The organism is Morganella sp. Je.2.23, assembly GCF_051129855.1.
Taxonomy (GTDB): Bacteria; Pseudomonadota; Gammaproteobacteria; order Enterobacterales; family Enterobacteriaceae; genus Morganella; species Morganella sibonii.
In genome coordinates this window covers 287265-344935 of sequence record NZ_JBCPSQ010000003.1, presented here as the reverse complement: position 1 = coordinate 344935, position 57671 = coordinate 287265, and the positions used below count along the sequence as shown (strand labels likewise).

At 51.1% G+C, this 57671-nt stretch carries 55 protein-coding genes, 1 tRNA gene and 2 pseudogenes; 20 read left to right on the top strand and 38 right to left on the bottom strand.

What is annotated here, in order from left to right:
* Positions 1-30 precede the first annotated feature (30 nt).
* The 12 genes from csrA to gpt all read right to left on the bottom strand — a co-directional run bounded on the left by csrA (position 31) and on the right by gpt (position 13978).
* Positions 31-222: a carbon storage regulator CsrA gene (csrA, locus tag AAZR23_RS13830; protein ID WP_004237871.1), complete on the bottom strand. Its 192-nt coding sequence runs from the start codon at positions 220-222 to the stop codon at positions 31-33.
* Between the two features lie 229 nt (positions 223-451).
* Entirely contained in the window at positions 452-3079 is a 2628-nt protein-coding gene (alaS, locus tag AAZR23_RS13825; RefSeq protein ID WP_434693227.1) for an alanine--tRNA ligase, read from the bottom strand.
* Positions 3080-3450: 371 nt separating this feature from the next.
* Positions 3451-4521, bottom strand: coding sequence for a recombinase RecA (recA, locus tag AAZR23_RS13820; protein ID WP_004237869.1), 1071 nt, complete (start codon positions 4519-4521; stop codon positions 3451-3453).
* Between the two features lie 88 nt (positions 4522-4609).
* Entirely contained in the window at positions 4610-5131 is a 522-nt protein-coding gene (gene pncC / locus AAZR23_RS13815) for a nicotinamide-nucleotide amidase (protein ID WP_112550334.1), read from the bottom strand.
* Positions 5132-5143: 12 nt separating this feature from the next.
* Positions 5144-6340, bottom strand: a complete 1197-nt coding sequence (gene lplT / locus AAZR23_RS13810; protein WP_046895209.1) for a lysophospholipid transporter LplT — start codon at positions 6338-6340, stop codon at positions 5144-5146.
* Positions 6337-8490, bottom strand: a complete 2154-nt coding sequence (gene aas / locus AAZR23_RS13805) for a bifunctional acyl-ACP--phospholipid O-acyltransferase/long-chain-fatty-acid--ACP ligase (RefSeq protein WP_218427618.1) — start codon at positions 8488-8490, stop codon at positions 6337-6339. Before aas ends, lplT begins: the two co-directional genes overlap by 4 nt.
* Positions 8491-8643: 153 nt before the next feature.
* Complete coding sequence (gene aroL / locus AAZR23_RS13800) at positions 8644-9177, bottom strand: shikimate kinase AroL (protein ID WP_434693223.1); 534 nt, start codon at positions 9175-9177, stop codon at positions 8644-8646.
* A 152-nt stretch (positions 9178-9329) separates the two neighbouring features.
* Positions 9330-10583 (bottom strand): glutamate-5-semialdehyde dehydrogenase, encoded by a 1254-nt coding sequence (proA, locus tag AAZR23_RS13795; protein ID WP_052926448.1) that lies wholly within the window; start codon positions 10581-10583, stop codon positions 9330-9332.
* A gap of 12 nt (positions 10584-10595) precedes the next feature.
* Positions 10596-11699 (bottom strand): glutamate 5-kinase, encoded by a 1104-nt coding sequence (gene proB, locus AAZR23_RS13790; RefSeq protein ID WP_046895205.1) that lies wholly within the window; start codon positions 11697-11699, stop codon positions 10596-10598.
* A 93-nt stretch (positions 11700-11792) separates the two neighbouring features.
* Positions 11793-12194, bottom strand: coding sequence for a sigma factor-binding protein Crl (crl, locus tag AAZR23_RS13785; RefSeq protein WP_080948057.1), 402 nt, complete (start codon positions 12192-12194; stop codon positions 11793-11795).
* Positions 12195-12262: 68 nt separating this feature from the next.
* The gene (gene frsA, locus AAZR23_RS13780) at positions 12263-13510 is read right to left on the bottom strand and encodes an esterase FrsA (protein WP_434693218.1); all 1248 of its coding nucleotides are present in this window, start codon (positions 13508-13510) and stop codon (positions 12263-12265) included.
* A gap of 9 nt (positions 13511-13519) precedes the next feature.
* Complete coding sequence (gene gpt / locus AAZR23_RS13775) at positions 13520-13978, bottom strand: xanthine phosphoribosyltransferase (RefSeq protein WP_024472638.1); 459 nt, start codon at positions 13976-13978, stop codon at positions 13520-13522.
* A gap of 268 nt (positions 13979-14246) precedes the next feature.
* Between gpt and pepD the strand changes: the two genes are divergently transcribed.
* Positions 14247-15707, top strand: a complete 1461-nt coding sequence (pepD, locus tag AAZR23_RS13770) for a beta-Ala-His dipeptidase (protein ID WP_166707172.1) — start codon at positions 14247-14249, stop codon at positions 15705-15707.
* Between the two features lie 54 nt (positions 15708-15761).
* Here pepD and dinB read toward each other — a convergent pair whose 3' ends face one another.
* On the bottom strand, positions 15762-16817 hold the full coding sequence (gene dinB, locus AAZR23_RS13765) for a DNA polymerase IV (protein WP_434693215.1): 1056 nt from the start codon (positions 16815-16817) through the stop codon (positions 15762-15764).
* A gap of 215 nt (positions 16818-17032) precedes the next feature.
* Here dinB and AAZR23_RS13760 point away from each other — a divergent pair, with 215 nt between their 5' ends.
* Together AAZR23_RS13760 and AAZR23_RS13755 are read left to right on the top strand one after the other, a co-directional pair.
* Positions 17033-17884: a glycerophosphodiester phosphodiesterase family protein gene (locus AAZR23_RS13760; protein ID WP_218427614.1), complete on the top strand. Its 852-nt coding sequence runs from the start codon at positions 17033-17035 to the stop codon at positions 17882-17884.
* Positions 17885-18269: 385 nt separating this feature from the next.
* Positions 18270-18992: a hypothetical protein gene (locus AAZR23_RS13755; RefSeq protein WP_434693212.1), complete on the top strand. Its 723-nt coding sequence runs from the start codon at positions 18270-18272 to the stop codon at positions 18990-18992.
* A 92-nt stretch (positions 18993-19084) separates the two neighbouring features.
* On the opposite strand, the gene nqrM is transcribed toward AAZR23_RS13755, so the two are convergent.
* The 8 genes from nqrM to AAZR23_RS13715 all read right to left on the bottom strand — a co-directional run bounded on the left by nqrM (position 19085) and on the right by AAZR23_RS13715 (position 26278).
* Positions 19085-19312 carry a (Na+)-NQR maturation NqrM gene (gene nqrM / locus AAZR23_RS13750; RefSeq protein ID WP_024472643.1) on the bottom strand — a complete coding sequence of 76 codons (228 nt, stop codon included), beginning with the start codon at positions 19310-19312 and terminating at the stop codon, positions 19085-19087.
* An 18-nt stretch (positions 19313-19330) separates the two neighbouring features.
* Positions 19331-20368 (bottom strand): FAD:protein FMN transferase, encoded by a 1038-nt coding sequence (locus AAZR23_RS13745; RefSeq protein ID WP_046895200.1) that lies wholly within the window; start codon positions 20366-20368, stop codon positions 19331-19333.
* Between the two features lie 74 nt (positions 20369-20442).
* On the bottom strand, positions 20443-21669 hold the full coding sequence (nqrF, locus tag AAZR23_RS13740; RefSeq protein ID WP_054424757.1) for an NADH:ubiquinone reductase (Na(+)-transporting) subunit F: 1227 nt from the start codon (positions 21667-21669) through the stop codon (positions 20443-20445).
* A gap of 15 nt (positions 21670-21684) precedes the next feature.
* Entirely contained in the window at positions 21685-22281 is a 597-nt protein-coding gene (gene nqrE / locus AAZR23_RS13735; RefSeq protein ID WP_046895198.1) for an NADH:ubiquinone reductase (Na(+)-transporting) subunit E, read from the bottom strand.
* Between the two features lie 3 nt (positions 22282-22284).
* Positions 22285-22914 (bottom strand): NADH:ubiquinone reductase (Na(+)-transporting) subunit D, encoded by a 630-nt coding sequence (locus tag AAZR23_RS13730; RefSeq protein WP_046895197.1) that lies wholly within the window; start codon positions 22912-22914, stop codon positions 22285-22287.
* Positions 22907-23701, bottom strand: a complete 795-nt coding sequence (locus AAZR23_RS13725; RefSeq protein WP_166707168.1) for a Na(+)-translocating NADH-quinone reductase subunit C — start codon at positions 23699-23701, stop codon at positions 22907-22909. The genes AAZR23_RS13730 and AAZR23_RS13725 overlap by 8 nt, the downstream gene beginning before the upstream one ends.
* Positions 23694-24932: an NADH:ubiquinone reductase (Na(+)-transporting) subunit B gene (locus AAZR23_RS13720; protein WP_218427611.1), complete on the bottom strand. Its 1239-nt coding sequence runs from the start codon at positions 24930-24932 to the stop codon at positions 23694-23696. The genes AAZR23_RS13725 and AAZR23_RS13720 overlap by 8 nt, the downstream gene beginning before the upstream one ends.
* A 2-nt stretch (positions 24933-24934) precedes the next feature.
* Positions 24935-26278, bottom strand: a complete 1344-nt coding sequence (locus tag AAZR23_RS13715; RefSeq protein ID WP_046895194.1) for a Na(+)-translocating NADH-quinone reductase subunit A — start codon at positions 26276-26278, stop codon at positions 24935-24937.
* 413 nt (positions 26279-26691) lie between these two features.
* On the opposite strand from AAZR23_RS13715, the gene AAZR23_RS13710 reads away from it, so the two are divergent.
* Positions 26692-27438, top strand: a complete 747-nt coding sequence (locus tag AAZR23_RS13710) for a L,D-transpeptidase family protein (RefSeq protein ID WP_166707166.1) — start codon at positions 26692-26694, stop codon at positions 27436-27438.
* On the opposite strand, the gene AAZR23_RS13705 is transcribed toward AAZR23_RS13710, so the two are convergent.
* Positions 27408-28184, bottom strand: a complete 777-nt coding sequence (locus AAZR23_RS13705) for a class II glutamine amidotransferase (protein WP_052926443.1) — start codon at positions 28182-28184, stop codon at positions 27408-27410. The two genes, AAZR23_RS13710 and AAZR23_RS13705, sit on opposite strands and share 31 nt — an antisense overlap.
* Before the next feature lie 206 nt (positions 28185-28390).
* Positions 28391-28969 (bottom strand): D-sedoheptulose 7-phosphate isomerase, encoded by a 579-nt coding sequence (gene lpcA / locus AAZR23_RS13700; protein ID WP_024472650.1) that lies wholly within the window; start codon positions 28967-28969, stop codon positions 28391-28393.
* Between the two features lie 290 nt (positions 28970-29259).
* Between lpcA and fadE the strand changes: the two genes are divergently transcribed.
* Positions 29260-31710: an acyl-CoA dehydrogenase FadE gene (fadE, locus tag AAZR23_RS13695; protein WP_434693205.1), complete on the top strand. Its 2451-nt coding sequence runs from the start codon at positions 29260-29262 to the stop codon at positions 31708-31710.
* 46 nt (positions 31711-31756) lie between these two features.
* Here fadE and AAZR23_RS13690 read toward each other — a convergent pair whose 3' ends face one another.
* The 3 genes from AAZR23_RS13690 to lysA all read right to left on the bottom strand — a co-directional run bounded on the left by AAZR23_RS13690 (position 31757) and on the right by lysA (position 35419).
* Entirely contained in the window at positions 31757-32854 is a 1098-nt protein-coding gene (locus tag AAZR23_RS13690) for an ABC transporter substrate-binding protein (RefSeq protein WP_349417569.1), read from the bottom strand.
* Between the two features lie 30 nt (positions 32855-32884).
* Positions 32885-33835 (bottom strand): NADH:flavin oxidoreductase, encoded by a 951-nt coding sequence (locus AAZR23_RS13685; protein WP_434693267.1) that lies wholly within the window; start codon positions 33833-33835, stop codon positions 32885-32887.
* Between the two features lie 333 nt (positions 33836-34168).
* On the bottom strand, positions 34169-35419 hold the full coding sequence (lysA, locus tag AAZR23_RS13680) for a diaminopimelate decarboxylase (RefSeq protein WP_434693202.1): 1251 nt from the start codon (positions 35417-35419) through the stop codon (positions 34169-34171).
* A 118-nt stretch (positions 35420-35537) separates the two neighbouring features.
* On the opposite strand from lysA, the gene AAZR23_RS13675 reads away from it, so the two are divergent.
* Positions 35538-36452, top strand: coding sequence for a LysR family transcriptional regulator (locus tag AAZR23_RS13675; protein ID WP_046895188.1), 915 nt, complete (start codon positions 35538-35540; stop codon positions 36450-36452).
* On the opposite strand, the gene AAZR23_RS13670 is transcribed toward AAZR23_RS13675, so the two are convergent.
* Positions 36442-37368, bottom strand: coding sequence for a LysR family transcriptional regulator (locus AAZR23_RS13670; protein ID WP_434693199.1), 927 nt, complete (start codon positions 37366-37368; stop codon positions 36442-36444). The two genes, AAZR23_RS13675 and AAZR23_RS13670, sit on opposite strands and share 11 nt — an antisense overlap.
* Before the next feature lie 113 nt (positions 37369-37481).
* On the opposite strand from AAZR23_RS13670, the gene AAZR23_RS13665 reads away from it, so the two are divergent.
* Positions 37482-38360 carry an MBL fold metallo-hydrolase gene (locus tag AAZR23_RS13665; protein WP_434693196.1) on the top strand — a complete coding sequence of 293 codons (879 nt, stop codon included), beginning with the start codon at positions 37482-37484 and terminating at the stop codon, positions 38358-38360.
* 17 nt (positions 38361-38377) lie between these two features.
* The gene (locus AAZR23_RS13660) at positions 38378-38992 is read left to right on the top strand and encodes a DsbA family protein (RefSeq protein ID WP_243846718.1); all 615 of its coding nucleotides are present in this window, start codon (positions 38378-38380) and stop codon (positions 38990-38992) included.
* On the opposite strand, the pseudogene AAZR23_RS13655 reads toward AAZR23_RS13660, so the two are convergent.
* A pseudogene (locus AAZR23_RS13655) lies at positions 38972-39407 on the bottom strand (prepilin peptidase). The gene AAZR23_RS13660 and the pseudogene AAZR23_RS13655 sit on opposite strands and share 21 nt — an antisense overlap.
* Positions 39408-39867: 460 nt before the next feature.
* Here AAZR23_RS13655 and rsmE point away from each other — a divergent pair.
* The 4 genes from rsmE (at position 39868) to ruvX (ending at position 42620) form a co-directional block, all read left to right on the top strand.
* Positions 39868-40599 carry a 16S rRNA (uracil(1498)-N(3))-methyltransferase gene (rsmE, locus tag AAZR23_RS13650; protein WP_046895183.1) on the top strand — a complete coding sequence of 244 codons (732 nt, stop codon included), beginning with the start codon at positions 39868-39870 and terminating at the stop codon, positions 40597-40599.
* A gap of 9 nt (positions 40600-40608) precedes the next feature.
* Positions 40609-41559 (top strand): glutathione synthase, encoded by a 951-nt coding sequence (gene gshB, locus AAZR23_RS13645; protein ID WP_032097880.1) that lies wholly within the window; start codon positions 40609-40611, stop codon positions 41557-41559.
* A 75-nt stretch (positions 41560-41634) separates the two neighbouring features.
* Positions 41635-42198, top strand: a complete 564-nt coding sequence (locus tag AAZR23_RS13640) for a YqgE/AlgH family protein (RefSeq protein WP_166707159.1) — start codon at positions 41635-41637, stop codon at positions 42196-42198.
* The gene (ruvX, locus tag AAZR23_RS13635) at positions 42198-42620 is read left to right on the top strand and encodes a Holliday junction resolvase RuvX (protein WP_004237826.1); all 423 of its coding nucleotides are present in this window, start codon (positions 42198-42200) and stop codon (positions 42618-42620) included. The genes AAZR23_RS13640 and ruvX overlap by 1 nt, the downstream gene beginning before the upstream one ends.
* 30 nt (positions 42621-42650) lie before the next feature.
* On the opposite strand, the gene AAZR23_RS13630 is transcribed toward ruvX, so the two are convergent.
* On the bottom strand, positions 42651-43673 hold the full coding sequence (locus tag AAZR23_RS13630; RefSeq protein ID WP_434693190.1) for a type IV pilus twitching motility protein PilT: 1023 nt from the start codon (positions 43671-43673) through the stop codon (positions 42651-42653).
* Between the two features lie 21 nt (positions 43674-43694).
* Between AAZR23_RS13630 and AAZR23_RS13625 the strand changes: the two genes are divergently transcribed.
* The 4 genes from AAZR23_RS13625 (at position 43695) to hemW (ending at position 46754) form a co-directional block, all read left to right on the top strand.
* The gene (locus AAZR23_RS13625) at positions 43695-44393 is read left to right on the top strand and encodes a YggS family pyridoxal phosphate-dependent enzyme (protein ID WP_434693188.1); all 699 of its coding nucleotides are present in this window, start codon (positions 43695-43697) and stop codon (positions 44391-44393) included.
* Positions 44394-44473: 80 nt separating this feature from the next.
* Positions 44474-45022, top strand: coding sequence for a YggT family protein (locus AAZR23_RS13620; RefSeq protein WP_046895179.1), 549 nt, complete (start codon positions 44474-44476; stop codon positions 45020-45022).
* A 12-nt stretch (positions 45023-45034) separates the two neighbouring features.
* The gene (rdgB, locus tag AAZR23_RS13615) at positions 45035-45631 is read left to right on the top strand and encodes an RdgB/HAM1 family non-canonical purine NTP pyrophosphatase (RefSeq protein WP_166707156.1); all 597 of its coding nucleotides are present in this window, start codon (positions 45035-45037) and stop codon (positions 45629-45631) included.
* Complete coding sequence (gene hemW / locus AAZR23_RS13610; protein ID WP_166707155.1) at positions 45624-46754, top strand: radical SAM family heme chaperone HemW; 1131 nt, start codon at positions 45624-45626, stop codon at positions 46752-46754. The genes rdgB and hemW overlap by 8 nt, the downstream gene beginning before the upstream one ends.
* 57 nt (positions 46755-46811) lie before the next feature.
* Here hemW and AAZR23_RS13605 read toward each other — a convergent pair whose 3' ends face one another.
* The 5 genes from AAZR23_RS13605 to trmB form a co-directional block, all read right to left on the bottom strand.
* Positions 46812-47768 carry a siderophore ABC transporter substrate-binding protein gene (locus tag AAZR23_RS13605; protein WP_166707154.1) on the bottom strand — a complete coding sequence of 319 codons (957 nt, stop codon included), beginning with the start codon at positions 47766-47768 and terminating at the stop codon, positions 46812-46814.
* 160 nt (positions 47769-47928) lie between these two features.
* Positions 47929-48657 (bottom strand): DUF2884 family protein, encoded by a 729-nt coding sequence (locus AAZR23_RS13600; protein WP_054424802.1) that lies wholly within the window; start codon positions 48655-48657, stop codon positions 47929-47931.
* A 44-nt stretch (positions 48658-48701) separates the two neighbouring features.
* Positions 48702-49628 carry a glutaminase B gene (gene glsB, locus AAZR23_RS13595; protein WP_434693183.1) on the bottom strand — a complete coding sequence of 309 codons (927 nt, stop codon included), beginning with the start codon at positions 49626-49628 and terminating at the stop codon, positions 48702-48704.
* 118 nt (positions 49629-49746) lie between these two features.
* Positions 49747-50073 (bottom strand): YggL family protein, encoded by a 327-nt coding sequence (locus tag AAZR23_RS13590; protein WP_015422519.1) that lies wholly within the window; start codon positions 50071-50073, stop codon positions 49747-49749.
* Positions 50073-50792, bottom strand: coding sequence for a tRNA (guanosine(46)-N7)-methyltransferase TrmB (trmB, locus tag AAZR23_RS13585; RefSeq protein ID WP_112550321.1), 720 nt, complete (start codon positions 50790-50792; stop codon positions 50073-50075). Before trmB ends, AAZR23_RS13590 begins: the two co-directional genes overlap by 1 nt.
* Positions 50793-51020: 228 nt before the next feature.
* Here trmB and mutY point away from each other — a divergent pair, with 228 nt between their 5' ends.
* The 4 genes from mutY (at position 51021) to AAZR23_RS13565 (ending at position 53749) form a co-directional block, all read left to right on the top strand.
* A complete protein-coding gene (mutY, locus tag AAZR23_RS13580) occupies positions 51021-52058 on the top strand; it encodes an A/G-specific adenine glycosylase (RefSeq protein ID WP_264998112.1) in 1038 nt (345 codons plus the stop codon).
* 24 nt (positions 52059-52082) lie between these two features.
* The gene (locus tag AAZR23_RS13575; protein WP_046895172.1) at positions 52083-52355 is read left to right on the top strand and encodes an oxidative damage protection protein; all 273 of its coding nucleotides are present in this window, start codon (positions 52083-52085) and stop codon (positions 52353-52355) included.
* Between the two features lie 67 nt (positions 52356-52422).
* Complete coding sequence (gene mltC, locus AAZR23_RS13570; protein WP_166707152.1) at positions 52423-53499, top strand: membrane-bound lytic murein transglycosylase MltC; 1077 nt, start codon at positions 52423-52425, stop codon at positions 53497-53499.
* Positions 53500-53673: 174 nt separating this feature from the next.
* Positions 53674-53749: transfer RNA gene (locus AAZR23_RS13565), tRNA-Phe, on the top strand.
* Between the two features lie 156 nt (positions 53750-53905).
* Here the strand turns inward: AAZR23_RS13565 and AAZR23_RS13560 are convergent.
* The 4 genes and pseudogenes from AAZR23_RS13560 to AAZR23_RS13545 form a co-directional block, all read right to left on the bottom strand.
* Positions 53906-54115 (bottom strand): annotated as a pseudogene (locus AAZR23_RS13560) (IS3 family transposase); the annotation flags it as partial.
* Between the two features lie 52 nt (positions 54116-54167).
* Positions 54168-54500 carry a DMT family transporter gene (locus AAZR23_RS13555; protein ID WP_072125160.1) on the bottom strand — a complete coding sequence of 111 codons (333 nt, stop codon included), beginning with the start codon at positions 54498-54500 and terminating at the stop codon, positions 54168-54170.
* A gap of 85 nt (positions 54501-54585) precedes the next feature.
* Positions 54586-55887: an HdeD family acid-resistance protein gene (locus AAZR23_RS13550; RefSeq protein WP_166707151.1), complete on the bottom strand. Its 1302-nt coding sequence runs from the start codon at positions 55885-55887 to the stop codon at positions 54586-54588.
* Positions 55888-55914: 27 nt separating this feature from the next.
* Positions 55915-57189 carry an MASE1 domain-containing protein gene (locus AAZR23_RS13545; RefSeq protein ID WP_434693176.1) on the bottom strand — a complete coding sequence of 425 codons (1275 nt, stop codon included), beginning with the start codon at positions 57187-57189 and terminating at the stop codon, positions 55915-55917.
* Positions 57190-57671: the final 482 nt, after the last annotated feature.

Genomic DNA, 57671 nt, shown 5'->3' with positions numbered 1-57671 from the left:
CCCGTCGCGGTAACGAGCGCGCCTCACAACTTAATAGTTATTATTATTGGGTTGAGATTTTTCAGCCTGGATCCGCTGGTAAATTTCTTCACGGTGAACAGAAACCTCTTTTGGGGCGTTGACACCAATTCGTACCTGGTTTCCTTTAACACCCAGTACAGTCACTGTTACCTCATCGCCTATCATGAGTGTTTCACCAACTCGACGAGTCAGAATAAGCATTCTTTGCTCCTTGAAATATTAAAAGAGTCGGGCCACTGAGTTTACCCGCCATTATCCATCCAACACCGTGAAAGCGTATAGCAATGATTATTTGTAAACTATATGTAGTTTTATACACATTGCAATATTTAGTGTAGTTAAAAATTGCGACCTAACGTTAGTGATACAAAGACGTTATCACCAATATCAGGAGCACGCCGGAGCGCGCCCCTGTTCAGATATACTCCGATTACAGGTGAGATGCCACCCAGCTTTCAACGCTTGCCATCGCAGCAGGTAAAGCAGCGGTATCTGTCCCGCCGGCTTGAGCCATATCCGGACGACCGCCTCCTTTACCACCGATTTGTTCAGCAATAAAGGCAACCAGTTCGCCGGCTTTGACTTTGCCGGTCAGATCTTTTGTTACACCTGCAATGAGACTAACTTTATCATCACTGATAGTTGAAAGCACAATAATTCCAGAGCTTAATTGATTTTTTAGATCATCAACCATCGTCCGCAGCATTTTAGGTTCGGCGTTAGTCAGTTGTTTCACCAGAAGTTTAACACCGTTCACTGAAACGGCATCTTTGGTCATGGAGGAACTTTCCTGCGCAGCCTGCTGTTCTTTGAGTTGCTGTAACTCTTTTTCCAGACTGCGGATTTTATCCAGTGCGGCTTTTACTTTCTCGCTCACACCAGCTTCATCACTTTTCACCAGCTGTGCCACGGAAGTCAGTGCATCAGACTGCTGATTCACGCTTTCCAGTGCGCCGATACCGGTGACCGCTTCAATACGGCGGATACCGGCCGCTGTGGCGGATTCGCTGACAATACGGAACAGACCGATATCACCGGTGCGCGCAGCGTGAGTACCGCCGCACAGCTCGGTTGAGAAGTCGCCCATGCTCAGTACACGGACACGTTCATCGTATTTTTCACCAAACAGTGCCATCGCACCCTTGGCTTTCGCGTCTTCCAGATCCATCAGCTCAGTCACAACCGGCTCATTTTTACGGATTTCGGCGTTGACCAGTGCTTCCACTTCCCGGATTTGTGCCGGTGTCATGGCTTCAAAATGAGAGAAGTCAAAACGCAGATATTTATCATTTACCAGCGAGCCTTTCTGTGACACATGCTCACCCAGAACCTGACGCAGTGCGGCATGCATCAGGTGCGTTGCCGAGTGGTTCAGACGGATGGCGTTACGGCGCTCTTCATCAATTTTCGCCGTAATTTTGTGGTTCACAGTCAGTTTACCGCTCACCACACGACCGGCATGGCCGATCGCCTGGCCGTATTTCTGCGTATCCAGAACGCTGAACTGTGCATCGTTGCCGGACAGCACACCGGTATCACCGACCTGGCCGCCGGATTCCGCGTAAAATGCGGTTTTATCCAGGATCACCAGACCTTCATCACCGGCGTTCAGCTCTGTGACCGGCTGACCTTCTTTGTACAGCGCAACAATCGTTGCCGTCTGCTCATTGTGGTCATAACCGGAGAAATCACTGCGTTTGTCGACTTTGATAAGGCTGTTGTAGTCAGCACCGAAGCCGCTGTTTTCACGGGCACGGCGGCGCTGTTCTTCCATTGCCGCTTCAAAACCGGCTTCGTCCACTTTCAGGTTACGTTCGCGGCAGACGTCTGCGGTCAGATCCAGCGGGAAACCATAGGTGTCATAAAGACGGAATGCGGCTTCACCGCTCAGGGTATCCCCGGTCAGTGAGGCTAATTCATCATCCAGCAGTTGCAGACCACGTTCCAGCGTACGGGCAAACTGCTCTTCTTCTGACTTCAGTACTTTCTCAACCATCACACGCTGGCGGGCCAGCTCTTCACCGGCAGACTCCATCACGTCGATCAGCGGAGCAACCAGTTTATAGAAGAAGGTGTCTTTTGCGCCGAGCATGTAACCATGACGGACAGCACGACGGATGATACGGCGCAGCACGTAACCGCGGCCTTCATTGGACGGAATAACACCGTCGCAAATCAGGAAGGCACAAGAGCGGATATGGTCGGCGATCACCCGCAGTGATTTGCTGGTCAGGTCTTCAGCGCCGGTCACTTTCGCCACATCAGCGATCAGTTTACGGAACAGGTCGATGTCATAGTTGGAGTTGACGTGCTGGAGAACAGCTGTAATACGCTCCAGGCCCATACCGGTATCAACAGATGGCTTCGGCAGCGGCTCTAATGTACCGTCAGACTGACGGTTGAACTGCATAAAGACGATGTTCCAGATCTCGATATAACGGTCGCCGTCTTCTTCCGGTGATCCCGGAGGACCGCCCCAGATGTGGTCGCCGTGGTCAAAGAAAATTTCAGTACACGGACCGCACGGGCCGGTATCGCCCATCTGCCAGAAGTTGTCAGAGGCGTATTGGGCGCCTTTGTTATCACCGATGCGGATAATGCGTTCAGCCGGCACACCGACTTCATCTTTCCAGATGTTGTACGCTTCGTCATCGGTGGCATAGACGGTTACCCACAGCTTGTCTTTCGGCAGGTTAAACCATTCTTTGCCGGTCAGCAGTTCCCAGGCGAAATTAATGGCATCGTGTTTGAAGTAATCGCCGAAGCTGAAGTTACCCAGCATTTCAAAGAAGGTGTGGTGACGTGCAGTATAGCCGACGTTTTCCAGGTCGTTGTGCTTACCACCGGCGCGGACACAGCGCTGCGCTGTGGTGGCACGGGTGTAAGAACGTTTATCCAGGCCCAGGAAAACATCTTTGAATTGGTTCATCCCTGCATTAGTAAAAAGCAGCGTTGGGTCGTTGTTTGGAACCAGCGAACTGCTCTGGACAATCTGATGTCCTTTTGTATGGAAAAAGTCGAGAAACGCTTGACGGATCTCAGCGGTGCTTTTGCTCATATTTATCCCGAAATCAAGCTGAAATAATAAGATTTATGAAATGCGAAACAGACTGTGAAGCCGCTCCGATTCAACCTTCGGATCAATCAAGGCGGAGAGAAATTTAAGGGTTTCCCTTGAACATTAATTCCCAGATAAATCCATTCGCTGTACCCATTGTAAAGCGAATAAACTTTTTCTGAAAGTCTGTTCGCACAAACGACGCTCATCCGGCCGGGAGCGCAGTTTCTGTATCAGGAACACATAGCGGGAGACAAAGGCAGGCTGTTATACGCAGACAAAAAGAAAGCCGTACCCGACACGGATACAGCTTTCGAAATAACTCAATGATTTTATTACTGTAAATTCTTAAATTCGTGTAATTCTGTGAATTAAAACTCTTCGTTGCCTGCGTCTTCAGTTTCACTTTCTTCATTGAAACTTTCTGCTGCGGTACTGAATTCACCGGAATGGTTCAGTAATAACTCACGTAATTTTTTGTCCAGTTCATCGGCCATTTCCGGATGTTCTTTCAGGTAGATAGTAGCGTTTGCCTTACCCTGACCGATTTTTTCACCGTTGTAGCTGTACCATGCACCGGCTTTCTCAACCAGTTTATGTTTCACACCCAGGTCGATCAGTTCGCCCATGGTGTTGATACCTTCACCGTACATGATCTGGAACTCAGCCTGTTTGAACGGTGCAGCCACTTTGTTTTTCACTACTTTCACGCGGGTTTCGCTGCCGACCACTTCATCGCCGTTTTTCACTGCGCCGATACGGCGGATATCCAGACGAACAGACGCATAGAATTTCAGTGCGTTACCCCCGGTGGTAGTTTCCGGGTTACCGAACATCACACCAATCTTCATACGGATCTGGTTGATGAAGATCAGCAGGGTGTTAGAGTTTTTCAGGTTACCGGCCAGTTTACGCATTGCCTGGCTCATCATACGTGCTGCCAGACCCATGTGAGAATCACCGATTTCACCTTCGATTTCAGCTTTTGGTGTCAGTGCGGCCACGGAGTCAACAATGATGACATCAACCGCACCGGAGCGGGTTAAGGCATCACAGATTTCCAGTGCCTGCTCACCTGTGTCCGGCTGGGAGCACAGCAGGTTATCAATATCCACACCCAGTTTCTTGGCATAGACCGGATCCAGTGCGTGTTCCGCATCGATAAACGCACACACACGACCCTGACGCTGTGCAGCCGCGATGACCTGTAACGTCAGCGTGGTTTTACCGGAAGATTCAGGCCCGTAGATTTCAACAATACGACCCAGCGGCAGACCACCTGCACCCAGTGCAACGTCCAGTGCCAGAGAGCCGGTTGAGATGGTTTCCACGTCCATGGAACGGTCTTCGCCCAGACGCATGATTGAACCTTTACCGAACTGCTTCTCGATCTGACCTAAGGCTGCTGCCAGTGCTTTCTGTTTGTTCTCATCAATAGCCATGTAAACTCCCTTCTCAGCCCCTGAGACAGTGCCCCCGGGTTATTAAAATGGTTTCAACTGAATCTGTTGAAGTGATTATACTGTATAGTCATACAGTATCAAGCGATTTTTTTGTCAGAATTGCAATTAATCCGCCGAGCCCTTTCAGCACCGCCTGACAGCGTACCGCATTGCGATCGCCCGGAAAACACCAGCAGCGGGCAGCGGTTTTTATCTCTGCTTTTTCACGCCACGCCCAGCCGAACCAGACGGTTCCCACCGGCTTTTCATCGCTGCCGCCATCCGGCCCGGCAATGCCGCTGACCGAGACAGCCAGATCCGCACCTGCGGTATCCAGCGCCCCGGCGGCCATTTCCCGCACCACTGCCTCACTGACCGCACCAAAGACAGATAATGATTGTTCTGATACCCCGATCATACTGTGTTTGGCATCATTACTGTAGGTGACAAACCCGCGCTGAAAATACGCCGAACTGCCCGCGATATCCGTGATCACCTTGGCAATCCATCCGCCGGTGCAGGATTCTGCCGCTGTAACACTCAGGCCGGCCTCAAGGAGATAATGCCCCAGTTCTGTACTGCGCCGGGTCAGAGCCTGTTCATCATGCATCTGTCACTCCTGTTATGAAATCTGTTTTTTGCGGCGGATATCCCAGAGCCATAACCCGCCGATCGCGAGGGCAAACAGGCTGCCGAACGCCGCACCGATCACCACTACCGGCACACCGGCTTTGACCGCCAGGGAATACAGCCCCAGCATCAGCAGCATCGCGCCGTTTTCCCCCATATTCTGTACCGCAATGGCGTTACCCGCCCCGACCGTCTCTTTGCCGCGCTTTTGCAGCAGCGCATTGAGCGGCACCACAAACAGGCCGCCGAATACGCCGAGCAGAATCAGCGTGATATTGGCCGGTATCACCGAAGTCTGAAAGGTGAATATAATCACCATCACGCCGATCAGAATCCCGGCCGGCATACAACGGCGTACCGTTTCCAGGGTAATAAAGCGGGCCGCCAGACCGGCTCCGGCCACAATTCCGACAGCCACCATCGCATTAAGGAGTGTCGGCATGGTCTGACCGGTGATCCCCAGTGCCGCCGGTACCCACAATACCAGCATCAGCCGCAGTGTCACCCCCGCTCCCCAGAACAGACTGGTACCGGTCAGGGAAAAACGGCTTTCCTGATTTTTCCACAACGATACCGTGGCACGGAAAAAAGTGCTCATCATCGTGCGCGGGTTACGGCTCAGCCCGGTTTTTGCCGGGGGCAGGCGCGGAATACTGAGATTGGTCAGCGCCGCCAGTCCGTACATCACCGTGCATAAAATCAGCGCCATCATAATATGGTAATCAGACAGGAAACCGCCGGTTACTGATCCCAGCAGGATCGCCACAATGGTCGAGGCTTCAATCAGCCCGTTGGCTTTTACCAGCTGTTCACCGGTCGTCAGTTCACCGAGTATCCCGTATTTTGCCGGGGAATACGCGGCAGCACCCACCCCTATCAGCCCGTATCCCAGGAACGGGTCTGCGCCGAGGCAGATCACCACCGCACCGATCAGCTTACAGCCGTTCGACAGCAGCATAACCCGCCCTTTCGGGAAGCTGTCAGCAATCTGTCCGACAAACGGCGCCAGTACAATAAAGGTCAGCACAAACACCATTTGCAGCATCGGCTGGCTCCACTCCGGATAGTGCCGGGCGCTGAGCTGAGCAAGGATAGCAAACAGAATCGCGTTATCCGCAAACGCAGTAATAAACTGCGAAATCAGTACCGCTTTCATGCCTTTGTTCAGTAACGGGGCAGATGCTGTCATATCTGCGGCTCCTGTAATGCCTGCTGCTTCAGTGTGACGAAGTCCGGTTTACCGCTGCCGAGTACCGGCAGTTGTCTGATATAACGGATATCACGCGGGACAGCCAGTTCCGGCAATCCTTTTGCTTTTGCCTGTGCCATCAGTTGTGCACGATCCAGTTCGCTGTCTGTGGTAAACATCACCAGCGCTTCGCCGCGTTTTGCATCCGGTTTTGTCACCACCGCATGCAGTTTATCCGGCGAGACACTCAGTGCCAGTTGTTCAACGCTCTCCAGTGAGATCATTTCACCGGCCAGTTTGGCAAACCGCTTCACCCGCCCGCGGATGGTAATGAATCCGTCTTTATCCACCGTGACGATATCGCCGGTGTCATACCAGCCGGGCTGCGCCTCACCCTGCGCGTTTTCCGCTGACGGCGGCTCAGTATGCCCCGGTTTTTCCACCCGCAGATACCCTTTCATGACATTCGGGCCGCGAACCTGCAACAGTCCGCCATTATCAATCCCGGCGACCGGCAGAAGACGTGATTCCATTCCCGGTACCAGCCGTCCGACCGTGCCGGTGCGGGCCGCCATCGGCACGTTGATGGAAATAACCGGTGCACACTCTGTCACCCCGTAGCCTTCCAGGATGCGCAGGCCAAATTTATCCTGCCAGGCCTGTTTGGTGCCTTCCGCCAGTTTTTCTGCCCCGGCCACCGCATAGCGGACACGGGCAAAATCATACGGATGCGCAAAGCGGGCATAGTTGGCGAGGAAGGTGGAAGTACCGAAAATCACTGTACAGTTCTGATCATAGGTCAGTTCCGGCACCATGCGGTAATGCAGCGGGCTCGGATAGAGGAAGATACGGCTGCCGCACAACAGCGGCGTAAACAGTCCGGCGGTCAGACCGAAAGCGTGAAACAGCGGCAGTGCTGACATAAACCGGTCTTTCGGCGTGAAATCCGCAACAGTTTTAATCTGTTCCACGTTAGCCAGCAGAGAGTCGTGGCTGTGTACCACGCCTTTTGGTGTGCCTTCCGAACCGGAGGTAAAGAGAATAATGGCATCATCTTCCGGTTTCTGCGGCAGCAGTGCCGCCTGCGGCGTAATCAGATGGCGCATCACCCACAGTTTATCTTTCAGGGTAACGGATGCTTTTGCCTCTTCCAGATAAACCCAGTTGGCTTCTGTCAGTTGTTCCGGCAGATGTGTCAGTTTGCCCTTTTCCAGAAACTGACGTGAGGTGATGATGGTAGTGATACCGGCCGCTTTCATGGCATTACGCAACCCGGCGACACCCGCCGTGTAGTTGAGCAGCGCCGGAATACGGCGGCGCATGGAGGCACCGAGGATCGCCGCGGCCATCACCGTGGCATTCGGCAGCAGGAAACCGGTACGTTCCCCCTCTTTGGTATAGTGGCTGATAATGCAGCTCAGTCCGAGGGATTTTTTCAGCAGCCCCTGATAACTGTCCTCGCTGAAATTAATATCATCAATGATCCGCTGAAAACGCCCGTAGCGTTTTACCGCGCCGAGAAACGCCTGCGGCAGCGTCAGTGACGGGCGGCATGCCATGCGCGCGTTCATCATGATATCGCGCAGATGTTCCCCTGCCAGACGGCGGCGCTCTGCGGCACGGGGAGCTTCCGGCATCGGGATCACTTCCGGTGGCAGAACATGAATGGTGATGGCCGGGAAAACGTGACTTTTGATCACTTTGCGCATCCGGCTGAAAAACGTCAGTTCCGCACCGTCAATGCGCACCGGGATGACTTTTGCCCCTGTTTTGGCGGCAATAAAAGCAGCACCGTCATAGATTTTCATCAGGGAATCCGTGATAGTCACCCGCCCTTCCGGGAAGATCACTATCTGACGCCCTTTTTCCACTTCACGGATCAAATGCCGCAGTGCCAGCGGATTGCGCGGATCCACAGGGATAATATCAGCGATAGGTTTTAAACAGCGGATAAAAAATGGTGTGGCGTAGTTAGTGTACATCGCGAACACCGGCCGGGTCGGCAGGAATAATCCCAGCAGAACACCATCAATAAAAGAGGCATGGTTCGGGGTGATAACACTTCGCGGTTGATTAAGATTACTCAGGTCACCGGTAACACGAATGCGGAATAATCCGCGGAGCAGTGCACGTAACACATTCATCAACATACTGAATTCCCTGTGTATTTATTATTCCGCCAATCGGTTTGGCGGGCAGACGCATCAATAATAACACAGCGGATTGATTAACCAACTGACAGAACAGTACGGCATTATCTTTATTCGATTCGTGTCACTGTTCACAATAAAACAGCCGCAGAATTATACAGCGGCGTGAAGGCAGGTACAGATATGACTGATAAGTTCCGGTACAGGGCAGGTGGCATCCACCACAATATCCGCGCATTCCAGGTACAGCGGTTCGCGTTTGCTCAGGACTTCCGCCATCTCCTCCACAATGCATTTTCCGGTCAGACTCGGGCGCTGATGCGCCTGCGGAGTGTGTGACAGGCGTTCCGCCAGTGTTTCGGCACTGGCCCGCAGATATACCACTTTGCCGGCGGATTGCATAAATGCACGGTTTTCCGGCGCCATGACAATACCGCCGCCGGTTGACACCAGATGCAGCGGTTTGCTGACCTGACGCAGCACATCACTTTCCAGTTCACGGAAACGGCGCCAGCCCGATTGTTCCACCAGCTGAGAGATAGACATCCTGCACTGCTCTGTCACGCAGGCATCAGTGTCAATAAAATCGTACAATAATGCCTGAGCCAGCGGTTTACCCAGTGTGGTTTTACCTGCTCCGCGAGCGCCGATAAGATAAATAACCGGTTTTTCATCCTGATGATTCATACTATCCGCTTCCCCGCAGGTGTTCAAAATATTTTACATAGGTGTAAATTAAGAGAGCCTATCATAGCGTACTCAGATAAAAAGCAAAAGTGCGATCCGCAGAACGGTTGTCATCTGACAAAAAAACGCCCTGCGGATGTCTGATGATCAGGTTATGAACGGATAGTGTGGTCGCCGGTACCAATCCATTTATACGTGGTCAGCGCCGTCAGCCCCATCGGGCCGCGGGCGTGCAGTTTCTGTGTGCTGACAGCGACTTCCGCCCCCAGTCCGAACTGACCGCCATCGGTGAAACGGGTACTGGCGTTAACATACACGGCTGATGAATCAATATTTAATACGAAATAATCAGCCTGAGACATAGATTGCGTCAGAATCGATTCTGAGTGCTGTGTGCCGTAATGACGGATATGCTCAATCGCACCGTCAATATCAGGCACAATCACCACATTCAGGTCGAGAGATAACCATTCATCTGACAACTGCGCATCAGTCACCGCTTCTGCTTTTGCCGGACCGTTTTTCAGCAATGCCAGCGCCGCCGGATCGGCATGCAGGGTGACATTGTCCGCAGCCATTTTGTCACTCAGCAGCGGCAGAAATTCCGCCGCGACTTTTTCATGTACCAGCAGTGTTTCCACCGCATTACAGACACCCGGACGCTGCACTTTCGCATTCGTGATGACCGGCAGTGCTTTATGCAGATCGGCGGTCTCATCAACATAAATATGGCACACACCGATACCGCCGGTGATCACCGGAATAGTGGACTGCTCGCGGCATAAGCGGTGCAGAGCGGCACCGCCGCGCGGGATAAGAATATCCACATAGCGATCCATCTTCAGTAATTCATTGACCAGTGCGCGATCCGGATTATCAATGGCCTGAATCGCAGCCTGCGGCAGCCCGCATTCACTGAGCGCCTGCTGGATCACACTGACAACCGCCACATTCGTATTATGTGTTTCTTTGCCGCCGCGCAGGATCACCGCATTTCCGGTTTTCAGACACAGTGAAGCAACATCCACTGTGACATTCGGACGCGCTTCATAAATCACACCGACCACGCCCAGCGGGACACGGCGGCGCTCAAGACGCAATCCGCTGTCCAGCACACCGCCGTCGATCACTTCCCCGACCGGATCTGCCAGCTGACATACTTTACGCACATCAGCAGCAATGCTTTCCAGACGCGCCTGAGTCAGCAGCAGACGATCAAGCATCGCCTCAGATGTCCCCTGCTCACGGGCTTTGGCAATATCGAGTTCATTGGCAGCAAGGATCGGGGCGCTGTTTTGCTCCAGCAGATCGGCAATACGGGCCAGTGCCCGGTTCTTTTGTTTTCCGGAGAGCTGAGCCAGTACCCGGGAGGCGGCTTTGGCCGCTTTACCTGTTTGTTCTAACATATGCTGATATCCTTAACTGACAATCATATCGTCGCGGTGGACAGCCACTGCGCCGTATTCATAACCTAAAACCGTGCTGATTTCCTGTGACTGCCGTCCGGCAATCAGGCGCAGCGCATCGCTGTTATAACGGCAGACACCGTGTGCCAGATCCCGGCCGTTCAGAGCCCGGATGCGGACAACCTCACCGCGTGAGAAATTACCGTTCACGGTTCTGATACCGCTCGGCAGCAGAGAACTGCCCTTATCTTTCAGCGCTTTCTCCGCGCCGTCATCCACAATGATTTCGCCGGCAGGCGGTGCCCCGAAGATCCACTGCTTACGCGCTTCCATCGGCGCTTTTTTCCCGAAGAACCGGGTGCCGACCGGAATATCATCGATGACATCACAAATCACCCCGGCGCGATCACCGGCAGCAATAATGACATCAATTCCCGCACGCCCTGCGACCGTCGCAGCCTGAAGCTTGGTCGCCATTCCGCCGGTGCCCAGCCCGGATACGCTGTCGCCTGCGACACTGCGCAGCTCATCACTGATATCGTGCACTTCGGCAATCAGAGTGGCATCCGGGTTGCTGCGCGGATCCGCGGTATACAGCCCCTCAATATCCGTCAGCAGCAGGAGTTTATCCGCCCCGCCGAGAATAGCGGCCAGCGCGGAGAGGTTATCGTTATCCCCGACTTTGATTTCCGCTGTGGCAACCGCATCATTCTCATTAATGACCGGCACGATACCGTTATCCAGCAGCGCGGTCAGTGTGTCACGGGCATTCAGGAAACGCTCGCGGTCTTCCATATCCGCGCGGGTCAGCAGCATCTGGCCGATATGAATACCGTAAATAGAAAACAGTCGTTCCCACAACTGGATCAGGCGGCTCTGTCCGACCGCAGCCAGCAGCTGTTTGGACGCAATGGTGGCGGGGAGTTCAGGGTAACCGAGGTGCTCACGTCCGGCAGCAATCGCCCCGGAGGTCACAATAATAATACGATGCCCTTTTTCATACTGCTGCGCACACTGCCGGACCAGTTCAACGATCCGCGCCTGATTTAAATGTCGTGATCCGCCGGTCAGCACACTTGTGCCCAGTTTGACAACCAGCGTTTGGCTGCTATTCATTGCGTTCTACCATTATTTTGCGAGATAAGAAAAGATGACCTGTTTTAACAGGTGATGCGCGCCATGCCAACAGGCACAACGCAAAACCGGACATTAATCCGGCTGCTTTCCGGGGGGCGGTGATTCCGGTGACGGCGTCAGAGACAGATCCAGTTCCTGAAGAACGGCCTGTAAACGGGGATAAAAATCAGTCAGCGTTTTTCTGACTGCATCGCAGGTTTCTTTATCAGACACTGTTTTTTTCTGCCAGAGCCCGTTTTTATCAAATACCCCGGTATGGTATTCAGAGACGAACCCGGTTTCCTGCGGGATCAGTGACAGCCACCAGCCATAAAACTCACGTTTTTCCGGTGCGGCTGATGCATTCACACACACCGCCAGACAATCAAAAAAATAATGCCCTTCCTGACACTGCGGCTCACGGATATACGGACCCAATGCGGTAAAACATCGCAGCAACCTGCCGCGCGTGTAATCTGAAACCAGCGCCATCATCAAGCCTCCTTTCAGTGGAGGCTTAGTTGTAGCAAACAGACAGGAATTATCAATGGTTTTTATGCTGTTCAGGATAAAATTCTGGTGAGCCAGCGGGTCGCTTCATCCAGCGATTTATGAAAGGTGTCAAAAACCGGCGTCTGACCAAATTCCAGCAGTTTACCGTCAGCACTTGAGCGGGTAATCAGTTCCGATTCACTTTTCGGGCTGAACACATCCTCTTTCCAGCACATACTCAGTACCGGCAATGAACAGCGGCGGCCGAGCAGTCCCTGATTTTTCAGTGACAGGCAACTGAGCCGGGAGCGGACGGTATCAGGGTCGGTACAGCGCGCTGCCGCACGGCTGGCCAGCACATCCATATACATGGCAGGAACCTGATCCTGCCGCTGCGGACTAACAAAGAGATCATGCACCACCGGCCCGAACAACACAGCGCCCCGCAACTGATGTGCGGATAAATACGCCATACGCATCGCCACATTGGCACCGAAACGCAGCCCCATCACGGCCACGCGGGTGTGATCGACCCACGGCACATTGCGCAGCTGATCCAGCACCTGCTGATGCATCAGGCTGCTTTCCTGGCCTAATACCTGTTTGACGGAGTAACCGACAGACGGCATATCCAGTGTCAGCAGGGCAATTCCCTGCGGTGCCAGATAATCACGGAAGTAGCGGCAATAATCACTTTGCAGATTATCCAGACTGCCGCACATCATCACGACCGGAAAAGCACCGGTTTTTCCCGGCGGGAGGTGCAGAAAAGCGCAGACATTGCCGCCGCTCTCCATTTTGAATTCAATTTTTTTCAGTTCATACGCAGCAAACCGGGCGGAATTTTCATACGCCTGATTTGCCAGAACCGTAGCCTGATCCGCCAGCTCATCCCCTTTCAGATGAGGATATCCCGCAATACTGTACAGATTTGCGGCAATCAGCCAGGCTTCACAGGCTTTGTCGCCGGATTCAAATTCCAGCGCTTTACGCTGCCACAACATCGCCTGCTGAGACCATTCATAAGCCCAGTTGCCGCGGCGGTAACCGATTACCGTATCCAGCAGTGTATCATCACTGCGGGGGGCATCGGATGCTGCGATACGGCTGAGAACCTCTTCGGTTTCCAGCGGCGGTATCCCCCGCCAGGCCCACATTAAGCGGTTAATCATGCGATACCAGCCCGGATGCGTACATCCGCTCAGGACGCTGCCCTTGACTTGTTTCATACCGGAACGGGTAAAATTCACCAGCACGGATGTCTCAGGGTGTTTGATTTTCGGCTTAAACAGTTTCTCTGACAGGTTCTGTTGTGTCATGGCATTCGCTTACTGATCGCAGATTGGTTTAACAAAACTGACGGTCATATCCCACGGCTGCTCGATCCAGGTATCCTGCGGGATATCAACCACATAATCGTCAACCAGCGGACGTCCGGCCGGTTTGGCAAAAATAGTGACGAAATGCGCTTTCGGATACATATCGCGGATCATCTGGGCAGTACCGCCGGTATCCACCAGATCATCAACGATGATAAATCCTTCACCGTCACCGTCGGCTTTTTTCAGGACTTTCATGTCGCGCTGATGGTCATGATCATAGCTGGAAATGCAGACAGTATCCACATGACGGATACCCAGTTCACGAGCGAGTAAAGCTCCCGGCACCAGACCACCGCGGCTTACGGCAATAATGCCTTTCCATTGTTCGGTTGGCATTAAACGCTGTGCCAGTTTACGGGCGTGCATTTGCAACATATCCCACGTTACGACGTATTTTTCGCTCATATCAGATTGATCCCGGCTTGATGATTTACAGAAAAGAGTCTTTTTTGCGGAAAAAAGGTTGCGCGAGATTATAGTGACTTGAGCCGCCAAAGACCAGAGTATCTGACAAATTCATCATAATTCCCTGTTATGACACACGCACTTTGTGTAAGAATTTGCTATTCTCCGGACATCGGATATTCGCGACCGCTCATTTTAAACAGCGTCACCGGCCGCCTTCAGGTATCCTCCCCCTTATAATGAAAAATGCAGTAACAGGAGATCGAACGTGTCTGAACTATCACAATTATTTCCGCAGCCGCTGTGGGACATTTTTGCCAAAATCTGCTCTATTCCTCACCCGTCCTACCACGAAGAGCAACTGGCCGCACATATCATTGAATGGGCAAAAGAAAAGGAATTCCACGTTGAGCGCGACAGCGTCGGTAATATCCTGATCCGCAAACCGGCCAGCAAAGGCCTGGAAAACCGTAAAGCGGTCGTTCTGCAGGCTCACCTGGATATGGTGCCGCAGAAAAACAATGATACAGCACACGATTTCGAAAAAGATCCGATTCAGCCGTATATCGACGGCGACTGGGTTACCGCGAAAGGCACCACATTAGGTGCGGATAACGGTATCGGTATGGCATCTGCGCTGGCGGTGCTGGCTGATGATTCCGTCAAACATGGTCCGCTGGAAGTTCTGCTGACCATGACCGAAGAAGCCGGGATGGACGGCGCATTCGGTCTTCAGCCGGACTGGTTGCAGGCTGATATTCTGATCAACACCGATTCCGAAGAGGAAGGTGAGATTTATATGGGTTGTGCGGGCGGTATTGACGTCACCACCACCCTGGCACTGAGCCGTGAAGCCGTTCCGGCCGGTTACAGCATCTTTACCCTGACCCTGAAAGGTCTCAAAGGCGGCCACTCCGGCGGCGATATTCACCTGGGTCTCGGCAATGCCAACAAATTACTGGCCCGTTTCCTGGCCGGTCACGCCGCAGAACTCGGCGCGCGTCTGGTTGATTTTCAGGGCGGTACACTGCGCAACGCGATTCCGCGTGAAGGCCACATCACCCTGGCAGTACCGGCAGATAAAGCCGCACAGCTGAAATCACTGGCACAGACCTTTGAAGCTCTGCTCAGAGAAGAACTGGCACAGAAAGAGAAAAACCTGGTGGTCACCCTTGAAGCCGCAATTGCCGCTCAGGGTGTGCTGACCGCTGATGTGCAGTCCCGTTTTATCAATATGCTCAACGTAATGCCGAACGGCGTGATCCGCATGAGTGACGTGGTACCGGGCGTGGTCGAAACCTCACTGAACGTGGGTGTGGTGAAAATGAGTGAAGAGCGTGTGCAGGTTATCTGCCTGGTGCGTTCCCTGATTGAATCCGGCAAATCCTCTGTGGTCAGTATGCTGACCTCTCTGGCGGCACTGTCCGGTGCGGATATTGTTGCCGAAGGCGGTTATCCTGGCTGGCAGCCGGATGCTGACTCCCCGGTTATGCATCTGGTCAGCGAAACCTATCAGCAGCTGTTTGATAAAACGCCGAACATCATGGTGATCCACGCCGGTCTTGAGTGCGGTTTATTCAAAAAACCGTATCCGGACATGGACATGGTTTCCATCGGGCCGACCATCACCGGTGCTCACTCTCCGGATGAGCAGGTGCATATCAAGAGTGTCGGACAGTACTGGCAGTTACTGACCGCTATCTTAAAAGCGATCCCTGAAAAAGCATAACAGCATCATTCAGTTCAGCGGCGGAACATCTGTTCCGCCGTTTTTATATGTGCTTCAGAATCCCAGCAGCAACTGCCGCTCCAGCTGCGGGTCCAGCAGTGTCACATGCAGCCCCACCAGCCTGACACCCCGCCCTTCCCGGCGGCTTTTCCAGGCCAGTTCCGCCGTCTTCAGTAAATCCGCTTTATCCAGCACCGGATGAACATGTTCCTGTGTGGTTTGCTGGAAATCCGCAAACTTGAGTTTGATTCCCTGCCGGGCAATCCGCAGATCCGATGACACCTTTGTCAGACGGCGCTCCAGCTCCGGAAACAGCGCATCAATAATGGTCTGACACTCATCCCACGACACAATATCTTCCGCCAGTGTCCGCTCAACACCGACCGATTTCCGTTCCCTGTCCGGACAAACCGGACGCTCATCTGTGCCGTGACTGCGCTCCCAGATGATCCGGCCGAACTTTCCGAACTGCTTCAGCAATGTTATCTGATCATAATGCTGCACATCCCGGCACGTTTCCAGCCCGAGATCAGTCAGCCGTTTTGCGGTCACTTTTCCCACACCGGGAATTTTACGCAGCGGCAGAGACAGGACAAAATCCGTCACCTGCTCCGGTGTGATAATGTACTGCCCGTTTGGTTTATTCAGATCAGAGGCGATTTTGGCGAGAAACTTGACCGGTGCCACCCCGGCAGATGCCGTCAGTCCCAGCTCAGTAAAAATAGTCCGGCGGATCTCTTCTGCCATCAGCGTGGCGGAGCCCCGGCACTGCGGACTGTCCGTCACATCAAGATAGGCTTCATCGAGAGACAGCGGCTCAATCAGTGAGGTATAACGGGCAAAAATAGCATGCAGATGGCGGGAGGTGGTTTTATATAACTCCATCCGCCCCGGGATCACTTTCAGGTGCGGGCATAACAGCAATGCTTTTGCCGTCGACATCGCACTGTGCACCCCGAAACGCCGTGCCGGATAATTGGCGGTTGCAATCACACCGCGCCGGTCGGCACTGCCGCCGATAGCCAGAGGGATATCGCGCAGACGGGGATCGTCACGCATTTCAATCGCCGCATAAAAACAATCCATATCAATATGAATAATTTTACGCATCCGCCTCTCCCGCTCACCAATATTACTGTTTAAATATACAGTTAAACTTAATTCAATTCAAATCGATTAATCCACTCATTATTCACTGCATTAATCAGCAGGCTGAAATTTGCAAGTTTGTGCTTTTTTTCTGTGATTACATCCGGTTGTCATGTTGCTTTGGTAAAACAGCCGCGTGACACACACCCGAGCACTTTCTTTCTGACGGACGGATTATGAAAAAAATACTTTCTGCCCTTTTTCTGAGTTGTATTGTTATGACAACCCACGCAGCACCGCAAATTATTGCTCACCGCGCCGCCACTGCGGATGCGCCTGAAAACACCCTGTACGCCATCGATAAAGCACTGGGCAACAAAGCGGATGCTGTCTGGATCACGCTTCAGTTATCAAAAGACAACCAGGTGGTGTTATACCGCCCGTCTGATCTGAAATCCCTGACCGATAAAACCGGCCCGGTTTCCGGTTACACGGCCGCAGAGCTGGCAAAAATTGATGCAGCCCGTGACTATAATCAAAAAAATAACACCCATATCAACGCCGCGATTCCGTCACTGGACACGGTACTGAGCCGCTATCCGGAGACTTTTTTCTATCTCGATATCAAATCCCCGGATGCAGTACCTGCCATCTTTGCACAGCAACTGGATACCGTACTGACCCGTCATCAGGCGAAAAACCGGGTTCGTGTCTATTCGACCAGTCAGGATTATCTGGCCGCACTGCCGCAATCAATCCCGGTATTTGAAAGCCGTGATACCACCCGTAATGCACTGGCCGGCAGCCTGATTACTCACACCTGTGACCTGACGGATAACCCTCAGCCACGCTGGTATGGCTTCGAGCTGCATCGAAAAGTTGATGTGGTTGAAACCTTTACACTGGGCGAAGCCCGCTCTCCCGCTGTACTGACATGGGATAAAACAGCCATGGACTGCTTCCGTAAAAATAATAAAAACCGGGTTGTACTGTTCGGTATTAAAACACCGGCAGACTTACAGCTGGCAACAGAGTTAGGAGCAGATGGTGTGATGGTCGATTCATTACTCAATATGAAAATAAAATAATTAATTTTCGTATTATTACTTATCTATACTGAGGTACTGAAAAATAAGAGTGGCATTTAATAAATTATAAATATCACTCTTATTTAATACGTTACGTCCCTTCCCGCAACTGCCCCTGTCACTCCCGTATAATATTTTATAATCTCAGCAACTCTAATTAATTATAGTAATTTATTTATCAGGCCAACTTTGTTATAACTATAAGAAACATCCGGGAGGTCATACGGTGATAAGTAACCTATTTATTGATTTCAATTCACCCCAAAAATCCCCTCTTGTTTTTATGGGATTATTTTTGCTGTTATTCAGTCTTTATTCTTACGCAGATTGCCGGCTGTATTCAGATGAAACACGCAGCAGTAACTTTATTATTCTGGGTGCCGGTATGATCAACGGCCCGGTAAAATCCGTCATCACAACAACCCGTACCCCGGACAGTAAGAACGATAATATTATTATCAACGGGCGATATAACCTGACCCCCTGTGGTGAACTGAGTGATTTTTCGCTGGAAGTGACTGAACGTTATCCCGGTCTGCAAAACCGGATGTATTCCGAAGGTCAGAAAACGGAACAGGGCTATACTTTATTATTTACGTCGCAATTGCTCAACAGCGGCAAAGCGCCGGTAACCCTTATTAAAGCCCGCAGCCATCTTTTTTATAACAATCAAAAGCAAATCATCCGTGCCGAATCAGATTCCAACAGCGGCGGAAACACACCAAAATTCCGGATGGATACAGATTTTTTTTATGAAGACGGTTTAATCGCACATGCCGTGTTAAAAGGCGGCGCCTCAGATACCGTTGGTGAAATCCGTTACGACTGGCGCAGTGACCGGCAAATAAATTCGATAACGTCACAGGGGAATGGCCTGCCTCCGATGAACTATGAATTTGCGTATAATGATAACGGTCAGGTTATCCGGCAGACACAAACACAGCACACACCGCTGGGCCGGGTAAAAGCAATCTATATTTGTCAGCAGACAGACAGCTACGGGAACTGCGAAAAAGCACTCTGGCAGAGCATGACTGAAGGGAATAACACGAATAATATTATTGTGATAAATACCGCAATTGTGACATCGCGTTACCATTATTACTGATCCGCTATTACTGACCTGCGGTTTAATGAACAACAATAAACAAAGGCGCCTTTGAGATTGCTGACAAAGGCGCCTTTTTATATTATTTAATACTATACAATCCGGTTTTTATTCAGTTTCTCTTCACGGGCAGCTTCACGCGCCATCCGCTTTTTCCGGGCATCACACGGTTCGGGACAGTCACAGACTTTCTCAACACCAATGCTGCTCAGCCCGCCGCAGCTTCCCTGAATGCTCTTGCGCTTAATAATATAGCCAAGAGACATCCCCAGAAATGCGACCAGAAACAGGATAAAGGTTGCGATAAATACTTTTATCATCATATCAGCCACCCTCTTTTATTTTTGCTGCAAATAGGGCTTAAATGCCTCACTGTAGCGTTCCTCAAATCCCTTCTCTGTTTTGACAATCATAAAGACAGGGATATTTTGTGCATTCGCTACTTCAAGACCGCGCTCCGGCCCGAGCACATTCAGCCCGGTAGAAAAACCATCCGCACTCATGCAGTTATCCGCAATTACTGTAATCGATACCAGATTATGGTTAATCGGACGTGCCGTTTTCGGATCAATGGTGTGTGAGTAGCGGACATTATTTTCTTCAAAATAATTCCGGTAATCTCCGGATGTTGCCACTGATGCATTACCCGGTTCAATGATTTCCTGTGCGGACTGACTCAATCCTTCTGATGAAGGTTTTTCAATCGCAATGCGCCACGGCTTACCTTTGCCGTTAATGCCCTGAGTCCGGACTTCACCGCCCACATCCACCATATAATTGCGGATATTCTGTGATTCCAGATATTCGGCCACCGCATCCACCCCGTAGCCTTTCGCTATGGAGGACAGATCCACATACAGTTCCGGTACGGTCTTAATCAGATTATTGTCTTCCACCTTCAGTTTATCAATCCCGGTCCACTGACGGCGGGCTTCGATATCCTGCTCAGTCGGCACATGAGTCACGCGTCCTTCCGGGCCAAATCCCCACAGATTGACCAGCGGGCCGACAGTGACATCCAGTGCGCCGTCTGTCAGCTGATTAATACGGATAGCCTCACGAACCACCTTTGCGGTTGCGGCAGAAACCGGGAACGGTGTATTTACGTCGCGGCTCTGATTAAAGCGGCTGAGTTCAGAATCCGGCCGGTAGGTGGACATCTGATCATTGACCTCTTCCAGCACCACATCAATACCTTTCTGAACGGATTCCGGAGACGGATTTTTCGGATCAGCCACATATTTTACCGCGTAATAGGTGCCCATCGTTTTACCGTTCAGGGTTACCTGCTGTGTTTCCGGTGTTTTATCACCACACGCACTCAGTAACAATGCCATCAGTGCCAGCGGCAGAAAGGCCCGTTTTATTTTTACCATACACAATCCAGTCTGATTTCAGATCATCTGCGCCCACAGGAGTGGGCGCAGTTTCGTTATGACAGGGGCGGAAATCAGCCGCCGAAGTCATCCAGCATAATGTTTTCGTCTTCCACACCCAGATCTTTGAGCATCTTGATCACGGCGGCGTTCATCATCGGCGGCCCGCACATGTAGAACTCACAATCTTCCGGTGCCGGATGGTTTTTCAGGTAATGCTCATAGAGAACATTATGAATAAACCCGGTGTATCCGTCCCAGTTATCTTCCGGCAGGGCATCAGACAGCGCCACGTTCCAGGTGAAGTTTTCATTCTCAGCCTGAAGCTGGTCAAAATCTTCTTCATAGAACATTTCACGTTTTGAACGCGCACCATACCAGAAAGACATCTTACGTTTGGAGTGCAGACGCTTAAGCTGATCGAAGATATGCGAACGCATCGGCGCCATCCCCGCACCACCGCCGATAAAGATCATTTCCGCGTCAGTTTCTTTCGCGAAGAATTCCCCGAACGGCCCGGAAATCGTCACTTTATCACCCGGTTTCAATGACCAGATGTAAGAGGACATAATGCCCGGAGGTGCATCCGGCACACGCGGAGGCGGTGTGGCGATACGCACGTTCAGCAAAATAATCCCGTGCTCTTCCGGATAGTTTGCCATGGAGTATGCGCGGACGGTCGGTTCTTTCACTTCAGACACATAGCGGAATAAATTAAACTTATCCCAGTCTTCCCGGTACTCCTGCGGTACATCAAATTCATCATAACGCACCACATGCGGCGGACATTCAATCTGAATAAAGCCACCGGCACGGAACGGTACAACTTCACCATCAGGAATTTTCAGTTTCAGCTCTTTAATGAATGTTGCTTTGTTATCATTGGAGATAACTTCGCACTCCCATTTTTTCACCCCGAAGATCTCTTCCGGCAGCTCAATTTTCAGATCCTGCTTCACATTCACCTGGCACGCCAGACGGCAGCCTTCACGCGCTTCGCGCTTGTTAATGTGCGACATCTCTGTCGGCAGAATATCACCGCCGCCTTCTTTGATCTTCACGCGACACTGGCCGCAGGTTCCGCCGCCGCCACAGGCAGAAGAGACAAAAATCCCCTGACCGGACAGCACATTCAGTAATTTATCACCGGCAGGTGCGCTGAAGCTTTTTTCCGCATCGCCGTTGACGTCAATCTTAACGTCCCCTGTGTTCACCAGTTTTGATTTTGCGAACAAAATCAACGCGGTCAGCGCCAGAACAATCAGGGTAAACATTGCCACGCCTAAAATAACGATATCCATAATTGCGTTTCACCCTTATAACTGTACGCCGGAGAAGGACATAAAGCCCAGAGCCATCAGTCCGGTAGTCACGAATGTGATCCCCAGCCCTTTCAGGCCGGACGGGACGTCAGAGTATTTCATCTTCTCGCGGATAGCGGCCATCAGCACAATCGCCAGCAGCCAGCCGATACCGGAAGCAAAACCGTAAACCACAGATTCCGTAAAGTTGTAGTCGCGCTGCGCCATAAAGGACACACCACCAAAAATCGCACAGTTTACAGTGATTAACGGCAGGAAGATGCCCAGCGCGTTATACAGTGCAGGGAAGTAGCGATCCAGAATCATCTCCAGAATCTGTACCAGTGCCGCAATGACCCCGATAAAGGTAATGAAGTTCAGGAAGCTTAAATCCACACCGTCCATCAGTGCGCCGTCGCGCAGCAGCAGGTTATAAACCAGGTTGTTGGCCGGAACCGAAATCCCCAGCACCACGGTAACTGCCACCCCGAGCCCGAACGCCGTTTTAACATTTTTGGACACCGCCAGGAAAGTACACATCCCGAGGAAGAAAGCCAGCGCCATGTTTTCAATGAATACAGCCCGCACAAAGAGACTGATATAATGTTCCATATCTTAATCCTTCTCAACTTGTGACGGTTTCAGGGTACGAATACCCCAGATGAGCATCCCGATGATGAAGAATGCGCTCGGAGCCAGCAGGAACAGACCGTTCGGCAGATACCAGCCGCCGTTCTGTACCGTTTCCAGCATAGTCACACCAAAAAGTTTACCGGAGCCGATCAGTTCGCGGAAGAAACCCACCAGCAGCAGGATCACGCCGTAACCTAATCCGTTACCGATACCATCCATAAAGCTTTCCAGCGGCGGTGCTTTCATCGCATACGCTTCCGCTCGTCCCATTACAATACAGTTGGTAATGATCAGGCCGACGAACACGGAAAGCTGTTTGGAGATGCCGTAGGCGTAAGCCCGCAGAATCTGGTCAACAAGAATAACCAGCGAGGCGATAATCGCCATCTGAACAATAATCCGCACACTGCCCGGAATGAAATTACGGATCATTGAGATAAACATACTGGAGAATGCTGTTACCAGGGTGACCGCGATGGTCATAACCAGTGCGGTTTCCAGTTTGGTGGTTACCGCCAGCGCCGAACACACACCCAGAACCTGGAGGGCAATCGGGTTGTTATCTAATAACGGTCCGAGAAGAACGCGTTTAATTTCTTTACTATCAGCCATGATTCAACGCTCCTTCGCGTACTGTTTTCAGGAACGGGCCAAAACCGTTGTCGCCCAGCCAGAAATCAAACATATGCTGGATGCCGTTTGAGGTCAGTGTCGCACCGGATAAACCATCAATGCCGTACGGGCTGTCAGTTGAGCCGCTGCGGACAATTTTAATGGCCGGCATACCTTCTTCATTAAACAGCTTTTTACCAATCCACTGTTTACGCCATTGCGGGTTATCCACTTCACCACCCAGTCCCGGCGTTTCACCGTGCTGGTAATAAGTGATCCCCTCAGAGGTAATACCGTCCACGTCAATCGCGATAAAGGCATACATCACCGACCACAGACCGGAGCCGTAAACCGGCAGAACAATCTTGCTGGTTTCACCCTGCTCATTCTGTACCAGATAGATTTCCGCGCTGTTAGCACGGCGGCGGATTTTCGCCAGATCTTCTTCCGGTGACAAGGCAATACTGGTCTCATCGCTGCGCAGTTCATCGTTGAGATCGTATTTGGCAGTACTGTCAGTCATCTGACCGGTTTTTAAATCCACCATTTTTGCTCTGATGAATTTTTTATAGACTGCGTCGATTTCATTCGCCGGCATGGATGGCGTGAGTAACCCGGCCACATCCAGAATGTTACGCTGCTTATCCAGCATAATCTGTGTCTGCTGCGTGGATTTCAGCCCCACCGCAGAACCGGCCACGACTATCGAACACACAAGGCAAAGGACGAAGACTACGATAAACGTTCTTGCGACACTGTCCTTGTTTTTCGTTTTTTCATTAGCCACGTGCTTTTCTCCGTTTAATGTTTGCCTGAACCACCAGATAATCAAATAACGGGGCGAATAAGTTGGCGAACAGGATAGCCAGCATCATCCCTTCCGGATATGCCGGGTTTGCCACACGGATCAGGACACACATAACCCCGATCAGTATCCCGTAAGCCCATTTACCTTTATCGGTAAACGAGGCTGAAACCGGGTCCGTCGCCATGAAAATCATACCGAAGGCAAAACCGCCAAGAACCAGATGCCAGTACCACGGCATAGCAAACAGCGGGTTGGTGTCAGAGCCAATCATATTAAAGACGGCTGACATCGCGATCATCCCGATCATCACACCGGCCACAATACGCAGAGAAGCGATACGGGCAAACAGAATGACGGCACCACCGATCAGAATCATCAGTGTGGATACTTCACCAATCGAGCCCGGCACGTTACCGATAAAAGCATCCATCCATGAAATCGGCTGATTGGTCATGGTGTTGACCAGCTGATGCTCACCACCGACAGCCCACTGTGACAGCGGCGTTGCGCCGGAGAAGCCGTCAGCGGCAGTCCAGACCGTGTCACCGGAAATCTGAGCCGGATAGGCAAAGAACAGGAACGCACGACCGGCCAGCGCCGGGTTCAGGAAGTTACGTCCTGTCCCGCCGAAGATTTCCTTCGCGACCACCACACCAAAGGTGACAGCCAGCGCAGCCTGCCATAACGGCAGTGTCGGCGGAACAATCAGTGCCAGCAGAATGGAGGTAATAAAGAAGCCTTCGTTGATTTCATGCCCGCGAATCATCGCAAACAGGACTTCCCAGAAGCCGCCCACGATAAAAATGACTGCGTAGATCGGCAGGAAATAAACGGCACCGAACAGCATTTTGCTGACCCAGCCCGCATCCTGAGTAAAGGACACGCCGATGAGTTCTGCCAGACGATAATGCCAGTCACCGGCAATCACCTGCTGAAGCTCGGCACCGCTGTACATATCCAGCAGCACCGGCATTGCCTGGTTACCGACGTTATACATCCCCCAGAACATTGCCGGGAAAACGGATAACCAGACCAGGATCATCAGACGCTTAAGGTCGATGGAATCACGGACATGTGAACGCCCGCGGGTAACTGTCCCCGGGGTATAGAAGATGGTGGCCGCTGCTTCATACAGTGCATACCATCTCTGTAATTTACCGCCCGGTTCAAAATGCGGCTCAATTTTTTCCAGAAATTTTTTCAGACCCATGATTATCCTTCCTGCTCAATCCTGGTCAGTACGTCACGCAGCACCGGGCCGTACTCATATTTACTCTGACAGACATAGGTACACAGCCCCAGATCTTCCTCATCCAGCTCCAGCGCACCCAGCGCCTGTGCGCTGTCAGTATCGCCCGCCAGCAGATCGCGCAGGAAATGTGTCGCCATAATGTCGAGCGGCATGACACGTTCATAACTGCCGATTGGCACCATGGAACGTTCGCCGCCATTCATTGATGTAGTAAATGAGAACAGTTTCTTCTTAAAGAAGTGACCCAGAGTGGTGCGGGTAACGGTGTATTTGTCAGTCCCCGGCATGATCCAGCCGAACAGCTCTTTTTCACGGCCTTCTTCCAGAACGGATACCTGATTGGTAAAGCGTCCCAGATAGTGATGCACTTCATCACTGGCCACGCCCCACAGGACAGAACCGGAAATGATGCGGTTTTCACCGGCTTTCAGCTGCCCTTCGGTCAGTTCATACAGATCCGCACCAAGACGGGTTCTCAGCAGACGCGGGTTTTCCACCTGCGGGCCGCCGAGTGCCACAATACGGTCGGTGTACAGAAAACCGGTCGTAAACAGTTTACCGATAGCGATAACATCCTGGTAATTCAGAGACCAGACTGTTTTCGTTGCGCTGACCGGCTCCAGGAAATGGATATGCGTACCGGCAAGACCTGCCGGATGCGGGCCGCTGAACTGTGTATAACTGACACGATTGTTATCGGTAACTTTTACGAAGTCAGCTGTACCGTGGCAGACATGAACCTTCCCTTCCGTCAGACAGCTCAGTACCTGTAAACCGTCATCAAACGCGATTTGTTCCTGACGGATAATCACCACCGGGTCGGCCGCCAGCGGATTGGTATCCATCGCGGTGACAAAAATGGCGGCAGGCACAGAGCCCGGTGCGGGGGTACGGCTGAACGGACGGGTCCGCAGCGCGGTCCACAATCCGGAGGCCACCAGGTTTTTCTCTGCCTGTTCACGGGTCAGTGACGGCAGATCCCGGCGGTCATAACTGTCAAATGTGAATTGCTCGTCTCCCTGTATTTCAATCACCACCGATTGTAATACACGACGTTCGCCACGATTGATGGCTTTTACCTGTCCGCAGGCGGGGCTGGTAAAAATCACACCGGGGTTCTTTTTATCTTCAAAAAGAGCCTGTCCTTTCTTCACTGATTCACCTTCCTGAACCAGCATAGACGGACGCATCCCGATGTATTCTTCACCCAGCAGCGCTACGTGGCGGACTGAGGGGCCATCTTCTGTGACTTGAGCAGGTGATCCTGCGATCGGCAGGTCGAGTCCTTTTTTAATTTTAATCATAAAATTTGCACAAGTTTTCGTTAAACCCACGTCATTACTGCCGCAGCAGCGTATGACAACTCAACAATAAAAACACTCCGGGCCGCTGTTGTCGCCCCGGGCTGTTTTCTCCGATGTATGTCACGATTTTGCTTAAACCAGATCCGCATTATTTTACCACTTCACAACAATTCTGTCCGGTGAAACGAGTGACCTGGCTCAAGCAAATGGGATTATTGTGATCAGAAAAAGCCGGAAAACTCGTCTTTACCGAGTAATTTAATCACCTTTACCGACTGCTGTTTATTTTTTGACCACAATAATGTTTGTAACAAACGATTTTATTCTCACCGGAAACCATTCACAAATTATCTGCATCATGGCAATCTGTTGTTACTTTTTTCACCAACCTATTGCCATCCTGAATACTGAGAATGCGACATATCATTTTTATCATGATCGGCCTGCTGTTTTTTGCAGGGCAATCATCGGCAACGACGGGAAAATCCCCGTCATTATGGCTTACGGCACCGGTAAGTGATGTCCGTAACAGCCGGGTATTTATACAGATATTTAAAGAAGAAAAAGAGCTGGAGTTATACACGCGGGAGAATAACGGACGTTTTAAACTGGTAAAACGCTATCCGGTTTGTCAGTTTTCCGGCGGTCTGGGACCTAAACAGCTGACCGGTGATTTAAAAAGCCCTGAAGGTTTTTACCGCATCAGTCTGTCACAGCTCAACCCGAACAGTCGGTTTTACCGAGCTATCAACCTTGGTTTTCCCAATGAATTTGACCGTGCACACGGCTATACCGGGGATTATCTGATGGTTCACGGCGACTGCAAATCTGTCGGCTGCTACGCCATGACGGATGCCTATATTGATGAGATTTACCGCTATGTGGAAAGCGCCCTGCTGAGCGGACAGGCGGATCTGAATATTGCGATTTATCCTTTCCGGATGACACCGGAGAATATGAACCGCCACCGGAATTCCTCACATCTGGCCTTCTGGCAGCAGTTACAACCCGCTTATCAGTACTTTACCGAGAATCAGATCCCGGCGGTGGTTGCTGTTATTAACGGCCGTTATGTCACCGCCGCACACACGGCCGTACCGGGACCTGCAGCAGAAGCCGGCCTGCTGACTCAGAACACGGATGCATCACGCTCGCCGTAGTAAAAAAGAACCGCCTCACCCGGCCGGATTTTCTGCCACTGCTCATTGCCGGTCAGCGGTTGTGTGGCGATAACCGAGACCACATCATCCGGGCTGGTGTGCTGAGAAAAATCGATCTCCACATCACTGTCCACCAGCCGCGCTTTACCAAAAGGCGCGCGGCGGGTGATCCAGTGCAGATTGGTGGAGCAGTACGCCAGCACATAGCTGCCGTCTGACAACAGCATATTAAAGACGCCGAACTGCCGTAACTCATCCGCCAGCCGCTTCATATCACGGAATACTGCCTGCAGATCCTGCGGCGGCTGCGGGTATTTTTCTTTCAGCTGATTCAGCAGCCAGCAGAATGCATGCTCGCTGTCAGTCTGACCGACGGGGGTAAAAAAACCGGTCGCCAGGTGTTCATAGCCGCTGAGCTGCCCGTTGTGGGCATATGTCCAGTTTCGTCCCCACAACTCACGGGTAAAAGGATGGGTATTTTCCAGCGAGACCACTCCCCGGTTTGCCTGGCGGATATGTGCAATCACCGCTTCGGATTTGACGGGATAATCGCGGACAAAACGGGCGACAGGAGAATGACAGCAGGCACGCGCGTCTTTGAAGGTCCGGCACCCCATTCCTTCATAAAACGTAATTCCCCACCCGTCTTTATGCGGCCCGGTTTCCCCTCCGCGCGGGATCAGACCGCTGAGACTGAAATGAATATCAGTCGGGACATTCGCGCTCATCCCCAGCAATTCACACATTGCCTTTCTCCCTTACCCGGTTTCGTGATAACTGAAGACTATTGTTACCCGCAATTCGTTAGTTTCACAATTACGGAAATATCATTTTTTTAGATGATTTGGTTATATATAAGATACTTTATGCTTATCATGAATAAGTCCTGCCTCACGACATAAAAAAAGCACCCGGCCGGATAGCGGAGTGCTTTTTCAGATGCCGGGCCGGGTTATTTCACCATTTCTTTTTCGATCAGCATGATCAGAATATGAATAACCTTAATATGGATTTCCTGAATGCGATCCGCATAACCAAAGTGTGGTACACGAATTTCAATATCCGCACTGCCCGCCATTTTACCGCCGTCTTTACCGGTCAGTGTGATCACTTTCATACCTTTGGCGCGTGCCGCTTCAATCGCTTTGATAATGTTGCCGGAGTTACCGGATGTGGAGATACCGAGTAACACATCTCCTTCACGGCCGACAGACTCCACAAAGCGGGAGAAAACATATTCATAGCCGAAATCATTACTTACGCAGGATAAGTGGCTGACATCAGAAATAGCAATTGCCGGATATCCCGGACGGTTTTCACGGTAACGTCCTGTCAGTTCTTCCGCAAAATGCATCGCATCACAGTGTGAACCACCGTTACCGCATGACATAACTTTGCCGCCCGCTTTAAAAGAATCAGCCAGCATGACAGCAGCCCGGCGGATTGCATCAATATTATTCTCATCTTTCAAAAAGTTATCGAGGGTTGCCGCTGCTTCGGTCAGTTCACCGCGGATAAGTTCCTGGTACATAGAGATAGGCTCCTGAAAATGAATCGGATTTGTCTGTTCTGAGTGTAACGGATCTGCCCCGGTGAAAGAAGTCACAATCCGTGGCATCTGCAAATAAGACATCCGGTCGCCGCCAACCCCTGCGGGTTTGTCAACGTCCGGGTTTTGTTCTGCTAATTTTGTGAGCTAAGTTGTAAATAAAATGTGAAATCATTGAAGTTATTTTTTGGTTGCGCTAGATCTGAACACAACAGGTCAGACCTCTGATGTCACATTGTACTGACACGAATACCCCTATACGGAGGTTCATCATGTTACTACTCAGCATAATTTTATTTATCGCCGCCACCGGGCTGCTCGCTTTTCACCGGGTCAGTCTGAAGTACAGTGCAACAGCACTGATACTGTTCAGTCTCATCATGAATGTCTTCCGTTTATGGCCGTTTGCTGTCACCGTTCTTCTGGCACTGATTTTCCTGCCGTTTGTGATCACGTCCGTCCGTAAAGCTCTGTTCAGCAGCCGTCTGATGCTGCTGTTCCGTAAAGTGATGCCACCGATGTCACAGACAGAAAAAGAAGCGATTGATGCAGGTACCACCTGGTGGGAAGGCGATCTGTTCCGCGGACAACCGGACTGGCAGAAGCTGCACAGCTACCCCGCTCCGCAACTGACGGCGGAAGAACAGGCGTTTCTTGACGGCCCGGCAGAAGAAGCCTGCCGGATGGCCAATGATTTTGAAATCACCCATGAGCTGGCGGATCTGCCGCCGGAATTATGGCAGTTCCTGCGTGATCATAAATTCTTCGCCATGATCATCCGCAAGGAATACGGCGGTCTGGCGTTCTCCGCCTATGCCCAGGCGCGGGTGCTGCAAAAACTGGCCGGAGTTTCCGGTATTCTGGCGATAACCGTTGGTGTCCCCAATTCACTGGGGCCGGGCGAGTTGTTACAACACTACGGAACTGACGAACAGAAAAAACGCTGGCTGCCGGGGCTGGCCTCCGGGGAAGAAATCCCCTGCTTTGCCCTGACCAGCCCGGAAGCCGGTTCTGATGCCGGAGCTATCCCGGATACCGGGATTATCTGTACCGGCGAATGGCAGGGTGAACAGGTGATCGGGATGCGCCTGAACTGGAATAAACGCTATATCACGCTGGCACCGGTTGCCACCGTCCTGGGCCTTGCCTTTAAACTGTATGATCCGGATAAATTGCTCGGTGAGAAAACCTCGCTTGGGATCACCTGCGCACTGATCCCGGTGAATACGCCGGGGGTTGAAACCGGTACCCGTCATTTCCCGCTCAATGTCCCGTTCCAGAACGGCCCGACACGCGGTAAAGATGTCTTTGTACCGCTCGACTATATTATCGGCGGTCCGGCAATGGCCGGACAGGGCTGGCGCATGCTGGTGGAATGCCTGTCTGTCGGGCGCGGTATCACACTGCCGTCCAATGCCACCGGCGGACTGAAAAGCGCAGCAATGGCGATTGGTGCTTATTCTTATATCCGCCGTCAGTTCCGGATGCCGATCGGCAAAATGGAAGGGATTGAAGAGCCGCTGGCGCGTATTGCCGGGAATGCCTATCTGATGGATGCCGCCGCCACACTGATCACCACCGGTATTATGCTGGGCGAAAAACCGGCGGTTCTGTCCGCCATTGTAAAATATCACTGCACTCACCGGGGGCAGCGTGCCATTATTGATGCGATGGATATTGCAGGCGGTAAAGGTATCTGTCTCGGGCCATCCAATTTCCTCGCCCGCAACTATCAGGGGGCGCCTATCGCGATTACTGTTGAAGGTGCCAATATCCTGACCCGCAGTATGATTATCTTCGGTCAGGGAGCCATACGCTGTCACCCCTATGTACTGACCGAGATGGCCGCTGCGGCGGATAATCAGCTGAATGACTTTGATAACGCGCTGTTTGCCCATATCGGCCATGTATTAACTGCCGCCACCCGCAGTTTCTGGCTGGGGTTATCACGCGGATATTTCAGTCCTTCACCATTCCGGGATGCCACCCGCCGCTATTATCAGCACCTTAACCGGCTGAGTGCCAACCTGGCACTGCTGTCAGATATCGCGATGGCGACACTCGGCGGCAGTCTGAAGCGTCGTGAGCGGATTTCTGCCAGACTCGGGGATATACTCAGCCAGCTTTACCTCGCATCCGCCACTTTAAAACGGTTTGATGAGGATGGCCGTCCGCAGGCTGACTTACCGCTGGTACACTGGGCAGTACAGGATTGTCTGTATGAAGCCGAAAAAGCGATGGATGAACTGCTGACAAACTTCCCTGACCGGAAAGTCGCCGCCCTGCTGCGTCTGACTATCTTCCCGTCAGGCCGCCATCACCGTCCGCCATCCGATAAACTGGACAGCAAACTCGCCCGTCTGTTACAGGAACCGTCTGACACCCGTGACAGAATCGGACGCGGGCAATATCTGGCACCGGAACCCAATAACCCGCACGGCCTGCTCAATACTGCACTCAGTGATATTCTGGCCGCTGAACCGCTGGTGGCCCGCCTCAGTCGTATGGCCGAAAAATATATTGATTTTACCCGGCTGGATAAACTGGCGGATACAGCACTGGAGGACGGAAAAGTCACTCCGGAGGAGGCTGATATTCTGCGCAAAGCAGAAGCCAGCCGTCTGCGCTCGATCAATGTGGATGAGTTTGCACCGGAGATTATCGGCCTGAAGTCACACGCCAATTCTCATCGTTACCGTAAAGGGGAAAACCCCGGCGCATAAAATAACATGGCGGAGCCGTTCCCTGCTCCGCCATAACTGCTCTGTCTTACCGGTCAGTGCTGCTGTGGCCGGTCATATTGGCATCCAGACTGAGGATTTCCCGCATTTGTGCTTCTGTCAGGTCGGCACCGAAGAATTGCTTAAAGAACTGACGGATATCCTGCTGTATTGCTGCATCATCTGCCGGTTTGCGCATAATGCGGGCTTCAATCCATTTCATCATCAGCGGCGTTTCTATTCCCGGCGCATCCCAGCGGTAAATACCGATAGGTGCTTTATAGATACGTCGGTTCTTCACGGCAGACATTGTTTCTGCCCCCTGCCAGCCAACCGTATTCCGGTAGACATCTTCAGGCACAAATGAATCAAACTGGCTCAGAATAATAATGTCCGGGTCCAGATTAATCACTTGTTCTGCTGACACCGTGATCCAGTTTGGTTTAACCGGCATGTCATCTGTCACATTAATGCCCCCGGCCCGGTTGATCATCAGGCTGTTTACCGAGGTCTTTCCGGCCACCGTCAGGTTTTTATCTCTGACATACAGAATACCCGGTTTTCCGTACGGCACCTCACGAATAGTCACCGGGGTTGAGTCTCTTGTCACCGTGTTCACTGACTGAATCTGATGGTCAAAAAAAGCCAGTAAATCTGCGGCACGCTTCTCTTTGCCCAGAATGTCGCCCAGCAACCTGATTCCGTTTTTGACATCATCCAAATCACCGTATCTGATTGCCACCGCCGGAATACCGAGTTTATCCAGCTTCTCTTTTTCCTCTTTCTGGTAATCCCAGATAATCACCAGATCCGGATTTAATCTGACCAGTTCCTCACCGTTGATGGTGAAATCTTTATTCACAAAGGTGCTGTTGACCTTTTCAATACCGGGTGCCAGTGTTTTCAGGATACTATTGCGGTAAGCCTCTTTCGCTGACGGATGCATCCCGGCAATTTTTGCATCCGAGCCATCCACCACATAAATCATCGACATCCACGGAATAGGTACGACCGCAATCCGCTCTACTGTATCCGGAATAGTGACCCGGTTTCCGGCGAGATCAGTGATTTCTTTTGCCCCGGCACAACTGAAACACAGTAATAAAACACCGGCACTGAAAATACGCTTTAAGGCTGATATTGCCATAACATCTTCCTGTCATTGTATTTACTGTTATCAGCGAAACGCCCGGATATACGGACGGGGAATTAATTTACGATCATGCTTCAGTAAATATTCCAGATACCAGTTAGGATTACGTAATAATCCGCAGCCGACAGCAATTAAATCCGCATACTGATGCTCTAATATATCGTCTGCCAGCTGATGGTCGCGAATACCACCAACAACAATGACAGGTTTTTCACAGCCTTTTTTAACACCTTTGGTATCTTCCAGCTGATAAGCAACACCTTTATTTGTACCATGCATCTGGCTGCCGCCATTAGATATGTGAACAATATCAATAAGCGGATTAATATTACGCAGAATTTTTTGTGTAAATAAAATACTGTCCTCTTCGCAATAACGCGTACCGATACGCAGAATAATCGCTTTCTCTTCCGGCCAGGATTGGCGGACAGCAGTCAGTAACTCTGTCAGAAAAATAACCGGATCGCCGTATTTATCAGTACGCTGATTTGTCCGCCGATCAATAAACTGAGATATTAAAAACTCATGAGATGCCATAATTTCCAGTGCATCAAACCCGGCTTTATTTGCCCGCGCGGCGGCCTTTGTATAGCAGTCAAACAATGCTGTAATTTCATCTGCTGTTAATACATTAATATCCTGAATAATATTGCCGGATTCCAGCCGTGATTTACTGCCAGCATGGTTCAGCTGAATCGCCACTTTGCTGCCTTCATTTTGCAGCATCGTCACAATCTGAGCCAGCATGGCGACATGCCCGTCCTCATATAAACCCAGTGCACCACTGCCCAGACGTCCGTCAGCCGTAACCGCACACTCTTCCATAATAATCAGTCCGACCTGACCGACAGCAAAAGACATATAATGCGCCAGATGAAAGTAATCAGCGTAACCGTCAGTGGCTCGTTTTATTCTGACAGGCGGATAAACTAATTTATTTTTAAGCGTTAATTTTTCTGATACAAATGGCTGCATTAAATTCATAATACGCACGTCCCCGGAAAAAAGCTGACCGGTACTGTTATATAAAAACTGCACCGGTAATAAATAATAAAATGACTGAAGGGATAATAAAGGGAACAGTGCAGAGACTCTATGACAGGCAATCTGTTTTATAACACCAGTCACACTCTGCCGGAATACAGCCTCCGGATGCGATTATTGCGTTAACAATCATCATTCTGTTGTTGTTTTTATGTAATAGAAAAACAACATTAATATACTCCCGGGGAGTATTAATAATAAAATCCCCGGGATGTGATTCCCGGGGATTTTCAATATCAGTCAGAAACGATAACAGATAATCTATTATTCAGTGATTTCCAGCGCCATCAGTTCATCAATGGTCTGACGACGGCGGATAAGTTTTAGTTTTCCGTCTGTAAACAGAACTTCCGGTAATAATGGCCGGCTGTTGTAATTTGATGACATCGATGCGCCGTATGCCCCGGTATCGTGAAAAACCAGAAAATCATTCACACTGACTTCCGGTAACGCACGCGGTACTACCATTCCGCCCTCCAGCTGAGTAAAAACATCACCGGATTCACATAACGGCCCCGCCACAATGGTTTCCCGCAATGTGCTGTTTTGCGGCTCTCCCGCTGCCGGTAATACCGAAATATGGTGATAACTGCCGTACATTGCCGGGCGCATCAGGTCATTAAAACCGCTGTCCACCAGTACATAGTGGCGGCTTCCCATTCCTTTCACGGCCCGTACCTGAGCCAGCAGAATACCGGATTCTGCCACCAGATAACGCCCGGGTTCAATTTCCAGAGTGATATCCCGGCCGAGATGGCGGGCTATACGTGTCCGGGCCGCATCCCAGAGTGAGAAATAATTGTCGATATCAATAATTTCGTCCCCCTCTCGATAAGGGGTCGATAAGCCGCCGCCGGCAGAAATCGCACGGATATCCAGATTATTAGTGATCACCAGCTCCGCCATCGCATCACAGACCGTCGCAAGGTGCTCATAGTCCACACCGGAACCGATATGCATATGAATGCCGGTCAGTGTCAGCTGATACTGACGGATTTCTGCCAGCGCTTCACCGAGATCGGAAAACCAGATCCCGTGCTTGCTGTTCTCGCCGCCGGTATTGGTTTTCTGGCTGTGCCCGTGACCAAAACCCGGATTGATACGCAGCCACACCGGATGCCCCGGACGGCGGGCGCCAATCTGGCGCAGCATATCCACCGAGCCGGTATTCACCGCAATACCGAGTTCCAGCACGCGATCCAGCGTTTCTTCCGTGATCATATCTGCTGTAAAAACTATCTCATCCGGACGGTAACCGGCTTTCAGCGCCCGTTCAATTTCACCGGCGGAGACGGAATCCACTTTCACGCCATGCTCATGCATCAGGCGTAAAATATGAATGTTGGAATTGGCTTTCTGCGCAAAACGGATCACATCAAAGCGCTTCAGACGGGCAATACGGCTGATAATCACCTCACTGTCATATAACCAGAGAGGGGTACCGTACTGCTGAGCCAGGCTGCGCAGGGCATCCGGGGTAAACGGGGCGCGGAGTGTTTTGGTTGCGATGGTCATGATGTTGTGCTCTTTTTGATCGTGATCTCATTTTTTTCCATCGTGACAAAAAATCTTCGGGATTTAAAATATCTGATTTGCTAAGGTCTATTCATTGCTGATATGGATTTGATGGATAATGGAACACTACTCCTGGCGTCACATTGATATATTCCACGCGGTTATGACAACAAAAAGTCTGACCGATGCCGCACAACTTCTGCACACATCCCAGCCGACTGTCAGCCGGGAGCTTGCCCGTTTCGAAAAAATCCTGGGATTCCGTGTTTTTGACCGTATCAAAGGCCGTCTGCACCCGACTGAACAGGGACTGCGGCTATTTGAGGAGGTGGAGCGATCGTATTACGGACTTGAGCGCATCAGCCGTGCTGCGGAGAGTATCCGCCAGTTTCAGCATGCTCAGCTGGCAATCACCTGCCTGCCCGCATTTGCCCAGTCCTTATTGCCTGCTGTCTGCCGCACGTTTCATACACAATACCCGGATGTGAATTTTGAAATCGCCCCGCAGGAATCCCCGCTGCTTGAAGAGTGGCTCTCTGCCCAGCGTTACGATCTGGGGATCACCGAACATCAGCTGACACCGCCCGGCACACTGCAGGAAACCCTGCTCACACTCAGTGAAGTCTGTGTGCTGCCGGAATCGCACCCACTGTGCAGCAAAGCGGTTCTGACACCCGCTGATTTTGCACATCAGAATTTTATCAGTCTGTCCGTTGCGGACAGTTACCGGCAGAAAATTGATGCATTATTCAGTGAAAAGCGAATTCCGCGGCGGATGATTATGGAAACACACAGTGCTGCTTCAGTCTGTGCCATGGTCAGAGAGGGCTTGGGGGTGTCTGTTGTCAACCCGCTGACCGCGATGGATTGCAGCGGGATTTGTGTCCGTCCGTTCAGTGCGGATATTCCGTTCACCGTAAGCCTGATCCGCCCGCAACACAGACCGCATTCTGTATTAACGGATATCTTTGTCACACATCTCCGTCAGCATATGCAGGTCATTTTGCAGCAATTAAAACAGGTCAGCGGTTAGTTTTTTCATCCAGAAGATACGGCAGCCAGTCCGGCGAATGCGCAAACCACTCCGCCAGGAAATCCAGCAGCAGACGCAGAGGCCTGGCCATATGCTCACGGCTGGTGTAAATGCCGTAGATACCGAGTGCAGGCAGCCGGTATTCCGGAAACAGGCGCACCAGACGCCCGGTTTTCAGATACTCATACACCGAGCAATACGGCTGCAATGCAATGCCTTCCCCGTTCAGCGTCGCTTCCAGCAGAAACGTGGATTCATTGGCACTGAGCGCCCCGCTCACCGGCACAGAAATGACCTCATCATCCCGTTCAAACAGCCACAGGCTGCGGCCGTAGAAATTATAAGTCAGGCAGGTCAGCTCACTGAGCGATTCGGGTGACGTCGGATAACCGTGTTTTTCCAGATAGGCCGGTGATGCACAGACCACTGAATCACAGCGGGAAAGCGGCTTTGCAATCAGATTCGGCTCAAGATTGTTGGTGATACGGATACCCAGATCAATCCGTTCCTCCACCAGACTGAGCACCTTATTCGTCACCTGCACATCCACAGAAATGGCCGGATAACGGGCCCTGAACTGCACAAGCGCTTTAGACAGAGCCACCATCGCCAGCGACTGAGCACAGGTTACCCGTACCAGACCGCTCACTGCCTCATCTTCTGTCACCACCGGGCGGGCAATTGCGGTCGCCAGTGACAGCAGCTCCCGGCTTTGTATCAGCACCGTTTCACCGGCGGAAGTCAGCGTCAGGCTGCGGGTTGTCCGGTTCAGCAACCGCACACCGGCCCAGTTTTCCATTTCGGCCAGATAGCGTGTCACCATCGCACGGGACATACCCAGCATATCTGCGGCTTTGCTCATGCTGCGCTGTTCAGTAATGGCGATAAAAACCTGAGCGGCAGTGACCCTGTCCATTTTATTTGTCCGTTTTATGCAACAATGAAGACCGGATTATGGGGTTTTTCCGGCGGATTATGCAACTTATTATAGCGTCATCTCAACGATTCACCTGCAAAAAGGATAACACTATGACTTCTGCAATTCGTACTTCTCTGGTATTCAGCGCACTGATGAGTGCTTCTTTTATCACTGCTGCCGCACCACTCTCTCTGGAAGTGTATAACCCGGGCGAAAAAAGTATCTTCCCGGTCTCTTCAGAGATCATCAGCGGCAAAAATGAGGTGGTTCTGATTGATGCTCAGTTTCAGAAAGATGATGCTCAGGTACTGGCGGATAAAATCCGTGCGACCGGCAAAACACTGACCACCATTTATATCAGCCACTCTGATCCGGATTTCTATTTCGGACTGGATGAACTGAAAAAAGCCTTCCCGCAGGCTAAAATTGTCGCCACTCCGCAAACTGTCGCGCTGATCAAAGAGAGCAAAGACGGTAAACTGGCTTACTGGGGACCGGTACTGAAAGAGAATGCCCCGCAGAGTATCATTGTGCCGGAGCCGTTAGAGGGCAACCGCATTATGCTGGAAGGGGAAAGTATCCTGATTGAAGGACTGGACAGCCCGGCACCGGAACGCAGTTATGTGTGGGTACCGTCACTGTCTGCCGTGATGGGCGGCGTGCTGGTGTCAGAAAATATCCATGTCTGGCTGGCTGATACCCGGACCCCGGAATCCCGTCAGTACTGGCAGCAGTCACTGAAAAGTATGCAGGACAAAAAACCGGCCACCGTGGTACCCGGCCATTACACCGGTAACAGCCATTTTTCACCGGCTGCCATTACCTTTACCGCAGATTATCTGACCCGCGCGGAAACCGCGCTGAAAGAGAGCAGGGACTCACAGCAGATGATCAGCACACTGAAAGCGGCTTACCCGGCTCTGGCAGATGAATCCAGCCTGGAACTGAGCGCCAAAGTGCTCAAAGGCGAAATGCGCTGGCCGCAGTAATCTGATTTAAGGAAAACATGATGTCAGTAAAAACGCTGCACTATATTTATGATCCGCTCTGCGGCTGGTGTTATGGTATCGCGCCGTTTATTCAGGCCGCACATAAACAGGGCGTAACCATCGCCCTGCACGGCGGCGGGATGATCACCGGTTCACAACGCCGCCCGGCGGATGACAGTATGCGGGACATGATCCGCAGCCATAATCAGCGCATCACTCAGATGACCGGACAGCCATTTACCGATGCCTTTTACACCCTGCTGAAAAATCAGGAGTGGGTGATGGATTCTGTTCCGCCGATTGCCGCCATTCTCAGCGCGCAGGCACAGTCAGGTAAAGGCATTGACATGCTGGATGCCTGCCAGAAAGCGTATTATCAGGACGGGCTGCCGCTTAACCGCGATACCCTGCGCAAGCTGGCGGATAAGCTGGGGATCAGCGATATTCAGTCTGATAATACTGAGCAGCATATCAGTGAGAGCCGTCAGTTATTTGTCCATAACCCGACCGGCGGCTTCCCGACACTGCTGCTGGAAGAAGACGGCGTATTTCAGCATATTCCTAACCAGGCGGTACTGGGTGCGGAATCACATTGGGAAAGGCTTATCCCGTTACTGAAAACGACTGACTGACATCAGTCCCATCACCATAATCATCCCCGCAATTAAATGTGGCCCGAAGGCAATAATACCCGGGCTGCATGGCGGGAGATGATTATAGCGGTGACGGAAATAGTGAAGCCCGTACACCACCAGCGCGGATACACATGCCAGCATCAGCAGCAGTGCGAGCTGTTCCGCTCCCACCCAGGCACCCGTTGCTGAAAACAGTTTGATATCCCCGCCGCCCCAGCCCGCTTTTTTTACGGCACCATGCATAACCCTCCGCCACAAACCAGAGCAGAAAAAAACCGCCGATCACTCCGTACAGTGCGGAAGAAATCGTCACAAGTTGTACCTCATTCTGAAACAGCAACCCGGCCCACAGTACCGGAAACACCAGCTTATCCGGCAGATAAAACACCGCATTATCGATATGAAACAGCATCACCAGGCATAAAAACAGCAGTGTCAGAAACAGAACAGATACGCCCTGCCCGTCAGACCAGAATACAATAAAGATGCCGGACAACAGGCAGTGCAGATACACACGACAGCCGGATAACCGTTGCGGATACTGATAATACTGCCGCAGAATATATTCCGTCCCGGCTTTTACCGGCAACGGTAAAACGACTCCCCAGATAATCATAATCAGCCAGTCCATGTGTCCTCCGCTGCGTTCCCTGTTGCGATATCCGCAGCCTGCCTGACCGCCCCGGTAAAGACACGTTTTTTTCCCTGATTACAGCTGAATTACATTTTTTTTCGGGTCATCACGCAATATTGACAGCCCTTGCGGGCGGTGTTGATCCCGGCTGATGCTTGCAGTGAGATTCCCCCCTCTATTATCATGGGGCAATATATATAAACCGGCGGCGTGCCGGCAGAACGAAAAGGATATTTTCATGCGGATCCCGCGCATTTATCACCCCGGCACTTTAACCCCCGGCATGGTGACTGAACTGACCGATGACGGCGCCAACCATGTTGCCCGTGTGCTCCGGATGAAAACCGGTTACTCCCTGATCCTGTTTAACGGCACCAACCGGATTTTTAATGCCGAAATTGCCGGTATCAGTAAAAAAAGTGTGACTGTCCGTATCGCTGATGAACAGGACGACAACCGTGAATCCCCGCTGGCCATCCACCTCGGACAAGTGATGTCACGCGGTGAAAAAATGGAATTTACCATCCAGAAATCGGTTGAGCTGGGTGTTCAGATTATTACCCCCCTGATCTCTGAGCGCTGTGGTGTTAAACTGGATGGTGAACGGCTGGATAAAAAACAGCAGCAGTGGCAGAAAATTGCCATCGCCGCCTGCGAGCAGTGCGGACGTAATGTGATTCCGGAGATCCGCCCGGTGCAATCCCTGGAAGCATGGTGTGCGGAAACGGATGATGCACTGAAGATAAATTTACATCCGCGTGCCTCACAAAGTATCAATACACTGCCGGCAGAAACCGCTAAAGTGCGGTTACTGATTGGTCCGGAAGGCGGGCTGTCAGCAGAGGAAATCGCGATGACTGCCGGTCATCAGTTTACCGACATATTATTAGGGCCGCGTGTATTACGCACAGAAACTACCGCGCTCACTGCAATCACCGCATTGCAGGTGCGTTTCGGCGATCTGGGTTAAGGAGAAAAAATGATCAAGCTCGGTATTGTGATGGATCCTATCGATTCCATCAAAATCAAAAAAGACACCAGTTTCGCGATGCTGCTCGAAGCACAGCGCCGTGGTTATGAAATCCATTATATGGAAATGAATGACCTCTACCTGCATCAGGGCGTTGCCCGTGCCCGTACCCGCACACTGACAGTAAAAGAAGATCCGGCAGGCTGGTATCAGTTCGGCAGCGAACAGGATATCGCCCTGGGAACGCTGAATGTTATCCTGATGCGCAAAGATCCGCCGTTTGATACTGAATTCATTTATGCCACTTATATTCTGGAGCGGGCGGAAAGCGCCGGTTCCCTGATTGTCAACAAACCACAGAGCCTGCGCGACTGTAACGAAAAACTGTTCACCGCCTGGTTTGCTGATCTGACCCCGGACACCCTGGTTACCCGCAGTGCACAGCGCCTGCGTGAATTCCATCAGAAACACGGTGATGTGATTTTCAAACCACTCGACGGTATGGGCGGTGCCTCGATTTTCCGTCTGAAACAGGATGATCCTAACGTCGGTGTCATTATCGAAACGCTGACCAATCACGGTCATACGTTCTGTATGGCACAAAACTTCCTGCCTGCCATTAAAGACGGTGACAAACGTATCCTCGTGGTGGACGGTGAACCTGTACCTTACTGCCTGGCCCGGATACCGGCCAAAGGTGAAACGCGCGGTAACCTCGCTGCCGGTGGTCACGGTGAAGTACGTCCGCTGAGCGAAAGCGATTGGGCTATTGCCCGCAGCGTGGCACCGGTCCTCAAAGAAAAAGGTCTGATTTTTGTCGGCCTCGATGTGATCGGCGACCGCCTGACTGAAATCAACGTAACCAGCCCGACCTGTGCCCGCGAAATTGAAGCCGCACAACCGGATGTTTCTGTCACCGGCATGCTGATGGATGCCATTGAAAAACGTCTCGGCCGGTAACAGCAGGCGCTGTGTCCGTACACTCACACCCGCAGACGGTATTATCCGCTCTGCGGGCAGACTGAAAAGAAGGTTATGAACTTACAACATCATATTCTCATTGCCATGCCTTCACTGGATGATCCGTATTTTGCGCGTTCAGTTGTGTATCTGTGTGAACACAATGAAAACGGGGCGATGGGACTGGTGATCAACAAACCCATCGAACAGCTTTCCGTCGGTAAAATTCTGCAGAAACTGAAAATATCGCCGGATATCCGTGATGAAAATCAGTCGCTGGAAAAGCCGGTTCTGGTCGGCGGCCCGGTGTCTGAAGAACACGGTTTCGTGCTGCATTCCGGTGATAAAAAATATGCCGCCAGCACCCGGCTGACGGATGATCTGTTTCTGACCACGTCGAAAGACGTGCTGGAAACGCTGGGAACCGCAGAGCAGCCGGAGCATTACCTGATGACGCTCGGTTACTCAAGCTGGACAGCTGGTCAGCTGGAGCGGGAAATTATGGAAAACAGCTGGCTGGTGGCTGATGCCAGTCAGCGTCTGCTGTTCCGCACACCGATGCCCGACCGCTGGCGTGAAGCGGCTGCCGGTATCGGCGTCAATATTTACACCATCGCGCAACAGGCCGGACACGCATAATGAGCAGCAATACTGTTATTGCCTTTGACTTCGGCACCAAAAGCATTGGTGTGGCCGTCGGTCAGACCATCACCGGTACCGCCCGCCCGCTGGCTGCACTGAAAGCCCGTGAGGGTATTCCCGACTGGGAGCTGATAGCGGCGGTATTCCGTGAATGGCAGCCGGATTATGTGGTTGTCGGTCTGCCGCTCAATATGGACGGCACACCGCAGCTGGTAACGAATCAGGCGAAAAAGTTTGCCAACCGCCTGCACGGCCGTTTCGGCATTCGCGCGGAACTCCACGACGAGCGCCTCAGTACGGTGGAAGCCCGCGCTAATTTGTTTGCAGACGGCGGTTACCGTGCGCTCGGCAAAGATAAGGTGGACTCCGCCTCTGCCGTGATTATCCTCGAAAGCTGGTTTGAACAGCTTTACGGCTGATTATCCCGCACGCCGGGCGCGCCGTTCCCCTTACCATGCCGGGATCGCGCCCGTTTCCCCGGCAATATCCCCTCTGCTGCGCCGCCATTGCAGGCACTGCTCTTCTGTCATCATCCCGGACTGCGCGCCTGACTGCTGATGGGTCGCTATCTGATACGCTTTATTATCACGGATAAGACTCGCCACCGCCGGGGTATTAATCAGCACATCAAACAATGCACAGCGCCCGCCCCCTTGTTTTGCCACCAGATGCTGACTCAGCACCGCCACCAGACTGCCGGCCAGCTGATTGCACACACGGCTTTTCTCTGCACCGCTGAACGCATCCGTCAGCCGCTCAATCGCCGCAACAGCGCCGCGCGTATGAAGTGTGCTCAGCACCAGATGCCCGGTTTCCGCCGCCGTCAGGGCAAGCCGGATCGCCGCCTCATCCCGCAGTTCCCCCAGCATAATCACATCCGGGTCCTGGCGCAGCGCGGCAGTCAGTCCCTGCTGATAACTCTCACAGTCACGACCGATCTCCCGCTGGCGGATCAGCGACTGCCTGTTGCGGTGACGAAACTCCACCGGATCTTCCAGGGTAATCACATGCCGCCGGAAATGCTGATTGATATAGCTGAGCAGCGCCGCCAGCGTGCTCGACTTTCCGCTTCCCGTCGCGCCGGTCACAAGAATCAGCCCGCTTTGTGTCTTTGACAGCAGTCCGGCAAAAACCGGCGGCGCCAGGATGTCCTCCAGAGAAGGAACAACCGGACTGATCAGCCGCAGTGCAGCGTTCAGTAATCCCCCTGCCATAAAAATATTCGCCCGCAAAGGTTGATCGCGGATAAACAACGCAAGATCGGCCTGCCCTTTTGTCATCAATCTGTGGTAATTTGCCTGGTCGAGGATCGTCTTTACCCAGTCGCGCAGTGCGTCTTCCGTCACCGCCGCACAGTGTGTCTGAGAAAAAAGCTCTCCATCCACCCGTAATACCGGCACCCGGCCAACACAAAGGTGCAGATCGGATGCATTATGCTTTACACTAAGGGCGATTAAATTATCCATATTCATTAGGTTATCTCCCGGATCATCATGAAACCAATAAAAGACAATCTGACAGAAATCAGAGAACGTATAACCGCTGCGGCGCAAAAATGCGGCCGCGATCCACACACAGTGACCTTACTTGCCGTCAGTAAAACCAAACCTGTGAGCGCGCTCGAAGAAGCGATAGCAGCCGGACAAAACCGCTTTGGTGAAAATTACGTGCAGGAAGGTGTTGAGAAAATTCAGTATTTCTCCGGTAACACCAGCCTCGAATGGCATTTTATCGGCCCGTTACAATCGAATAAGAGTCGTCTGGTCGCTGAGCACTTTGACTGGTGCCACACTGTCGACCGGCTGAAAATCGCACAACGCCTGAGTGACCAGCGCCCGGCGGACAAAGCACCGCTGAATGTGCTTATCCAGATCAATATCAGTGATGAAAACAGCAAGTCCGGTATTACCCTCGCAGAGTTACCGGTACTGGCAGAACAGGTTGCAGCCCTGCCGAACGTCTGCCTGCGCGGGCTGATGGCAATCCCGGCACCGGAAACAGACCCGGAGCGCCAGTGCGCGGTTTTCCGTCAGATGGAAACGGCTTTCCGCGAACTGCAGGTTAAATACCCGCAGGCGGATACGTTATCGATGGGTATGACTGACGATATGGACGCTGCCATCACCTGCGGATCGACCATGGTGCGTATCGGTACTGCAATTTTCGGTGCGCGTAACTATTCTGTATCCTGATCATTCTGTATCATGACCTTCCTGTACCTTAGTGCGTTATCACAAACCGGTTAATTTGTTTTCTGTTAAGGATTTCACCGATGCAAACACTGAATTTTGTTGTCACCACGCTCCTGCATGCCTATGCCACGATTTTACTGCTGCGTGTCTGGATGCAATGGGCGCGCGCGGACTTTTATAATCCGTTTGCCCAGTTTGTTGTGAAAGCCACACAGCCGGTTGTCCGTCCGCTGCGCCGTATTATTCCGGCTATCGGCCCGATTGATACGGCCTCGGTGCTGGTGGCCTATGTCGCTGTGCTGCTGAAACTGCTCTTTCCGTGGTTCCTGGCCGGTTTTCAGGGCCAGCTCGGCGGACTGATGCTGTTAGTTGCTTTCTTCAATCTTCTCTATCTTGCAGGGATGACAGTATTCTGGGTGATCCTCGCCCGCGCGCTGCTCAGCTGGTTCAGCCAGGGCCGCAACCCGGTGGATTATGTACTGATGCAGCTGACTGAGCCGCTGATGTCACCGTTCCGCCGTATCATTCCGCCGATGGGCGGCATTGATTTCTCTGCAATGATTGTTATTTTTATTCTTTATGCGCTGGGCTATCTCTATAACGATATTGTTCAGTGGATATTTTTATAATCAGGTTCAGATATGACCCGAAAAATTGTTTTAGCTACCGGTAATGCCGGAAAAGTCCGCGAAATGGCCTCACTGCTGGCCGATGCCGGTATGGATGTGGTGGCACAGACCGAACTGGGTGTCGGCTCCGTTGAAGAAACCGGCCTGACATTCGTCGAAAATGCCATTATCAAAGCGCGTCACGCGGCGAAAGTCACCGGTTTACCGGCCATTGCTGATGACTCCGGGATTTCCGTCGATTACCTCGGCGGCGCACCGGGGATCTACTCCGCCCGTTATGCCGGTACTGACGGTAACGACGGTGGCAATATCGTGAAACTGCTGGCTGCCCTTGACGGCGTTCCGGCGGAACAGCGTCAGGCGCACTTCAACTGCGTGCTGGTTTATATGCGTCACGAAAATGATCCGACGCCGATCATCTGCCACGGCCGCTGGGCCGGTGTGATCGCAGAGCAGGCTCAGGGTGACGGTGGCTTCGGTTATGATCCGGTCTTCTGGTTACCTGAACTGAATAAAACCGCCGCACAACTGCGCCCGGAAGAAAAACAGGCCATGTCTCACCGCGGCAAAGCGCTGGCACTGCTGTCGGAAGCCCTGCGTAATGGGTAAGCTTCCCCCGCTCAGTCTGTATATTCATATTCCGTGGTGTGTTCAGAAGTGCCCTTACTGTGATTTCAACTCTCACGCGCTGAAAGGTGAAGTGCCGCATGATGATTATGTGGCACATCTGCTGGCTGACCTGGATGCCGATCTGCCGCTGGTGGCCGGGCGGGAAATCCGCACTATCTTTATCGGCGGCGGCACCCCCAGCCTGCTGAGTGCGGAAGCCATGCAGACACTGATGGACGGTGTGCGTGCCCGTATCCCTGTCGCGGCAGATGCGGAAGTGACCATGGAGGCCAACCCCGGCACCGTGGAAGCCGATCGTTTCAGCGGCTACCAGAAAGCCGGTATCAACCGTATTTCCATTGGTGTGCAGAGCTTCGGCGATGACAAACTGATCCGCCTCGGGCGTATTCACGATGCCGGAGAAGCCAAACGGGCGGCACGACTGGCGGCCACACTCGGACTGCGCAGCTTTAACCTCGACCTGATGCACGGGCTGCCGGAACAGCATCTCGGCGAAGCACTCAGCGATTTGCGCCAGGCTATTGAACTCGCGCCGCCGCACCTTTCCTGGTATCAGCTGACGATTGAGCCGAACACCAGTTTTGGCTCCCGCCCGCCGGTACTGCCGGATGATGACCTGCTGTGGGATATTTTTTCTCAGGGTCATCAGTTACTGACACAGGCTGGTTATGTGCAATATGAAACCTCCGCGTATGCCAAACCGGGATTTCAGTGTCAGCATAACCTCAACTACTGGCGTTTCGGGGATTACCTCGGGATCGGCTGTGGTGCGCACGGCAAAATTTCATTTGCTGACGGCCGCATTCTGCGGACAGTCAAAACCAAACATCCGCGCGGATATATGGCCGGACGCTATCTTGATCAGCAAAATGAAGTGGCGGCAGAAGACCGGCCGTTTGAGTTCTTTATGAACCGGTTCCGGTTACTGGAAGCCATGCCGCGCTGTGATTTCACCGATTATACCGGTCTGCCGGAATCCGTGGTTCGCCCGCAGATTGAGGCGGCACTCAACGCCGGAGAGATTTCTGAAACCGAAACCCACTGGCAGATAACCGAACACGGTAAGTTATTCCTCAATACCCTGCTCGAACGGTTTTTATAAAACAAAAAACCCGGCCGCTTTCACGTCCGGGTTTTATTATTCAGATAAATCAGCTAATTACAGCGCGCTTTCCACGGCCTGAACCTGACGATTCAGACTGTCCAGCCCGCCGCCGGAGAGATACCAGAGATCCGGCTGTAACACGATGATTTTGTCATTTTTAAAGGCATTGGTCTTTTTCACGCCATCGGTTTCAAATGCCGCTTTATCCCACTGTCCTGCGCCGATCGCCGCACTGCGGTCAATGACCAGAATCACGTCCGGATTCAGCTCTGCCACCATTTCCGGTGTTACCAGCGGACGCTTGCCTTTCTCTGCATTCGGCTCAACCGGCACATCAACAGATGCCGCTTTTACGACCTGATAAACAACCGGCTGTTTATTCGGGAATAATTTACCGTCATTGTGCAGCATCACCAGCACTTTTTTACCGGATTTTGCCGCTTTTTCCTGAGCCTGAGCGATGGTTTTATTCAGCGTGGCCAGTTCTTCTGCGGCTTTCTTCTCAATATCATAAAGCTGACCGATCAGAGTAATATTGGCCTCTGCCGCTGCCAGATAATCATCACCACCGGTGCCGAGGTTGACTGTCGGTGCGATTTTGTTCAGTTCATCAAATGATTTACCCTGACGGCCGGTGATCACAATCAGATCCGGTTTCAGTTCCGCAATTTTTGCCAGATCCGGGGTTTTCATTCCGCCCGCATCAGCAACTTTGCTGTCCACCTGCCCTTTCAGGTATGACGGCAGATTACCCAGCGGCAGTGCGACAACATTATCAGCCAGTCCCAGTTTATTCATGGTGTCGTACACACCAAAATCAAACAGCACCACGCGCGATGGCTTTTGTGCCACTTTTGCGGAGCCGGACTGATGTTCGATGGTCAGTTGCGGGCTTTTATCCGCCGCAACGGCAATATGATTCGGGGTATATTTCGGCGCGGAGTCAGCCAGCGCGGAAGCGGAGGCAAAGCCTAAAAACGGAATTAACACTAACGGAATGATCTTTTTCATGTTCCTGCCTGATTAAATGCGTTTAACGTCGCAGTTCATTCTAGGCAGAAGCGGAAACAAGTCAATCAAATAAGAATCATTATCATAACAATTACTATTTATTTGAACCTGATCGGCTAAAAAAACAGTTACCGGCACATAATGTACCGGTAACCTTATATTACTTAAGGGAATTAACCAGCTGAATACGCTGCTGTTCCAGCGTCGTCACTTTACCGCATACCTGTTTGCTGAACTGTTTAAAATCATCTTCCTGTTCACGCACTGCCTGCTGTAAGGATTTCTGTAATCCGTCCAGCCCGCTCAGTGCCGCACCGGCAGCGCTTTTATCGCCGGTCAGCCCGGCAAGCAGTTGTTTACGGCCGATTTCATTAATCGCATCCTGGAGCATACCACCGAGACGCTGCTGAATTTGCGCACGTCCGTCCTGCTCCACCTGTTTAATCGCCTGATGATGGAATGCGTAACCATCCGGGCGGGTTTCAATAATCCGGTCAACCTGTTTATTCAGATCTGCTTCCAGGGTTGTCAGATGGCCGCGCAGTTTGCTGTCCTGCCCCATTTCTTTGATCAGCACTTTGTCCACCGCCTGACGGGATTTACCGATCCGGTTCACCGCCTGCTGTTTAATCCACGGCACATCCTGACGCACACCCGACTGATAGCGTTTTGCATCCGCACTTTGTGCGGCGCTGAGTGTCAGGGATTTACCGTCGCGGGTGATCTGCCCGTCAGGGGTGATCTTCATGTCCCCGCTTTTTCCGATCACCTGCACATAGGCCGGTGTGATAACCAAATCATCCTGCGGGGTGACACTGCACTGATAACCTTCCGCAGATGCCAGCGATGCGGCACCCAGACTCAGAACGGCAATCCATTTACGTAACATAAACACTCCTGATTCTCAGACAGAGGGCGCTGAACCCGGCGGGTTCAGAAAATAGAACGCCCGATTTTTGCAGATAACATTTCTAAGGCAGCGCAACCGGCCAAAGAGTTCCCTGAATCATCCAGTTCCGGTGACCAGACCACCACAGAGAACTCACCAGGCACCACACAGACGATCCCGCCGCCGACCCCGGATTTGCCGGGCATACCTATCCGGTAAGCAAACTCTCCCGAGCCGTCGTACATACCGCAGGTCAGCATCAGGGCGTTTATCTGCCGTGACTGTAACGGCGTGATCACCGGCTCGCGGCCGCCCAGCGGCACACCGCCGTTGGCCAGATAAGCAAAACAGGTTGCCAGTTCAGCACAGTTCATTGAGAGTGCGCAATAGTGAAAATAGTTCTCCAGCACAGTCAGTACATTATTCTCAAAATTGCCGAAGGATTTCATCAGAAAAGCGATAGCCGCATTGCGGCTGCCGTGCTCCAGTTCAGAGCGTGCCACCTGCAAATCATAGGTAATATCATGACTGCCGGTCAGTTTACGGACAAACTCCAGCATCCGCTGGCGCGGCGCGCTGAGGCGTGACTGCAGCATATCCGCGATAATAATCGCCCCTGCATTAATAAAGGGATTACGCGGAATGCCTTTTTCCATCTCCAGTAAAACCAGCGAGTTAAACGGCAGGCCGGACGGCTCTTTTCCGACCCGCGACCAAATCTCGGATTCTTTATAACGCGTCATCGCGAGTGTCAGACTAAGCACTTTGGAAATGGACTGCACTGAAAAGCGCTGATACGCATCGCCGGCGGAAAAAATCTCCCCGTCCACGGTACAAACCGCTATTCCCAGCCGGTCCGGAGAGACTTCTGCCAGCGCCGGAATATAATCCGCCACTTTACCGGAGCCAATCAGCGGCCGGACACGGTGTAAGATATCGTCCAGCAGTTCATTACTAAAGTGTGTGGTCAACGTTGTTACTCCAAAACGTTACTCCAAAACACGACGCCCGGAAACCCGGATGCCGGAGAGAGATAAGGGCACCTGAACGGGTGCCCTTATTAATAATTAGCGTGGTAAATAATTAATCTCAGTCCCACCAGATGTCGAACAGTTCAGACATCTGAATGTTCTGCATTCCTTTGGCTTTCAGCCAGTCACCCACCAGCTTGCGGTGCTCATCGGTACATTCACCGATTTTCTGTAAGCAGACCATCGCTTCCCAGCTCAGGTAACCGCTGGCATCAAGCGCCAGGCCGTTCGGCTCAATCACTTCCTCAACCAGCTGATCAACCGTGCGGTCAATAGTGTCCACATCAGTGCCTTCCGGGAAATCCCATTTGAAGGAAAAACCGAGTTCGCGGAACTCATCAATACGCATTTTTTTCCGTAAACGACGACTACGTTGTGTTGCCATTATTCCATCCTCTCAAACATCAGATCCCAGACGCCATGGCCTAAGCGATGGCCGCGTTTTTCAAACTTCGTGACCGGCCGGGTATCCGGACGCGGTACATAATCCTGTGTGGCTGACAGATTACGGTAACCCGGCGCCTGAGTCATTACCTCAAGCATGTGCTCCGCATACGGCTGCCAGTCTGTCGCCATATGGAAGATACCGCCCTGCGCCAGTTTTGTCCGTAATTTTTCCGCAAACGGCAGCTGAACAATACGCCGCTTATTGTGACGGGCCTTATGCCACGGATCGGGGAAAAACAGCTGCACCATATGCAGGCTGTTATCTGGGATCATTTTATCCAGCACTTCGATGGCATCATGGCACATGACCCGAAGATTCGTCACCCCGGCCTCCTGTGCATCTGCCAGACAGGCGCCGACACCCGGGGCATGAACTTCAATTCCCAGATAATTTTTATCCGGATTCTGTTTTGCCATCTCCACCAGGGAGGTGCCCATGCCGAAGCCGATTTCCAGTGTGACCGGCGCATCACGCCCGAACAGCGCGGTAAAATCCAGCCGTTCCGGGATAAAATCCACACCCGCTGACGGCCACAGGTCAGTCAGGGCATCTTCCTGACGTTTGGTCAGCCGTCCCTGACGCCGCACAAAACTGCGGACGCGGCGCATGGCTCTGCCGTCTTCATTAAATTCCGGCGAAATTACATTGTTGATCATAAGGTTTGCTGTCAGTATCCCGGCAAAAATAAATCATAATGTGTCCGGCACAACGGGCTGCGCTGCGCTGACACACGCAAAGTGCGGCAAGTTTAGCAAGAGACAACCGACTTCGCACCGGTTAATCATCCCCTTTCGCACAATTTCAGGTAAAAGTTGGTTTACAGTCGCAAAACAGTGTGCTGGAATTCCCGTCAATTAAAACTATTCAATTATTATTTTATTCTCATGGAAGCACAGCAATTTTCGCAATCCGTTCTGACGTGGTATCACCGTTACGGCAGAAAAAACCTTCCCTGGCAGCAGGAGAAAACGCCTTACCATGTCTGGCTCTCTGAAGTGATGTTGCAGCAGACTCAGGTGGCAACGGTTATTCCTTATTTTAACCGCTTCATTGAACGGTTTCCGGCCGTGACCGATCTGGCCGCCGCGCCGCTGGATGAAGTCCTGCATTTATGGACCGGGCTCGGCTATTACGCCCGCGCCCGCAATCTGCACAAAGCAGCGCAGACAATTGCCTCTGAGTTTGGCGGACAGTTTCCGGTCACGTTTGAGGATGTGGTTGCCCTGCCCGGTGTCGGACGTTCAACCGCAGGTGCAATTCTGTCACTTTCTCAGAATCAGCATTTCCCGATTCTGGACGGCAATGTCAAACGGGTGCTGGCACGCTGTTACGCAATCAGCGGCTGGCCGGGTAAAAAAGAGGTGGAAAACCGCCTCTGGAAAATTGCGGAAGAAGTCACCCCCGCAGACGGCGTACAGTATTTTAATCAGGCGATGATGGATCTGGGGGCGATGGTCTGCACGCGCAGCAAACCCAAGTGTGATTTGTGTCCGCTGCAATCCGGCTGTATTGCGTATGCAGAACACAATCCGTCAGCCTATCCCGGCAAAAAACCGAAACAATCCATTCCGGAAAAAACAGCTTACTTTCTTATCATTCAGCATGATAATGAAATCTGGCTGGAAAAACGACCGGCGAAAGGGATCTGGGGCGGATTGTACAGTTTTCCGCAGTTTGAAACGGAAGATGCGATGCACAACTGGCTGGCACAACGCCGTATCAGTCACTCCCCCTTACAGCAGCTGATTGCCTTCCGTCACACATTCAGCCATTTTCATCTGGATATTGTGCCCGTGGCTGCAAACGTCACTGATCGCACAGCAGTCCATGACGACAGCGACGGGATTTGGTATAACAGCCAAAATCCGCCGGCGATCGGCCTGGCCGCCCCGGTGGAAACCTTGCTTAAGCAAATCGGGTAAAGCCCCTATTTTTGAGGATGTTACATGAGCAGAACAATTTTTTGTACCTTTCTTCAGCGTGATGCCGACGGCCAGGATTTTCAGCTTTATCCGGGTGAATTAGGCAAACGTATTTTTAATGAAATTTCCAAAGAAGCCTGGCAGCAGTGGATGTCCAAGCAGACCATGCTGATCAACGAGAAAAAACTCAGCACCATGAACCCGGATGATCGCAAACTGCTCGAACAGGAGATGATAAAATTCCTGTTTGAAGGCCACGATATCCATATTGAAGGCTATACTCCGCCTGAAAAATAATCCTGTCATCAGAGCCTTTTTCCGGCTCTGATGTTGTATCTGTTCCCGGCTGCCCGTATTTATACCCATGAAAAAACTTGCTGCACTGATCATTATTGCGCCGCTGCTGGTTTCCTGCAGCGGTTCACAGAAACAGACGGATTACCGTCTTGAATATGTTAAGGATACCAACGGATTTGATATTCTGATGGGCCAGTTTGCCCATAACATTGAAAATATCTGGGGTATGAAAGAGGTTCTGATCGCCGGTCCGAAAGATTACGTCAAATATACCGATCAGTACTACACCCGCTCCCATATCAACTTTGACGCCGGTACCGTTACGATTGAAACTCTGGCAGGTGTTGAACCGGAAGCTCATCTGCGTCAGGCGATTATCAATACTCTGCTGATGGGGGAAGATCCGGGGTCGGTTGACCTCTATTCAGATGCCAACGATGTCACCATCAGTAAAGAGCCGTTCCTGTTCGGTCAGGTACTGGATAATACCGGGCAGCCGATCCGCTGGGAATGGCGCGCCACCAAATTTGCGGATTACCTCGTCACCAACCGTCTGCAGCGCCGCCAGTCCGGCTCACAGATGATTACCTATATCACGCTGAAACTGGTGCCGAACCACCTGGATCAGCGCGCTCATAAATATCTGCCGCTTATCCGTCAGGCATCGGCCAAATACGGCGTGGAAGAGTCGCTGATCCTCGCGATTATGCAGACAGAATCCAGCTTTAACCCGTATGCGGTCAGCCGCTCAGATGCACTGGGGCTGATGCAGATTATGCCGAACACTGCCGGGCGGGATGTGTTTAAATCACAGGGCCGTTCCGGTGTGCCAAGCCGCAGCTATCTGTTTGACCCGGCCAGTAATATCGACACCGGGACCGCATACCTGGCGATTCTGCAGAATACGTATCTCGGTGAGATCAGCAACCCGACCTCACGACGCTATGCGGTTATTACGGCCTATAACGGTGGTGCGGGCAGCGTACTGCGTGTCTTCCACAGTGATAAGAAACAGGCCGCCCGCATTATCAGCGGTATGGAACCGGGTAAGGTATATGAAACCCTGACGACGAAACACCCGTCCGGAGAATCCCGTAATTACCTGCGTAAAGTCAACGACCTGCAAAAAGGCTACCGCCGTTAAGTTTTCCGGCGGACAGCATCTGCAATTGTCCGCCGGTAATTTTACGTGTTATGACGTAAAAACGGATATCACTGATTAAAATTTCAGTAAATTGCAGAAAAAACCGGCACTTGATTAAATTTGAGGGAAATAATATTGACGCCCTGAACGGAATCGGGTTTAATACGCCTCGTTGCCCGGATAGCTCAGTCGGTAGAGCAGGGGATTGAAAATCCCCGTGTCCTTGGTTCGATTCCGAGTCCGGGCACCACTATTTAAAGAAACCAGCCTTCGGGCTGGTTTTTTGCTTTCCGGGGTTCCGGCAGAAGATATCTGATCATTCTGACCACAAATGTTGCTGCTTTACCTCCTGATTCCCACCCGGACATCTGCCTTTAGCGACGCTCTGCTCTTCCGGTCACTGTGCCAACCAGTAAATACGGTGGATACTTTTGTAATTCAGCGGATATCCCTGCCGCCGCAGAACCCGGAAAAGTTTCGGAAAACCCTATCGCGGATACCGCTCTGTCACCGCCTGCAACACAACAATAACGGGTTCATCACACGTGGTATCCGGATGATAGTGATAAACTATTCTGCTCAGATTCAGATGCCGGCAAACCTGACGGTACTGAAGAGGTCAATATCGGATAATGACAGACAGCCCTGTAATTCAGGGCTACCAGAACTCAATGAGTAATCGATTTAGAGAATAACTGGATAATAATAATGCCCAGTGCAATACATCCCAGACCAATTAATGCCGGAAAATCAAGTTTTTGTTTATAAATAAAAAATGACAGGGCTGAAACAAGAAATATCCCTGCCCCGGCCCATATCGCATAGGCGATACCAATATTCATACTTTTGACAACTTGAGATAAGCCATAAAAAGAAATAGCATACCCGATAATTACAATAATACTGGGTACTAACTTTGTGAATCCATGAGACGCCTTCATCATGGTTGTCGCTGTTGTTTCAGCGATGATAGACACCATTAAGATTGCGTATACTTTCAGCATAAAAACCTCTTTAACTTATCCGGCAAATATCTCAGAAAATGACTCTTCCGCTCGTTTCTTTGGATTTTAATTACTATTAAACTCAACGCCTTAGCAAGCGTTTATACCAGGGAACCGGAACCGGATGTACAATAGCACGTAAAGCACGTGCATAATCCATAATTAATCCGGGGGTCCATGCCATCATCAGAGCACGCCGGCGAATTTGAGCGGCAATCCACAACTCCGGCATACAAAGTACATTTAAAACGCCCATAAAATAACTTCTTTTTTGCATGGACAAAACGCCATCTAATGCGGCTTCCAGCGCATATGCAACACTACTGGAACAGTTCTGGTATGTCAGGTTATAAACAGGATGCCGGCGATATTTTTCCCAGAAATTCAGCAAAGAAGCATGATTATAAATATTAAAAACAATCTGTCTGTCAGATTCACACCACTCGGATGCTTCAGTTTGATAATCGGGTAAAAACCTTCCGGGAACATTATTATCAGCAGTTGCTTTTAATAACCTGAAAAATTCTGACGGAGAACGATCAATATCTTCTTCCGGGTATAAACTGATATAGAGATGCGGACGGAGCTCCAGAGATGCATGCCCTGTAGAGATAACCCCTTCGGAATCAACCGCCGCAATATAACGGTTAATAATCGGACGTGGCACAGGACGCTGGTTTGCGGAGCCTTCGGGTGTCCAGATATGAACAGTTAAAACAGCACCTTGCTCTGCTGTTGCATTTAAAGACGGTAATTGTGCCGTATCCGTTATTGGCAGAGCTATCCCTTTCTTCTTAAATGATACCGGTGAAGGCCTCATCAATTCAAATACGGATGTTCCCCGCTGAATATGACGAGCCCGGAATGCTATCTTCAGGCATCCAAAACCACTCCCTATCATTAAAAATCCGATAAAAAAGGAAATGGTCGCCTGGTGATGGGTAAACAGAAAAAAGGCAAACAGGATTTCTGTTCCCCCCCACAACAGGATTAATTTCCATCCCGGAAAACGAATAATCCAGGCTGATGCAACAACAAATAACCCGGTAACGAAAAAAATAAAACCAAACATTGCCGATAGTAATACATTACTATATGTCTGATTAATTAAGATAACCAATGCACAGAATAAAAACAGACCGCCTTTAAAGAAAAGTATCGTTTTTTGTGTCCCTATACTGCCTGAAGCGACACATAATGTAATCAGACTTTCAAGTAATAATAAAAAGCCAAACAAATGTATCGGAAAAAAAAGAATACCATCAAGACCATCAATAAAAATAAATATACCCATCAAACCCCAGAGGAGGCCCAGCCCCCAGAGGTAATGAGCTTTCCCTCTGATAAATTCGGCACCGAAGAGTAATAATGTAATCTGTAGCATTACCTATCCTTTATTACCATATCAATATCAGGAAATTTCACCTAAAACAAACCAGTTCCCGACAATCGTTACCGGATCATTATTACTGAAAATAACACTCCCGCGATCTTCTATATTCCACCAACGGCCTTCCTTATCTTTTATACTAAAGGTTATCCCCGGAAGCGTGGTATTTGCCTGCTTTTGTTCCCAATGCCGAGCGAGCTTTTCACGATCGTCAGGATGAACAGATGCCATAATCTGCTTTACACCAGAAAGAGATGTGAAATCAGTGTGTTGAAATAAATCATCTGTGTTTCCCCATTCAATAACACCATTATCCAGATTAAGTTGATATACCAAATGCTGCGGTTTATAAACCCCTTGAGTGTTATCAATTCGATGAGTACTTCGGGTCACAACCCGTAAAAAAACCATTAATAACGATATTAATGTCAAATATCCCTGTATCAGCCACAGTGATTCATGACGAAACAAACCATGAAGATAAAAAGGTCCCTGCTTGCTGCGGGTGTAATAGATTGTAATCGTCGCAAGTATTAACAATGCTATTGATCCCCCCCGGTTTCCCCACAGTACAGACAGCATAACAGCAAATAAAACCGGAATGCAGAGTAACGATAGTTTGGCAATATTGCGTTGCTGATGAAAATAGGAGTGGTATATCTGTATTGCAGTGTCATTGAATATCAATATAGTGCTGGTAATAAGAAGAAATAAAATAGCACCGCCCCAAATCATATTAACTTTAAGGGAGGGAGCCATCCATTTGAAACGGGCATTAATTAACCCCATAATTACCGTTGTTGCAAAGATATTACCGGTAATATCAGCAATAAATCCATCCCAGAATATATCTTTAAGTGATGTGTTATCAAACCAATACATATGGACAGAAAATAAAACCGCATCAGCAAAGCTGACAATTATTGTTGCTGATAGCCATAACAATATTATTTGCAGGTCATCTCCCTTCCGGGCATACCTGCGGACAATCCAGGCAATAACAATACAAGAAAGTACAGCCAGAACAGCGTATATAAATGAAAGAGTAAACTCCTCACTATCAAAGCCATTTAGTACCATGTTTAACACGATGAAGCCAATTAGCAGCAGCAGCCATTGGCGTTTGTGCATACATAAAAAAGCGGTTGTTGCGACTCCGGCAGGAAACCAGACAACAGAGATATCAGAATTTTCAGGTGTAAGTATTTCAGAGATTTCACCTGTCCCGTAATAAAGTAATAACCATCCTATTATTACGACTAATGTGGTTTTGTTTGATAACAAGGATGTTTTCATGGTTTATTTTAGATTCTGCATCAGAATGATATGTCTGACCTTATCTTTACATAAGAAGATCAGTATTATTTTCCTGTCCGGAAAATATCAAAATTGTACCTTTAAGTATAGTCATGATACTGAATTTATCTCATTTTCAGTTTTCCGCAGTGGAGCATCCCCCGGTTTCGATATCCCCCGGTCTTTATCATCATCCGCAGTCTGATCTTGCTATTCAGCACCTCTGCATTACCATTCGGGACCCGGGTTACCAGAAAATACTCTCCTTATTGATAACCTTAAAAACAGGAAGTGCAGATTTATTAAATCCCTCTCATGGTTATAATATCCCCATTAAACAACGCATTTATTTCAGAGAAATACAAAACCAAACAGTCTCTGGTTTTATATTAAAGATACACAGCAAATCACATTAACATATCTAATGTACCAACACTCAGTCACGCATTAAATGATGATCTTTCCTGCTCAATCCATTGAAT

Coding starts and splice junctions, on each gene's coding strand:
- AAZR23_RS13625 (WP_434693188.1), top strand. CDS start 43,695: ATGAAACCAATAAAAGACAATCTGACAGAAATCAGAGAACGTATAACC.
- AAZR23_RS13550 (WP_166707151.1), bottom strand. CDS start 55,887: ATGCTACAGATTACATTATTACTCTTCGGTGCCGAATTTATCAGAGGG.
- AAZR23_RS13620 (WP_046895179.1), top strand. CDS start 44,474: ATGCAAACACTGAATTTTGTTGTCACCACGCTCCTGCATGCCTATGCC.
- AAZR23_RS13600 (WP_054424802.1), bottom strand. CDS start 48,657: ATGTTACGTAAATGGATTGCCGTTCTGAGTCTGGGTGCCGCATCGCTG.
- AAZR23_RS13630 (WP_434693190.1), bottom strand. CDS start 43,673: ATGAATATGGATAATTTAATCGCCCTTAGTGTAAAGCATAATGCATCC.
- AAZR23_RS13710 (WP_166707166.1), top strand. CDS start 26,692: ATGCGACATATCATTTTTATCATGATCGGCCTGCTGTTTTTTGCAGGG.
- ruvX (WP_004237826.1), top strand. CDS start 42,198: ATGAGCAGCAATACTGTTATTGCCTTTGACTTCGGCACCAAAAGCATT.
- dinB (WP_434693215.1), bottom strand. CDS start 16,817: ATGCGTAAAATTATTCATATTGATATGGATTGTTTTTATGCGGCGATT.
- pncC (WP_112550334.1), bottom strand. CDS start 5,131: ATGCATGATGAACAGGCTCTGACCCGGCGCAGTACAGAACTGGGGCAT.
- AAZR23_RS13670 (WP_434693199.1), bottom strand. CDS start 37,368: ATGGACAGGGTCACTGCCGCTCAGGTTTTTATCGCCATTACTGAACAG.
- AAZR23_RS13720 (WP_218427611.1), bottom strand. CDS start 24,932: ATGGGTCTGAAAAAATTTCTGGAAAAAATTGAGCCGCATTTTGAACCG.
- aroL (WP_434693223.1), bottom strand. CDS start 9,177: ATGAATCATCAGGATGAAAAACCGGTTATTTATCTTATCGGCGCTCGC.
- AAZR23_RS13705 (WP_052926443.1), bottom strand. CDS start 28,184: ATGTGTGAATTGCTGGGGATGAGCGCGAATGTCCCGACTGATATTCAT.
- nqrE (WP_046895198.1), bottom strand. CDS start 22,281: ATGGAACATTATATCAGTCTCTTTGTGCGGGCTGTATTCATTGAAAAC.
- nqrF (WP_054424757.1), bottom strand. CDS start 21,669: ATGGATATCGTTATTTTAGGCGTGGCAATGTTTACCCTGATTGTTCTG.
- aas (WP_218427618.1), bottom strand. CDS start 8,490: ATGTTGATGAATGTGTTACGTGCACTGCTCCGCGGATTATTCCGCATT.
- AAZR23_RS13675 (WP_046895188.1), top strand. CDS start 35,538: ATGGAACACTACTCCTGGCGTCACATTGATATATTCCACGCGGTTATG.
- fadE (WP_434693205.1), top strand. CDS start 29,260: ATGTTACTACTCAGCATAATTTTATTTATCGCCGCCACCGGGCTGCTC.
- hemW (WP_166707155.1), top strand. CDS start 45,624: ATGGGTAAGCTTCCCCCGCTCAGTCTGTATATTCATATTCCGTGGTGT.
- csrA (WP_004237871.1), bottom strand. CDS start 222: ATGCTTATTCTGACTCGTCGAGTTGGTGAAACACTCATGATAGGCGAT.
- recA (WP_004237869.1), bottom strand. CDS start 4,521: ATGGCTATTGATGAGAACAAACAGAAAGCACTGGCAGCAGCCTTAGGT.
- lpcA (WP_024472650.1), bottom strand. CDS start 28,969: ATGTACCAGGAACTTATCCGCGGTGAACTGACCGAAGCAGCGGCAACC.
- AAZR23_RS13755 (WP_434693212.1), top strand. CDS start 18,270: ATGATCAACGGCCCGGTAAAATCCGTCATCACAACAACCCGTACCCCG.
- AAZR23_RS13605 (WP_166707154.1), bottom strand. CDS start 47,768: ATGAAAAAGATCATTCCGTTAGTGTTAATTCCGTTTTTAGGCTTTGCC.
- AAZR23_RS13685 (WP_434693267.1), bottom strand. CDS start 33,835: ATGCAGCCATTTGTATCAGAAAAATTAACGCTTAAAAATAAATTAGTT.
- AAZR23_RS13665 (WP_434693196.1), top strand. CDS start 37,482: ATGACTTCTGCAATTCGTACTTCTCTGGTATTCAGCGCACTGATGAGT.
- alaS (WP_434693227.1), bottom strand. CDS start 3,079: ATGAGCAAAAGCACCGCTGAGATCCGTCAAGCGTTTCTCGACTTTTTC.
- mutY (WP_264998112.1), top strand. CDS start 51,021: ATGGAAGCACAGCAATTTTCGCAATCCGTTCTGACGTGGTATCACCGT.
- mltC (WP_166707152.1), top strand. CDS start 52,423: ATGAAAAAACTTGCTGCACTGATCATTATTGCGCCGCTGCTGGTTTCC.
- frsA (WP_434693218.1), bottom strand. CDS start 13,510: ATGACACAACAGAACCTGTCAGAGAAACTGTTTAAGCCGAAAATCAAA.
- AAZR23_RS13730 (WP_046895197.1), bottom strand. CDS start 22,914: ATGGCTGATAGTAAAGAAATTAAACGCGTTCTTCTCGGACCGTTATTA.
- trmB (WP_112550321.1), bottom strand. CDS start 50,792: ATGATCAACAATGTAATTTCGCCGGAATTTAATGAAGACGGCAGAGCC.
- gpt (WP_024472638.1), bottom strand. CDS start 13,978: ATGAGCGAAAAATACGTCGTAACGTGGGATATGTTGCAAATGCACGCC.
- AAZR23_RS13545 (WP_434693176.1), bottom strand. CDS start 57,189: ATGAAAACATCCTTGTTATCAAACAAAACCACATTAGTCGTAATAATA.
- AAZR23_RS13760 (WP_218427614.1), top strand. CDS start 17,033: ATGAAAAAAATACTTTCTGCCCTTTTTCTGAGTTGTATTGTTATGACA.
- AAZR23_RS13575 (WP_046895172.1), top strand. CDS start 52,083: ATGAGCAGAACAATTTTTTGTACCTTTCTTCAGCGTGATGCCGACGGC.
- proA (WP_052926448.1), bottom strand. CDS start 10,583: ATGTTAGAACAAACAGGTAAAGCGGCCAAAGCCGCCTCCCGGGTACTG.
- AAZR23_RS13745 (WP_046895200.1), bottom strand. CDS start 20,368: ATGGTAAAAATAAAACGGGCCTTTCTGCCGCTGGCACTGATGGCATTG.
- crl (WP_080948057.1), bottom strand. CDS start 12,194: ATGATGGCGCTGGTTTCAGATTACACGCGCGGCAGGTTGCTGCGATGT.
- AAZR23_RS13640 (WP_166707159.1), top strand. CDS start 41,635: ATGAACTTACAACATCATATTCTCATTGCCATGCCTTCACTGGATGAT.
- rdgB (WP_166707156.1), top strand. CDS start 45,035: ATGACCCGAAAAATTGTTTTAGCTACCGGTAATGCCGGAAAAGTCCGC.
- AAZR23_RS13690 (WP_349417569.1), bottom strand. CDS start 32,854: ATGGCAATATCAGCCTTAAAGCGTATTTTCAGTGCCGGTGTTTTATTA.
- AAZR23_RS13715 (WP_046895194.1), bottom strand. CDS start 26,278: ATGATTAAAATTAAAAAAGGACTCGACCTGCCGATCGCAGGATCACCT.
- nqrM (WP_024472643.1), bottom strand. CDS start 19,312: ATGATAAAAGTATTTATCGCAACCTTTATCCTGTTTCTGGTCGCATTT.
- rsmE (WP_046895183.1), top strand. CDS start 39,868: ATGCGGATCCCGCGCATTTATCACCCCGGCACTTTAACCCCCGGCATG.
- lplT (WP_046895209.1), bottom strand. CDS start 6,340: ATGACAGCATCTGCCCCGTTACTGAACAAAGGCATGAAAGCGGTACTG.
- proB (WP_046895205.1), bottom strand. CDS start 11,699: ATGAATAGCAGCCAAACGCTGGTTGTCAAACTGGGCACAAGTGTGCTG.
- gshB (WP_032097880.1), top strand. CDS start 40,609: ATGATCAAGCTCGGTATTGTGATGGATCCTATCGATTCCATCAAAATC.
- AAZR23_RS13590 (WP_015422519.1), bottom strand. CDS start 50,073: ATGGCAACACAACGTAGTCGTCGTTTACGGAAAAAAATGCGTATTGAT.
- AAZR23_RS13660 (WP_243846718.1), top strand. CDS start 38,378: ATGATGTCAGTAAAAACGCTGCACTATATTTATGATCCGCTCTGCGGC.
- lysA (WP_434693202.1), bottom strand. CDS start 35,419: ATGACCATCGCAACCAAAACACTCCGCGCCCCGTTTACCCCGGATGCC.